This is a genomic window from Gaetbulibacter sp. M240, from assembly GCF_043876815.1.
GTDB lineage: Bacteria > Bacteroidota > Bacteroidia > Flavobacteriales > Flavobacteriaceae > Gaetbulibacter_A.
In genome coordinates this window covers 1-57,671 of record NZ_JBAWKA010000004.1, presented here as the reverse complement: position 1 = coordinate 57,671, position 57,671 = coordinate 1, and the positions used below count along the sequence as shown (strand labels likewise).

The window sequence follows — 57,671 nt, the reverse complement described above, 5'->3', positions numbered from 1 at the left end:
TATCAAGACCTTTCAAACCTAAAAGATATCAACTTAAGTAACACCATTGAAAAAGCCTTCGATAATATAAAAAGTGAAACAAAAATGAATGCCTTGTGGAAATGGTTTGTTATTTTTGCAGCAGCACTTTTGATTATTGAAATGGCAATCTTAAAATATTTTAAATGAATATACTTCTAAAAGCCGCCACTATTATAGATCCGGAAAGTGAATTTCACAATTCAACCCAAGATATTTTAATTGAAAATGGCATCATTAAAAAGATTGCACCCTCTATCAAAAACCCTGAAAATATTCAAGAAATAAAACGCGAAAACTTACATATATCGCAGGGTTGGTTTGATAGTAGCGTAAGTTTTGGAGAGCCCGGTTTTGAAGAACGTGAAACCATTTTAAATGGTTTAAAAACGGCTGCAAGATCTGGTTTTACAAGCGTAGGTTTAAACCCGAATACTCACCCGATAATGGATTCTAGTTCTGATATTAGCTTTGTAAGTTCCAAAGCCTCCCATAATCCTGTGAGTTTGTTGCCCATAGGAGCACTTACCACTAAAAGTGAAGGTGTAGATCTTGCAGAACTTTTTGATATGCATAGTGCGGGCGCTGTAGCTTTCTATGATTATAAAAAAGCAGTAAGGAACCCGAACCTATTAAAAATTGCGCTTCAATATGCCAGTAATTTTGATGGTTTGGTTTTTTCCTTTCCTCAGGAAGATAAAATAGCGGGACAGGGTGTTATGAATGAAAATGAAACCAGTACTCGATTGGGTTTAAAAGGTATTCCGGCTCTTGCCGAAGCTCTGCATGTAACTCGAGACCTGTTTATTCTTGAATATACCGGAGGAAAGCTTCATATTCCTACAATTTCAACAATGGCTTCTTTGGAATTAATACGGGAGGCTAAAAAGAAAAAATTAGATGTTACCTGTAGTGTTGCTGTTCATAACTTATATTTTACAGATAAGGCATTAACAGAATATAATACCAATTTTAAGGTTCTTCCGCCATTACGAACTAAAACGGATACAGACGCTTTAATTGAAGGATTAAAAGATGGCACGATCGATATGGTAACCTGTGATCATAATCCTATTGATATCGAATTGAAGAAAATTGAATTCGACCACGCCGCCTTTGGAACCATTGGCCTCGAAAGTTCTTTTGGAGCGCTTCAAAAACTTTTTACTCTAAAAAAGACCATACAATTACTAACACAAGGCAGGGAAAGGTTTGGAATAATAAAGGCACCTATTAATGAAGGAAATGAAGCTGATATCACGCTATTCAACCCGGATGGTAAAGAGACATTTTCAAAAGAAAACATCGTTTCAAAATCAAAGAATGCGATTTTTGAAAATGAGGTTCTCAAAGGAGCCGTTTACGGCATTATATCAAAAAATCGGCTAGCTTTAAACGCAATTTAAGATGACAACTAAAGATATAGAAAAAGGGAAAACTTATGCTGTAGTAAGCTATTTAACTATAATCGGAGTTATAGTAGCCTATTTTATGAATAATGAGCCTCAGAATAAAAGTGCCTTCACCAGCTTCCATGTCAGACAGTCTCTGGGTCTTTGGCTTACCTTTTATGCTTTAGGCTATATTATTGGAGTTTTTGACAGTTGGTATGTTACTTCCGGTTTTTATTTGTTTTTTGCAGTATTGTTTATCTATGGTTTTGGAAGTGCTTTAGCTAAAAAAGCACATCCGGTGCCCTTACTTGGACCGCTGTATCAAAAATTATTTGCAAACCTAGGTAAATAATGATGTCAGACAATTTATCACTTTACCATATTACCAGACCGTCATCTTTAGAAAAAAATGCACCGTTGCTCATCATGTTTCACGGTTATGGTAGCGACGAGAACGATCTCTTTTCATTTGCGAACGAATTACCAGAATCCCTGTTCATTATTTCAGTTCGCGCACCGTATCCCATGCAACCTTTTGGAAATGCTTGGTATGCCATTAATTTCGATGCAGAGCGGGGAAAATGGAGTAATAATGAACAGGCAAGAGAATCTCGTGATCTTATCAATGTTTTTATAGATGAAGTTATTGATGCCTATCCGGTAGATAAAAATAACATAACTCTTTTAGGTTTTAGCCAGGGAACTATTTTGAGTTATGCCGTAGCCCTAACCTATCCGGAGAAGATAAAAAATATTATTGCCTTAAGCGGTTATATTAATCAGGAAATAATACCAAAGTCTTTAAATTCTGAAGACTACAGTCATTTGGATTTTTACTGTTCACACGGAAGTTCTGATCAGGTAATCTTGGTTGAATGGGCACGACAAACACCAATGTTTTTAGAAAGTTTAAATATTAAAAACGTTTATAAAGAATACCCTGTTGGTCATGGGGTTGCACCACAAAATTTTTACGATTTTAAGGCTTGGTTAGTGCAACGGATCTAATAAACAGAATAAAAAAACCGAGGTGTTACAATGTAAAGCCCCGGGTTTTTATTTATTCTGTATTTCTTCTTAGTCATTTACCACGAGTCGGAATCCTTCACCATGAATATTAAGAATCTCTACCTTATCATCCGGTTTTAAATACTTACGTAGTTTCGCAATGTATACATCCATACTTCGCGACGTAAAATAATTATCATCGCGCCAAATTTTAGTTAAAGCCAACTCTCGCGGCATTAAATCATTTTCATGAAGGGCTAATAAACGTAATAATTCATTTTCTTTCGGCGAAAGTTTTACAGGATCACCGCCATTAAAACTGAGAAAACGTAATTTCGAATTAAGTTCGAAATTTCCAATTTTAAACTGAAATTGTTTACTATCCGAAATAGATTCGGTAGCCTTACGTTGCATGATAGCTTTAATTTTCATTAGTAGAACTTCACTATCAAAAGGCTTATTCAAATAGTCATCTGCACCTACTTTATAACCTTTAAGTACATCTTCCTTCATGGTTTTAGCCGTTAAGAACACAATAGGAACGTCGTTGTTTTTCTCTCTAATCTCCTTGGCCAGTGTGAAACCATCCTTATAAGGCATCATCACGTCCAGGATACACAGATCAAAATCATCTTTTTTGAATTTCTCGAAACCTTCCATACCATTTTTTGCATGCGTGACATCATAGTCATTCATGATCAAATAGTCCTTGAGGACGGTTCCAAAATTCGGGTCATCTTCTACTAGTAAAATTCTTTTTTTGTGCTCTTCCATAATTATGATATTAGCGGAAGCCTGATTGTAAAAGTACTTCCTTTGTCTTTTTCACTTTCAACAGATACATAACCCTGATGGTCATCAACAATACGTTTCACGTAAGCTAAACCTAGCCCATGACCTTTAACGTTATGTATGTTTCCGGTATGTTCTCTATAAAACTTTTCGAACACCCGTTTGGCAGCAGCTTTACTCATACCACTTCCCTGGTCTTTAATTTTTAATAAAATATTAGTTCCAATGTTTTCTGTATAAACATCAATTTTAGGTGCCTCAGGTGAGTATTTTATGGCATTATCCAAAATGTTTACGATAACATTAGTAAAGTGTGTTTCGTTGGCTAAAACAGTACTTTGTTCCGCTTCCAAATGCGTTTTAACATAGCCTTTTCGGTCTTCAACGATCAACTCTACATGGGTTATGGCATCGTAAATTAAGTCGTGTAACTCCACCCTATCCTTACTAATATTTAGTTCGTTCTTTTCTAGTTTAGATATCCTTAATACGTTTTCAACTTGCGCGTGCATCCGCTTATTTTCCTCTTTTATCATTCTAAGGTAACGCATTACCTTTTCCTGATCACCAATTATCTTTGGATTCCGAATAGAATCTAAAGCCAGATTAATAGTTGCAATAGGTGTTTTAAATTCATGTGTCATATTATTAATGAAGTCAGATTTAATTTCAGAAATCTTACGTTGTTTCATTAACTGATAAAGCGCACTTGAGTATGCAATAATGATAATGGATGTGAAAATTACGGACATCAATATCATTCCTATAATACTCGACAGTATAAATTTACTATCATCAGGGAAATTTACCAAAAGTTTGTAAGGACTTCCATCATTTTGATTCTGAAAGATGGGAACAGAAAAGGTTGAGGCCTTTTCATATTCAAAGTCCTCGCTTTGAACTTTAGTAGCTAAATCGTTTCCATAAATAGCAAACTGAAAGTCGATATCTATGTCTAGATCATGAAGCTTTTTTTTAAGTAAATCCTTAATTTCCTTTTCAGAAACCCGCTTTCTAATGGGCTGCCTGGGCGCCAGATCTTTGTAAACATCTTCAAATAAGATTTCGTCAGTACTAGAAATCTTATCGAGAATCAGCAATTTTTGCTGCATACTTAAATCAGCATCATTCGTGTTGTTGCCAATATCCTTATACACTTTAGTTTCCCGATCGTTGTAAATACGTTTTACGCTTAAGGTATCTAAACCAATGTCAAAGAGCGGTGAGCTAAACTTATAGTTTTCCTCCAAATTACCTAAACGATATACAACCGTTTCCTTAGAGTCTCTATTTTCCTGAACAACATATAAATTACGAATTGAAGCTGTATCTACGACAGCATCATTCGAAATGAGATCCTGCAATTTATACACATACTCCGAATATTCACGCTTTTGAATGGTATTCGAAACATAATACAAGGCTGTTTTTACGTTGTCCTTGAAACGGTCTTTTTCATTCTTGACCGAACCGTTAATATAATAAGCCTGAATAGAAATTATTCCTATTAAAGACAAACTCATTAAAACAATCAGTAAGAAAAATTTCCGTTTGCTCATTGCTCAAAATTAACATTTTAACATTTATAAATTTAGCTTTTAACCTTACCTTAACAAATGCTTTCGAGGATGTGGTGCTAAATTTTCTGTAGAATTTGTTGATGAACGTCAAAAACTTGAGATCTAGTATCCTCTAGATTGATATTTTTTATGGTGAAATCTGTGAGATTCAATCGTTTATCATCTGTCCATTGATTATTCATGATAGCCTCGATTTTCTCTTCAGTAGTGTTATCACGCTGCATTAATCGATCCGTTTTTACCGATTTTGGAGCTGTGACAGTTATTACAAAATCACATTGTTTATAGCCCCCCGTTTCAAATAATATAGCCACTTCTTTAATAACATAGGGAGCATTTTGTTTATTTACCCATTTTTCAAAATGTCTGGTAACTTTGGGATGAACTATGGCATTCATTTTTTCCAAAAGTGATTTGTCGCTAAAAATACGTTCAGCTATAAAAGGTTTGTTTAGTTCATTATTTATGTATGCTTCAGTTCCAAATAAGGCCTTCAGTTTTCTTTGAATGATCTTTGAGTTTCGCATAAGCTTTTTAGCTTCTTTATCTGCAATATAGATCGGAATACCCAACTTCTTGAACATTTTAGCTACGGTAGTTTTACCGCTTCCAATTCCCCCTGTAAGTCCAACTATTATCATTCGGTAACAATAAATTCAATTCGACTCTGGTTAATTTTAGCATTTTTAACCAGTTCACTGGTAGTTACTAATTCTGGAATTAACACGGATTGATTTTTAGCAACCTTATTAAAATCACACTCTATCCTAAAATCCTGTGCCTTAACATTATTGAACTCGGTTAAACTCACATAATAGGATACTACAACCACTTTAGGGAAATATTTAATATCCAAAGAGTCTGGAACATTCACCAGATTCACTGGCACTTTTACAGTTCCTTCGGTAAATTTCCCAACCGTAGCCTGAACCTTAACGGCACGATGTGAAAATTTCAAATTATCATCGTTTGGTAATTCTAATCCCACTTTCTGGTCAATATCAGTTTTAACATCCTTCAAAGAAAAATCATTTGTGGGGATCTGGTAAATGGAATCTACTAAAGCTTTAGGCCCTACAATGGTTATCGAATCAGGGTTGGAAACCAAAGGACTCTCTAAATCAAACCCAAGACTAAATTTAAGATCTGAATTAACACTAATCGGAACCTTCTTAACCTCATTCACATCAAACTTGAAATACAATGTGTCCGGAGACATCTCCAACAACTGAACCTGACTATCAAACTGTGTGTTTTTCAAATAAGAGAGAGATCTGGTCCAAATGAATGATGAATCTTTTTTAAGAACATCTTTGCTAAAATCGATCTTAATACTTGGTTCATTCAAATAATATTTAAGCCATTTAAAACCATGGGTCTTTAAGGTTAAACTCAAAACCCGTGTGCTATCATTCAAAATTACATTTTCTGGAGGCACGTTTAATCTTTCAATACCAAAAACCAGAGTATTGGTATGTTGCTTTGAGAGTTTACTTAAAAGCAAAATCACAAATGCAGAGATCAAAAATAAAATGAAAACATTAATTTTTTTACTCTTTAAAGAAGCCCTCAATTTTGATTTAATTCTTCCTGGCATAACTAATTAAAAAATAGTTTTGGAAATGTTTTTTGTGGATCTTTTTTTAAAAATCGAATAAAAAACGTTGCTTTTAAAAACCCATAGCCGTAGCCGAAAAATTGAACTGCAATAGCGATCAAGCTCATAAAAGATACCACGATATTTTTTGTTGTCCAAAGAGAATTAATAAATGCTAAGCCAAAATATACCACATAAAGAAAGAACAGCCAATTAAATTGAAAAAATAACAAAATAATAGCAACAATAAACCCGATACAAAACAAACTGGGAAACCAATAAGTTATTGCTTTGGTTTCGGGATGCCACTGGTTTAAAATAGCCCTAACCTGACCAAACTTAAAGACCTGCGTGTGAAATTTATACCATGAAATGCGACGTTTATGAAAAACTTTGGCTTCAGAAATCAGTTTTGTTTTAAAGCCTAAGTGCCACAAACGAATGGACAGATCAGGATCTTCACCCGGATGAATTTTTCCAAAACCTCCGGTAGCTTCAAAGGCCTTTCTTGATAAGCCCATATTGAAACTTCTAGGTTGAAATTTACCCACACCTCTTTTACCGCCACGAATACCACCCGTGCTCATAAAAGCTGTCATAGCAAAATTAATAGCCTTTTGTAAGTTGCTAAAATCGTCATGTGCCGCATCAGGTCCACCAAAACAATCAACATAATCAGCTTTTAATCCGGCTTCAACCTGATCGATATAATCCGAGGGTAAAACACAATCCGAATCTAAAATAATAAAGTAATTCCCCTTAGCCTTGGACATTCCGTAATTTCGGGAATCGCCAGGACCAGAATTTGCTTTAAAGTAATAGGAAATATTTAGTCGTGATGCATAGGAATAAACTACGGCCTCTGAGGAAATGTTTGAGCCATCTTCAACAATAACAATTTCATAATTAGAAGTCGTTTCGAGCCTGGTAAAACTTTCCAATAACTCCTCGACCTCTTGTGGCCTATTGTAAACCGGAATAATAAAAGACAACTCTAAATTCATATCGCAAAAGTAACAAAAAAGCCACCGTTAAAACGGTGGCTTGATTATATTATCATCAGATATTATTCGTCTTCTCCTGTAAATGTTGCCATCACAGCATCGCTTACTCCCATATTACTAAAACCACCATCATTATAAAGGTTTTGTAAGGTAACACGCTTGGTTAAATCACTAAACAAGGTAACGGTATAATTAGCACAATCTAAAGCTGTGGCATTCCCCAAAGGCGACATTTTTTCCGCGTAAGCGATAAAACCATCAAAACCTTTTACACCACTACCGGCAGTTGTAGGTGTTGGTGACTGCGAAATAGTATTTACACGCACTCTTTTATCTCTTCCGAAGAAATACCCAAAACTACGGGCAATGCTCTCCAAATAGGCTTTATTGTCAGCCATATCGTTATAATCTGGAAAAACACGTTGTGCAGCCATGTAGGTAAGTGCTACAATACTACCCCACTCGTTCATAGCATCAGCCTTATAAAGCGTTTGCATTAATTTATGAAATGACATCGCAGAAACATCTGTTCCTTTTTGGGTCCAGTCGTAGTTCTGGTCTGTGTAATGTTTTCCTTTACGAACATTAATGGACATTCCAATGGAATGTAAAACAAAATCAATTTTTCCTCCAAGAATTTCCATTGACTTTTCGATCAGGTTTTGAAGGTCTTCAATAGAGGTTGCATCGGCCGGAATGATCTGAGAACCCGTTTTTTCAGCCAATTCATTGATTTGCCCCATACGCATCGCTACCGGTGCATTCGTTAAAACAAACTCACCGCCTTCTTCATGAACACGCTCTGCCGTTTTCCAGGCAATGGAGTTTGAATCCAATGCGCCAAAAATGATCCCTTTTTTTCCTTTTAATAAGTTATACATAGTATAAAGTTTATTTAAATGTTGGTTAGTCTTTTAATTCGAGTCCAAAAATACTAAACTTCTAGTTTAAAACTCAAGCTTTTATTGGTTTTCAGTTCAGCAATTCTTTAGCATGCGCAATGGCGGACGAAGACATGTCTTTACCGCCAAGCATCTGGGCGATCTCCACAATACGCTCATCATGATTTAATTTCACTAAATTAGTTTGAGTCACTTCATTTACATCATCTTTGTAGACTTTAAAATGCGAATGTCCCTTGGCTGCAATTTGTGGTAAATGAGTAATAGAAAAAACCTGCATGGTCTTGCTCATATCGAGCATGATATCCCCCATTTTATTTGAAATCTCTCCTGAAACTCCTGTATCAATTTCATCAAACATAATGGTAGGAAGCTGAATATATTGTGCCAAAATAGATTTGATAGCCAACATGATCCGAGATAATTCACCTCCGGAAGCTGCTTTTTTTAGGACGTTAAAATGCCCGCCTTTATTTGCTGAAAATAAAAATGAGATATCGTCCTTGCCATTATTGTAAAACGTTTCAGTTAAAGACAACTGTATCTTGAACTGTGCATTAGGCATCCCTAGATCGGCCAGAATACGCTCTAATTTATCTTTAAGCTCCGGTACCACAGCCTCCCTGTTGTTGTGAATCGTTTCAGCAAGCTGATCCAATTTATTTTTTTGACTTTGAAGCGCTTCTTCTTTTTTCTTTATGCGCTCATCCAAATTTTGTGTTTCAAATACTTTATCGTCTAAAGTATTTCGGATGGCAATCAACTCCGAAACATTTTCTGCTACATGCTTCTGCATTAAATTATGCAATGTCTTTAATTTCGCATCGACTGTTTCGAGTCGACTCGGGTCTGCTTCCAAACCATCCTGCATGTTATCCACCTCTGTGAATAAATCATCAAGTTCAATTAAACTACTTTTAACCCGTTCAAAAATATCCTGATATTTTGAAGCATACTGACTCAATTTCTGTAAGGTATTCTTTAATGCCGTTAAACCGGATAAAATTCCCACCTGATCATCACTTAATGCCTGGTAGGCCTCAGCCAGTTTTTCCTTAATAACTTCCATGTTATTAAGTGTCTCATACTCTTCCTCCAGAGCTTCCAACTCGCCCTCTACCAGATTAGCTTCCACCAATTCGTTCAATAAAAAGGTATTATAATCCTGCTCTTTAATAGCTTCAGCCTGAAATGCAATTAATTCTTTCAATTCATTTTTCATGGCCTTGAAAGCAACCAGCTCTTTAGCATAGGATTCCAATAAAACCGAATTATCTGCTAAAGCATCAATCACCCGGAACTGGTAATCGTCATGTGTTAATTGTAGCGTCTCATGTTGCGAATGGATGTCTACCAAACGATCACCCAAAAGTTGTAAACTAGTTAGATTTACGGGGGTATCATTTACGAAAGCTCTTGATTTACCTGAGGGCAAAATTTCACGACGGATGATGGTTTGATCCTCATAATCCAAATCTTCGGATTTAAACAGCTCTTGTAATTGGTAACTTTCTATTCTAAAAACGGCTTCGATAACACACTTTTCCTCGGGGTTTTTCAAACTGCTTAAGTCGGCTCGCTTTCCTAAAATAAGTGATAACCCGCCCAGTAATATCGATTTCCCGGCACCGGTTTCTCCGGTGATGATCGAAAAACCGTCATTAAAATCAACTTGAAGGTTATCTATTAAAGCGTAGTTTTTAATTGAAAGTGCACTCAACATAATGGTTTTAATTTTTATTAATAGCTGATATTTTGCCACTTACTATTATAAGTAGGTGCAATTCTTTGAAGTGTTTCCTTTAAGGTTGCGATGTTTACCTTTGGCCCATCAGAGAATATTTGCTGAATTTCATCGGCCTTGGCATCAAAAAAAGTTCTGAGAAGAAAGGAATTAGGCCGTCTACTATTCATGGCCTTAAGTTCTTGCAAACTAGCAGCTATTTGTTCTTTTCCCTCTTTAACATTACTACTCATAACATCTAAACCTTTTCGATGATAATCATACATTACTTGACGGTATTCTTTGAAGGTTGGTGATAACAGGTTATCGATGAGTATAAACCGACTCTGCAAACCATCTTCGACCCTCCAGCCTGTAAAATTACTTTGTTGAGAATAATTGGTGATAACCTGAGCTTGTGTAAAGTATGGCGATCCGCCGTTAGGTGCAAAAGACTCTGCATCTAAGGCCAATATAATATTAATATGAAAGGCCAACATTGACACTAAATTGGACTGAAACTGGGTTGGACTATACAATAGATTTTGAAACTCTAAATAGCGAAAATTAAAATCGTTATCGTTAAAATTGTAAACAGGCGTACTAAAGGTAGAACCATAAACCGGCCTTGAGGATTGCACCTGAAGTGAGGCTTGGAAACTTTCACCACTGTAATTTTTGATATTAATAAACATTGTACAATCAATACGTTCCTGCGGTAAAAAGGTTTTGTTGGACCACTTTGTATTATTGATAAACTCGTTGAGTTGCTTTTCCAAGGTTTTAAAAATGGGGAAGTTTTCGTTGCCCGTTAACTGAGCATTTACAACCACTTTACAATTGAGTTCCTGAGCCTGACTCATCCAAAAAATACAACAAGTAAAAAGAAGTAAAATGTTACGCATGTAAATCACCAATAATTTTATTTAATATATCTCTAGCCACCTCAGATTTTGATTTTAATTCAAAGCTCTGAATTAGTTTTGCTTTATCAATAAGTGTTATCTTATTCGTGTCGCTCTTAAAACCTGCGCCGGGATCGTTTAACGAATTTAATACAATTAAATCTAAATTTTTACGCTCAAGCTTATCTTTTGCATTCTCCAGTTCATTATTAGTTTCCAAAGCAAAACCAACCAAATACTGATGTTTTTTGATTTTTCCGAGTGAGGCTAGAATATCCTGAGTTTTTTCCAACTCTAAAGTTAACGCTGCATCGGTCTTCTTTATTTTCTGAGATGCTATATCTTTTGGTTTAAAATCGGCAACGGCTGCAGAAAGTATGGCAATATCCACCTCCTCGAAATACTCATGAACTGCCTGGTACATCTCGGAAGCACTGGTAACCGGGATAACTGTAATCAAACTATGATGTACTTTTTGGTGGGTTGGACCAGATATTAAAAAAACCTCGGCTCCAAAATCTGCCGCCACTTTTGCGATCTCAAATCCCATTTTACCACTGGAATGATTTCCAATAAACCGAACAGGATCAATAGCTTCGTAGGTAGGACCAGCTGTAATGAGAATTTTATTTCCGCGGAGCGGAAGTTTTTTAAGAATATCAGATTCTATAAAACTTACAATATCCTCGGGCTCTGCCATACGACCCTCGCCAACCAAGCCACTAGCAAGTTCTCCGCTGGCAGCTGGGATCATTATATTTCCAAAGGATTTTAAAGTTTTGAAGGAATCTAAGGTAGACGGATGTTTATACATGTCTAAATCCATGGCGGGAGCAAAATAGACCGGACATTTTGCCGAGAGATAGGTAGCCAACAAAATATTATCGCTAGTACCATGAGCCATTTTAGACAGGGTGTTTGCCGTAGCCGGTGCGATAATAAATAAGTCGGCCCAAAGGCCTAATTCCACATGATTATTCCAAACGGCATTATCATCCTCTTCATGAGTAAAGGAAGAAACAACAGGATTTTTTGATAAAGTTGAAAGGGTAAGCGGAGTAATAAAATCTTTAGCAGCAGGCGTCATTACAACCTTAACCTGGGCACCAGCTTTAATAAAAAGACGTACTAATGAAGCTGTTTTGTAAGCGGCTATTCCGGCAGTAATTCCTAAAAGTATATGTTTTCCGCTTAAAACACTCATAAAAAAATAGCTTTTCAGAACTAAAATTCAACTTGATCTTTTTTACTTTTTAAGGTTTCATTTACAACCGTAACTCTTTTGCTATGCCTGAAAATTTATGCCCTGATAAAAGTAAAAAAAATGTGCTAAATTCTCCCAAAAAGCTACCTTTTGTGAATTTGTTACATTTTAGAGACTACCCTTGATTATCCTCTTCAGTATTTCTAAAATAGATTTTATCAGTTAACCACTCGTGAATGGCTAAAGCATGAGGCTTTGGTAATTTTTCGTAAAACTTTGATACCTCAATCTGTTCTTTGTTTTCAAAGATCTCCTCAAGACTATCGTTGTAGGTCGCAAATTCTTCTAACTTTTCGATCAATTCTTTTTTGATCTCTGTGTTAATTTGCTCTGCACGTTTAGCAATTATGGAAATTGACTCATAGATATTATCTGTTGGCTGGTCAACTTGATTTCTGTCATACGTTACCGTATTTACAGGAGCATTAATTTTTTTTAAATCCATGTTATTAATTATTTAACGTATTGCTGTAATTTTTTAATTCTTCATCTAAATCGGAAGCCATCTCATCGGCCTCTATTATATATTTTGAATTTACGAAAGCTTTTTTAAAGCTAGTGTAATAATCTTTAGCCGTTACCAAACGCTCTTCCTTTTTGTACTCTACACTATTCATAGCTAATTTATAAGCCGAATCTAAACGATAGAACTGGGCATCTTCACGCAATGACGAACCCGGGAAATCGAATAAAAAATTATCAAATGATTTTATAGCAGCCTTATAATCAGATATTGTATTGTATTGTTTGGCTATAGCGAAGGCCTTTTCTTCTAGTTTAAACTCTAATTCCTTCATTAAGGTATTGGCCTCAGAAACATACTCTGTTTCAGGATAGATATCAATAAAAGATTGTAATTTGTCAATCGCTTCTTTTGTCTCTTTTTGATCTTTGGTATACTTTGGAGACAACATATAATAGCTTTTGGCCCCTAAAAATGAAGCCTCTGCGGCCTTTTCACTTTTTGGGTAGCTTGAAGCAAAGCGCTCAAACTGGTATCCTGCAATGTAGTAGTCCTTCATTTCATAGAAGGATTTACAATAAAGATACATCAGCTTTTCGGCCTGTGGCTTTCCGCGATAGGCTGGTACAATCTGAGCAAATAATTTATTGGCTTTCACGTACTTACCTTCATTATACAACGAATCACCAAGTTTGTATTTAAGTGCAGTATCTTCAGACTTCAATGCTTTTTGGTATTCACTACAACTTGCAAATAGTATGGATACAAGTGCTATGTATATAAAGTTCTTCATAAAATTAAACAGGCTGCAAAATTAAGCTATTATTATGGATTTAAAAAATATTATTTCGTAGCTAATGTAAAGGCAAAAACTTAGGAAACAAGCGGGTTTAAGTATAATTTAACAGCTAAAAGGATTTTACAAAATCTCTGATTTTTAGTTTAAGACCCTCAGTGGCCGGAACTAAAGGTAAGCGTACCGCATCCTGGCATAGATTTAAGGCTTCAAAGACAGCTTTTATACCCGCTGGATTATTTTCTTCAAAAATATAACCGATTATGTCCATCAATTTAAAATGAATATCATAAGCTTGGGAAGCTTTCCTCTCCAAACCTAGCCGGATCATATTTGAAAATTCTTTTGGAAATGCTTGGCCGATAACCGAGATCACTCCTGCGCCTCCTGCTAATACAATTCCAAGCGCCAGATCATCATCACCTGAAATAATTAGGAAATCTTCTGGTTTATTTTTTAGTAACTCTAAGTATTGCGACACATTGTTACCAGCTTCTTTAACACCAATAATATTTTTAAAATCACGTGCTAGTCTTATGGTTGTATTCGGCTCCATATTTTTTGAAGTACGCCCGGGTACGTTGTATAAAATTATATCTACAGGGCAGGCTTCTGAAATAGCTTTAAAATGCTGATAAAGACCTTCTTGAGTAGGTTTGCTATAGTACGGACATACGGATAAAATAGCATCAATGGAGGAAAGATCCGTATTAGATATTTCCTCTAAAACTGCGGCCGTATTATTTCCTCCTATACCTAAAACCAAAGGTACACGGCTATTATTTGTTGAAACGATCGTATCAACAACAGCACGCTTTTCAACAGCATTTAGTGTGGCGCTTTCTCCTGTAGTACCACAAATAACCAGATAATCTGTACCATTTTCAATATTAAAATTCACAATAGCCCGAAGTGCCTCGTGATCTACACTCAAATCAGATTTAAAGGGTGTTATTAAAGCTACGCCGGTTCCTAAAAACTTATTGGTCATATTCTATTTTATTTAGTATCGTTAAGTATTTTTTTACTTCAGCTTGAAAAACATCAAAATCTTTTGTGCTGGTCTTAATGATCAGATCATTCAAGCGTTCATCAGGCTGAAATAATCCAATTTTAAATTGCGCTTTCGACAGTGCCGTCAATAATTTCAATTCTAAAATATCTGTTTCGTAAAAACTTATAAGCGCATCGAATTCTGTGTTTAAAAAACGTTCGAGCTCAATATTTTTAACGGCACCTTTTCTTCCTAAATCATTTGGGTTAAATAACTTATCCCAGGTGTTCATATCGTTTTTTTCTTCTAATGAAAAAGAAATGACTTCCAATCGATTAGGTCGAATGTGAAGTTCTTTAGCTAAATTTTCAAAAGCATTTAGGTAATTAAAGTCCTTAAGATAAGTTATGACACCTAAACTTTTCACAGGTCTATCGGAAACAGACTGTGTTCGAGAAGATAACAATTTGTCTAAGTACTTTCTGTTGGATTTTTCCTTAAAACCTTTAAAAATCATTTATATTTATACCTTTTCGCAAAGGTAGCAAAAGTATATGCAATAAATCAGTTTCGTTATGCGCTTAACACATTTTATTTTTTTGTTATATACCTTAACTTTTTTTGCTTGCAAAGGTAAGCATTGGGAAGTTACACGTATAGAAGGCAAACAAATTCCAATTGCTGACACGATTGTTGAAGATTATGCCATTAATGCCTACCTCGAACCGTTTCGGGAAGGAATAAAGAAGGATTTGGATAGCACGCTGGCCTATTCTCCGATGACACTTTCTAAAACAGATGGAGATTACAATACCGCTATTGGTAATATGATGGCCGATGCTGTTTTTGAACAAGCCAATCCGGTATATGAACGTCGTACCGGCCATAAAATCGATATGGTATTTTTGAATCACGGAGGTATTCGTAGCTTACTTCCTAAAGGCAATATTAGTAAGCGTAATGCTTATGAAATTATGCCCTTTGAAAACAGTATCATTATTGCACACATGAAAGGTACTGCTATACATGGCTTAATAGAATATTTACTTCGAGCTAAACGAGCCAATCCTATTTCGGGTCTAAAAGTGAGTATGGATCCTAATTTCAAATTAGTAAGTGCAACCATTAATGGCGAGCCTATTGACGACGATAGAATCTATTTTGTAGCCACCAGTGATTACTTATTTGACGGCGGAGATAATATGAGTTTCTTCAAAGACAATGTAGGTAATACTTTATTAGATTATAAAATCCGAAATGCTTTGATAGATTATTTCATCAAAAAAGACACGCTAAATCCAAAAGTGGACGATCGATTTATTCAAGTAAAATAAATTATGAAATGAGCCAAATCACTAAGTTAATACTTATCCAAATTATTGATGACAAATTAATTCGAACAGATGAAACGTAGATCATTTATTCAAAAAACAACCGCAGGAACAGCGCTTATTGGTTTAGGAGGTTTGGGACTACCATCTTTTACATCATCAAAAAAAAAGCATCTTACTATCTTGCACACCAATGATGTGCATAGCCATATAGATACTTTCGGGCCTAACGATGGTATGTTTTCAAATAAAGGTGGTGTTGCCAGACGGGCCACCTTGATTGAACAAATTCGCAAAGAAAACCCTAATAATTTGTTGTTGGATGCAGGTGATATTTTCCAAGGAACACCCTTTTTTAATTATTACGGTGGTGAGTTAGAATTTACGTTAATGAGTAAGTTGAAATACGATGCCGCCACACTTGGTAATCATGATTTTGATAATGGTTTGGACGGTCTATTTGCTCAATTACCTCATGCCGAATTTCCATTTGTTTCAGCCAATTACGACTTTACTAATACTATTATGGATGGTCATACAAAACCATATACCATTTTTAATAAAGATGGGATTAAAGTTGGAGTTTTCGGATTGGGAATTTCACTAGAGAACCTAGTAAATAAAGTGAACTATAAGGAAACTAAATACCTTGATCCGATTGAAATAACTCAGGATATGACTCGAATATTAAAGGAAAATGAACAATGTGATTTAATCATATGCCTTTCGCATCTTGGGTATTATTACAAAAATGATTCGGAGCGTATTTCAGACCTGAACCTGGCAGCTAAAACGAAGCACATCGATTTAATAATTGGGGGACATACCCATACATTTTTAAAGAAACCAACGGTTGCAAAAAACAGCGAAGGCAAAAATATGCTTATCAATCAGGTTGGCTGCTTCGGTGTAAATTTAGGCCGTATCGATTTCTTCTTTGATGAACAAAATAAAACAACTACTGAAGGAGCCACTATTATTGTATGATCTTCCTGTTAAACTGGCACCTTAGAGATGAACAATAAAATTAGATTGTTTTTCATCTGAATGTTTGTATCTATTTTGTTGATATAAAAAGTAAAAGGCAGCAAGTAAAAATATAGTTGAAGTAATATTTAAGACACATTTCTGAGTAATGTACAAGTAGGCCACTAAAATGACCTCATAGGCTACCAAAAACATAGACCCAAAAAACAAATACAAAGATTTTCTATCATCACGATAAAAATAGTTGATCAATGAACCTGAAAGCAACAAAACCAGAACAGTATTGTACAGTAATTCTAAAGTGTAACCATATGCATCCTTTTGAACATCTTGAAGTTCATACAATGCGTAAATACTAAATAGCATCAAAACGATCAGATGAAATAAAAAATTCTTTAGTACTTGTTTAAAATCAATAGATCGCAAAATTTCTATAAATAAACAAGCATATGCTAAAATATAAAGGATGTTTCCTGAATAATAGTCTATCACAGAAGGCAACAAATTACTGAACAAAGCAATAAACTCAGAAAGCGCGAACAAATAAACAAACAATGAAAAAAATAAGGTCTTCTCTTTGATAGACAAGAGATACAAAATAGCAATGAGAGGTAAAATAGCCGAATGAACATAATAGGCCAAATCAGTATACCCCCCGAGATCTAATGAAGCAAATAGCATAAATGCCAAAACTATTAGAGCTATTAATATTTTTGATTTGAGTGACATAGCTAACAATTAACAAACACAAACATAATTCTTTTTTTGCAATTAATCGATATTATTTAACGTTTTATCGATTTTTTTATAAAAAAACCCATTTTTTAAAGAATTAACTTACATAAAATAATTAAAGTAATTGGTAAAATATAACATTATTCACACAAAACATTAAAATTATTTTTTGAGAGGCCTTCCCTATAGCTTAATTCATCCCTATTATATTCTAGGCAGCACTGAATCAGTAAGAAGTAAAAAGCGGTTAAGGTAAATAATAACCATATTTAGAATAAATAGGTCCTTTTGAACCACATTGAGATAGGCCACAGCTAATACCTCCATAAAAACAAGGAACATGGAACCTAAAAAAAGAAAGTACGATTTTTTATCATTTCTATCCAGATGGTTTATCAGGGAACCGGAAAGCATAAGACCCAAGGCTCCATCATAAACAAAAATTTAAAAAATAATCGATAAATGTAATATTAAAAAAACTACCCTCTTCATTAACAAGTTCAATAGTCATAAAGGTATAAATCACGTATACACTCAAACCAAGGAGCACCACCAAATGAACTTTATATTCTTTTAATATTTTTTTTGGTATTACAAGCCTTGCTTATTTCAATAAATAAAAATATATAAGCCAAAGCGAAGATATTATTCCTAATGTATTATTGTGCAAAGAACGGTGTCCAATTGAAAAAAAAATTGATAAAATCCGAAAAACCAAAACAAAATATAAATAAGGAAAAATAGCGTTTTTTTTTGTTTGAAAAATAAAAATTACACCAATGCTATTATGGGTGATAAAGCCGTTTGAACTTTAAATCCTGTATACTCATATTCAATACTTTGTAAATAAAAGTAGGCGACAAAAGATAAAAACAGTAGTACCAAGAAAAATTTAAGTAGGTTCAGCATGAGTTTAAATCTTTAGGTAAACATAAAACATATTTTATGAGCAATTAGTCTAAATCACACTTGTTTTTAAAATAATTAAGGATAATAGGGTATTTATTTAACTATCCTATATTCCTGTTTTAGCGATTTCTTTTATTGTAAAACATTTATTCTTTGGAACGGATTTGGTTAATTTTCAAAAGTTCTCGTCCAAGTGAAAATCGCTTTTTTTATATTTTAGATCGGATTGACTCAGTAAAAAGTAAAAAGCGCATAATGTAAATATAAACCATAATATAATACCGAATTCACTGTCTACAATTTTCACCATATACCCCCTATTTAAACCTTCCATAAAAACTATGAATATGCAACCTAAAAACAGGTAGAACGATTTTTTATCAACCCTATCAAGATAATTCAATAGGGAACCAGTAAGTATAAGGCCAAGAGAAATATTATAAAATGATTCCAAAAAATAAAATAAAATGGAAATTTTTATATAATCAGGCTGCCGCTGCCCTGCATAGGAAACAGTTCTGTCATGTAATATTTCTAGATATAAAAATGTATAATTTAAGTATATTGATAACGACAATAATACCAACAACGGACCTTTAAATTTTTTTAATACCTTTTTAATATATATTCCTTTTAATATTTCAATAAATAAAAAAAAGTAGGCCAAAGTAAAAAGTAAAGTGCATGAATAATATATTATGCTAAAATCAATGCTTCCGTGTAAATAGTTTATTAAATCCGCAAACCCATAAAAACCAATAAACAAAGAAAAAAATAAATTCTTATGGTTGAAAAATAAAAAATATACCAAAGCAATTATTGGTGAGAAAGCCGATACAACAGCAAATACTGCGTCTAAATAATCAATACTTTTCAAATAGAAATAGGCTCCTAAAGAGAGTAAAAATAAGGTGATAAAGAATTTTTGTAGGTATGACATGGTGGAAAATACTTTTGAGTTAATATAAAATTGATAAAACCATTTAATCAAATAATTCTTATAAATCTTCGTTAAAGAGAACATCATTGTTTTTGTATTCCAGATCGCATTGTCGTATTAGAAAGTAAAAAGCAATTATTGTTAATAACATATAAATAATAACAATGGTCTTCGTTTGTGAACTTTTTAAAATATAAAGAGCCACACCAACTAGCTCCATAAAAATAAGAAACGTACAACCCAAAAAAAGGAAAAGCGATTTTTCATCATATCTGTCAAGATAATTTATTAAAGAACCAGAAAACATAATACATAAAGATACCTGATAATAAATACTTGTAACATAATCTATGGCTCCAAATTCTAAAAAAAATTGCTTCTCTAATCGATAGATCTCCATATTGATTGTAATATATCCAATGAACAAGCTTAAACCGAGTAATATCAACAATTGTAATTTAAATTCTTTTACTATTTTTTTAAATTTTAAGAACTTAATTGTTTCAATGCCCAAAAATGTATAAGCCAAGGCATAAAGAATAATCATTAAATAATAAACAAACCAAGTTTGGTGTTTGTCGTAAATAAAGTACAATAAATCAGACAAACAAAAGCAAAAAAGAAATAAAGAAATATATAGTTTCTTCTTTTTCATAAATATAGTATATGGTAAAGCAATTGTCGACGCTATAGATACTAGAACATAATCACCTGCATATTCATAATCAAGAGATAAAAGATAAAAATAGGCTGCAATAGAAATAAGAAATAGTCCTAAAAAGAGTTTTAAAAGGTGGTTCATTTAATTAAGGGTTTAATTATACATTCATTAATCATAATCACTTGAATTAATGAAGTGTCTTTTTGATATCATAGTGGTTTGTGTCACCAAAAAAAAGAGATGGTAAAAATTAGTAGGCCTCTGAAAAAAAAATAGACTTGCTTCGGTTGGTTTCATAATTAGATTTAAACATTAAAAATTAAATCGTTAAAATTTTTTGAACATGTAATTCTTGTAATTGAGACTTCAAAGAGGTCTGGTGTTTATAGTGAAAATAAACTATTGAAATAGTTTATATTAGTTTTACATATTTTTATAAGTTTTAAAAACTTTACTACTAGCTTATATTTTTACCATTATTACATTACAAATTCAATATTCTTCTGCATTATTCCATGAAGAACGAATCTTTTGGTTTATACATTAATTGAGCTTGTTTCAGGAAGAAATAAAAAGACAATACCGTAAATATGCACGATACAAAAACAGTAAAAATTTCTTTAAAGACAAAAAAATAACCAACGGTTATTAAATCCATAATGGTTAATAAGAAAGTACCAAAAAAAAGATAAAATGATTTTTTATTTTCATGATAAAAGTAGTTAAGGAGTGAGCTAGAAAGTAAAATCGACACTAAGGAATAATGTATTAAACTAAAATAAAATGGTAGATCGCCAGTATTTTTAATTTCCCATTCTAAAGGATTTGGTCCGGAAATCGTTAGCACTGACCTAACTATAAACAAACTTAGAAAAAGTAATGTGAGAGCCGGTATTTTAAATTTTCTTAGGATTACTGAAAACTGAGAATTCGATAAAATTTCATTAATTAAACAAACATAAGCGCCAAAAAAAAGGACATTTGCTAAATAAAAATATAAATCACCATCAATTATCGGGTAAAGAAAATATATAAAATCGGCTAATGCATAAAAATAAATAAACAAACTAAAAAATTTCCGCTTCTTGGCTATTGCAAAAAAATAGACAATCGCGGCAATGGGAGAAATGGTGGCTTGAAGTAAGCCCATAAAAACAGAATCGGGTACAAACAATAGGTTAGCGACAGGAAAGCATAAAAAAAATAAACTGGCTATAAATATCTTTGAAAACTTCATTTATTTTTGATTTGAGGGAACCGAAGCAAAGCAATTTAAATTAAAAGGTAAATGGTTTAATTATAATAATTCGATTTAAGTTTACAAACCCACCTACTTCCATTGATATAGGGAATTTGACTCTGATTTAAATAAAAATTAGGCAGCGAAATATTAAAATTTATTTGGGGAAAATCAGCGCTTTTAAACGCTCTGAATCTAAAGAATTTACCATCTTGGTATATAAGGAACAATGGTGCTAAAAACAAGCAACAATAATTAGTTATAAAAAGGCCTTTTCCGTAGAAATACCCCATTTTTAAATCAAGCAAGGGATTAAACAAATCAAGATAACCAATAGCAAGAAAGAAAATAAACAAGGCCAAGAATATCTGTTTATTCGTAATAATAAAAAAATGAATCATTGCATCAATTGGAGCAAGAAATGCATGACCAAAGAGACACCTACCCGAATAGTAACCTTGAGAGATAAAAAAAAGAAACAAGCTTAGAGAGTAGGCTATTAGAATATTTAATAACCACATTTACAATTTTTCACTAATCTAGGCAAAAAAAACCAATTCACAAAACATTACAATACGTTGTAGGATTCCGATTGTTTATTGATCAGGATATTGCAGCCTATTTAAAAACTCCTATTCAGTTAACATATTTATGCCTAATTTTTCTGCTTTTTCTTTTTTACTAGGTCCCATGTTTGTTCCCGCTACGATATAACTAGTTTTTCATGAAATAGAACTACTCACCTTCCCTCCGTTATCCTAAATCATTTTTTTAATTCCGGTCTTGTACTCGTTTCAAAAACAACTAAAATTACCACGGTATCACCTTTTAATTTATCGGTTTGGATCAGAAGATTTTCGGTTGAAAATGCCAATGGAAATACTAAAACCTTAGGTATATTGATTTACACTAGATTTTTCTCAATAAAAATAAAATACTAGGTCACAACAATAAATGGCACTTCACTAATAGCGAGCGTACCACTCAGTCTAACATTTTAAAAATAAGGGTCATAGCTTACAAAATGAAATAATCTTTAATAGCTTAATTAAAAGAAAATCGATACTTTAATAATTTAGCTCAGAAAAACTAAAATATAAAATCTTTAGGACGATAACTAATCCTAGCTTGACTTATCAAGAAGTAAAAAGCAACCGTGGTAACAAGTATCCAAATTACATTAAGCCAAATTGTTTCTGAAACAAAAAGAAAACCAATGGCAACAATCTCTTGAATTATTAAAAACAGTATTCCTATAAACAGGAAAAAAGATTTTTTATTTTCATGATAAAAATAAGCTATTAAGGAGGCGAAGAGTAATACTAAAGCAGAGGTATTGTATAATAATTCAAAGTAAAAAAATAATCCCTCATCCTCGCCTATAACTTCATCCAAGGAAGCTACACCATAAATTGTTAGCAAGAACAAAACCAAAATGTGATATTTAAATTTTTTAATAACAACTGCCAACGACATATCTTTACAAACTTCTATCAGCAAAGCATTATAAGCCAGTATAAATAGACTATTTCCAAATAGATAATAAGATATTTCAGAAGGAAAAAAATCATATAAAAATTCTGAACAATCGGCTATTGCAAAAAGCGCTATAAACAAGGTGAAAAAAAATGCTTTTTGTTTAACAACAAACAAGTAAATAACCAAAGCATTTGAAGAAACTAGTGCCAGTAAGAAATACTCCATTAGAATTATATCCGGATAAAGCACCTTCCTTAAGATAAGAATACTAGAGACTCCGATACAACACAACAGAATTTTAAAATAACTCATAATCTTATTTAATGTTAAAAGAACCAAATATTAAAACTTCAAAATGACCATTTGGGTTAAGGAATATCAACTCCTTTTTGGTATCAAAAACCAGGAATTCAATCAAGCTTATTTTATATTTTATATAAGCTGATATTGTTTTTATAAATTTCCTTTTTTTTCGTTGTATGAGAGAAAAGTAGCATAGCAGTTTAAATTAAAAGGTAATTGTTCAATAATAATTATTCACTTTAAGTTTACACACCCTCCAACTTCCGTTGACATAACAAATTTGGGTTTGTCTTAATTAGTTGTAAAAAATAAGGTCCTTTAAACGTCCTGATGTTACGATTAAAAAAGGCTTTCCCATCTTGATTTTTAAGGAACAATGGTGCTAAAAACAAGAAACAATAAGCAGTTATAAAAAGGCCTTTTCCGAAGAAATACCTTTGTTTTAAGTCAAGCAAGGGATTACAAAATTCAAGATAACCAAACGCGAAAAAGTAAATAAACAAGGTAAAGAATATCCGTTTATTCGTAGAAATAAAAAAATGAATCATTGCAACAATCGGAACAACAAATACGAGAATATTAGCAAATGGATACCTACCCGAATAGTAACCTTGAGAGATCAAAAAAAGACACAAGCTTAGAGAGTAGGCTATTAGAATATTTAATAACCACATTTACAATTTTTCACTAATCTAGGTAAAAAAAACCAATTTACAAAACAATATAACTTGCCTTAAGAAACCGCTTATTTACTGATCGGTATTTTGCAGCTTATTCAAAAATTCTTGCTCAGTTAACATATTTATGCCTAGTTTTTCTGCTTTTTCTTTTTTACTAGGTCCCATGTTTGCTCCCGCTACGATATAACTGGTTTTTGATGATATAGAACTACTCACCTTCCCGCCGTTGTCTTCAATCAATTTTTTCAGTTCGGTGCGGGAAACCGTTTCAAATACTCCGGAAATGACTATAATATCACCTTTTAATTTGTCGGTTTGTGCTGCCAGATCTTCGGCGGAAAGAGATAATTGCACACCTATTTCCTTAAGAGAATTAATAATCTCCAGATTTTCCTCTTCTTGGAAGAAGGCTAAGACGCTTGAAGCGATCTTACTACCAATTTCATCAACGTTAATAAGCTCATCTTCAGTCGCCTGCATCAAAGCTTCAATGTTTTTATAATGTTTTGCTAATTTTTTAGCCACCGTTTCTCCAACGTAACGAATTCCCAATGCATACAATACACGTTCAAAAGGCACTTGTTTCGAAGCTTCAATCCCTTTAATCATGTTTTCGGCGCTTTTATCCGCCATACGTTCCAGAGGTATAATTTGATCCTTGGTTATTTGATACAAATCCGAATAATTATTTATCAACCCTTCATTAACCAACAAAGCCACCGTTTCTCCTCCTAATCCTTCAATATCCATAGCTTTTCTGGAAATATAATGCTGAATTCGACCAATGATCTGAGGTCTACAGCCCGTGTAATTCGGGCAATAATGTTGTGCTTCACCTTCCTGCCTCACGAGTTCCGTATAACATTCGGGACAATGGGTAATAAAATTAGTTGGCTTTGAATTCTCAGGTCTTTTTGTTAAATCGACACCCAATATTTTTGGAATAATTTCACCTCCTTTTTCAACATACACAGTATCACTTACCCGAATATCTAGTTTCTCTATTTGATCGGCATTGTGCAGCGAGGCTCTTTTTACTGTGGTTCCAGCCAGTTCTACAGGTTCTAAATTAGCCACTGGCGTAATTGCACCCGTACGCCCCACCTGGTAAGAAATGCTTTTTAAAACGGTTGAAACCTGCTCGGACTTAAACTTGTAAGCCATCGCCCAACGCGGTGATTTGGCTGTGTACCCCAATTCCTCCTGCTGTGCCAAACTATTTACTTTAACCACGACTCCATCGGTTTCATAAGGCAAATCTCTTCGAGCTTCATCCCAATAATTTATGAATTCAAAAACAGTATCCATAGAATCAGCCAATCTCGCAGCTTCAGGTACTTTAAAGCCCCAGCGTCGTGCCTTTTCCAAACTTTCAAACTGGGTTTTTAAATCTAAATGGGGACCAACAATATTGTATAACAAACACTCCAAAGGGCGTTTCGCAACTTCTGCGCTATCCTGCAATTTTAAACTCCCTGAAGCCGTGTTTCTTGGGTTTCTGTATGGCTCCTCCCCGATTTCAATCCGTTCTTCGTTCATTTTATGAAACCCTTCAAACGGTAAAATAATTTCACCCCGAATATCAAATTTATCCGGATAATCATCTTTAAGTTGTAAAGGCACTGATTTTATAGTTTTTACATTCGCCGTAACATCATCTCCCTGAATACCGTCTCCTCTGGTTACAGCCTTTACAAGTTTCCCCTCTTCATAGCTTAGGCTTATAGATGCTCCGTCGTACTTTAATTCACAGGTGTATTGTATTTCAGATTCAATGATCTTTCTTAATCGGGTCTCCCAATCCTTAAGGTCCTCTTTTGAATAAGAATTATCCAGAGAGTACATCCGGTAATTATGAACCACGGTTTCAAAATTTTTAGTAACCGCTCCCCCAACACGTTGACTAGGTGAATTCGGGTCGAAAAACTCGGGATGTTTCGCTTCCAACTCCTGAAGCATTTTTAATTTTATATCAAACTCATAATCCGAAATGGTAGGCTTATCTAACACATAATAGTTATGGTTATGTTCCCTAAGCTCTTTTCGAAGGCTTTCTATTTGAATTTTAACGTCACTCATTAATTATATATCGCTTTAATCATTCTATCTTTTTTGAAGATATCTTGTTTTAGTTGAATATCATGAAAATCATAAGAGGCTAATAGTCGAATCATCTGTGTTCCCAAAAATTCATTTATTTCGAAAAACAAGCGCCCCTCAGACTTTAAATGTTCCCGTGAAAAGCTACAAATAGCTTCATAAAACAATAAAGGATTATCATCCTCTACAAATAAAGCCAAATGTGGTTCGTTATCCAAAACATTTGAAGCCATACTACTCATTTCTTTTTTACGAACATAAGGCGGGTTGGATACGATAATATCAAATTTTTGGCTTAAGAGTCCTTTCATTGTTTCAGAATTCAAAACATCAGCATCTATAAAATTTACCTTAACCCCGCTATTATCGGCATTTTCTTTGGCAACTTTCAAAGCCGCTCTGCTAATATCCAAAGCAAAAACCTGAGCGTTTGGAAGGTGTTTCGCTAAAGCAATGGCAATACAACCACTTCCGGTACCCACATCCAATAATTGCAAAGGCGCATCAGCGTTCTCATGATTTAAAATCCATTCCACTAATTCCTCTGTTTCTGGTCGCGGAATTAAAACATCGGGAGATACTTTAATAGATAATCCATAAAACTCGGTTTCACCGATAATATATTGAATTGGTTTTTCAGCCTGAAGTTTCACTAAAGCCTTTTGAAGTTTTAAAGGGTTTTCCACAACTTCATTAGGATTCAAAGCAATTTGTAATCGTGATTTATGATGATAGAACTCCGTGAGCATAAAAAAGAAATTATCTACTTCCTCAACTCCATAGATAGCATCCAGGGTTTCATGAAATTCCTTTTGTAAAATTTTAAACGTCATAGTGTTTTAATCATCCAAATACCACAGGAATAGTGTCCTGTATTGCCTAGAGGTCCGTCCAGGTGTTGAAACCCATGCCTTTCATACACATGGATAGCGGCTTTTAACTGGGGAGCCGATTCAATATAACAGGTTTTATATCCCATTTTTCTTGCGGCATCCAAACAAGTTTCAAATAATTTATGCCCCCAACCCTTACCTCTTATTTCAGGAGAGAAGTACATTTTTTGAAGTTCGCAAGTATCGCGATCACCATCGGAAAGAGGCTTAATTCCAGCGCCACCTAGTACCCTGCTATCATCTTCAACAACAAAATAAATCTCGTTTTCATTTTGAAAAGATTCATACATTTTTTTTGTTTCAGGGTCAGCATAAGCCGTGCCCTCCAAAGGTATATTAAACTCATGAAAGCAGTTTCTGATAACGCTCTCAATCGCCTTATTATCCTGAGCTTGAATCTCTCTGATAGCAATTTTGCTATTAGCCATTTTTTAATCTTATTTTTGCACTGTGAAGATACATGAAAAATATATAAAATATTGTATTGAAATTGCTAAAAATGGGCTTGGAACCACACGACCAAATCCGATGGTGGGCTGTGTTATTGTTCATAATAATACCATTATTGGCGAAGGTTTTACGAGTCCATACGGTGGTCCTCATGCCGAGGTAAATGCTATTAACAGTGTAAAAAACAAAGCATTACTTTCTGAGGCTACTTTATATGTCACTCTTGAGCCTTGTTCGCATTTCGGCAAAACACCACCATGTAGTGATTTGATTATTGAAAATAAGATCAAAAAAGTTGTTATCGGCTGTATTGATGATCACAGTGTAGTTGCCGGAAAAGGTATTGAAAAACTTAAAATAGGCGGCTGTGAAGTTATTGTTGGTGTGTTAGAGAACGCCTGTAAAGAACATCACAAGCGGTTTTTTACATTTCACAATAAAAAACGCCCTTATATTATTCTAAAATGGGCGCAGACGCGCGATGGATTTATCGCACCAAATACTAAAAAAGAAACCAAACCTGTATGGATAACCAACGTTTATTCACGGCAATTAGTGCACAAGTGGCGTACCGAAGAACAGGCGATTTTCGTGGGTACACAAACGGTTAAAAGTGATAATCCTAGCCTCACTGCCCGAGACTGGAAAGGCAAAAACCCAATTAGGATCGTTTTAGATAAAAACAATAGTTTGTCAAACTCATATCGGGTTTTTAATACCGACGCTAAAACAATTCGGATCACCAATGAAAATATCAATTTTTCAAAACCTTTAGCCAAACAAATCACTGATTTATTATTTGAAAAAGACATTAATTCAGTGATTGTTGAAGGAGGCGCCAAAACGCTTCAAACATTCATAGATGAGGGTCTTTGGGATGAAGCAAGAGTATTTACAGGTAGTATTAGCTTTGAAACCGGTTTAAAAGCTCCTAAATTTAAAGGCAGCTGCATTTCAGAAACCAAAATTTCAGACGATATTTTAAAGATTTATACGAATGATTAAAGCGCTTATTTTTGATTTTGGTAATGTGTTTTTAAATCTGGATATTGAAGGTGCCATGTCAAAAACCCTAGAAACATTAAAGGTTAAAGACTTAAGTAACGATATGCTCCTTACCAATAACCAATATGAAACAGGCGCTATTAGTACGGAGACTTTTATTGAATTCTATCAAAATAAATTCCCGAATATTTCGGAAACCACCTGGATCCCTCTTTGGAATAGCATGCTTAAAGATTTTCCAAGGTATCGCCTTGATTTTTTAAAGGATCTTAGAAGATCAAATAAATTTAAACTCATTTTATTTAGTAACACCAACGACATTCATATTAAGTGGGTGAAAAAAAACGTATTGTTCTACGAGACCTTTAAAAGTAATTTTGACAGCTTTTATTTATCTCATGAGGTTCGGCGTCGGAAACCTGATACTTCTACCTATCAATTCATTCTAACAGAAAATGATTTAAATCCAGAAAATTGTTTATTCATTGATGACAATCTAGACAACATTAAAGGAGCAGCTCAATTAGGGATTCATACCTGGCATATTGATCCCCAAAAAGAAGATGTGATAGAACTTTTCGAAAAATACCAACATCTGTTTTGAGCGACAAGGATACTTTTAGAACAATTGTTAAACCTGGGCATGAAGTCTTATTTAAGGACAAAAACAGCAAGTTTTACGGTTATACGTTTCCGGTACAAACTGAGGACGATGTTAAGGTTCAAATCGAGGCACTTAAAAAGAAACACCATGCGGCGAGACACTGGTGTTATGCCTATCAAATAGGCGTTGAAGACATAATGTACAGAGCCAATGACGATGGGGAACCAAACAATTCGGCAGGAATGCCCATTTACGGTCAAATTCAGTCTTTTGAACTTACCAATGTTCTTATCGTTGTGGTCCGGTATTTTGGCGGTGTAAAATTGGGTGTCGGTGGTTTGATTCAAGCCTATAAAACAGCAGCGCAGATGGCTATAGAAGCTTCCAAAATAACAACAAAAAGGTTACAGAGGAGGTTTAAAATTACATGTGATTATAAGAACTTAAATTCGGTAATGCGGATTATTAAGGAACACCAATTAAAAATTGAAAGTCAAACTATGGAGTTGCAATGTGAATTGGTGATTTCAGTACGACAAAAAAATGCTGTTCTGGTCTTTGAAAATTTTGATCGGCTTTTTGAGGTCGAGATTAAAAAACTTTAATCTGTCAACTTATCTAAAATATATTGAGGTGCTTTTACAGGACGTTTCGTTTTCATGTCCAAAAACGCTAATGTCGTTGAAGCTGTAGTTAAAATTTCACCTGATGTATTAGTAATTTCATAATCAAATTCGATCTTAACTGAAGGTATTTTTCGAAGTTCAGTTCTTACATTAATTACATCATCATAACCTGCTGATTTCTTATAATTTATGTTTAAAGAAATTACAGGTAGCATAATCCCACTTTCTTCCATCTTTTTATAAGACACTCCCAATTTTCGAAGCCACTCGATACGTCCCATTTCCAGATATAATGCATAATTACCATGATATACAACACCCATTTGGTCAGTTTCACCATAACGCACTCTAATTTGTATTTCATCGATTTTCATGGAGGTAATTAAATATTTTTTTGTAGATTCGGAAAGGATTCAAACATGAGAAAAAATTTCTGAAAATTCAATAGCATTTCATTTTTTTTTTAAGAATTTTGTTCACATATTTGTCACTCCAATTCGAGGGACCGAGAAATAAACAATTTCTCTTTAAATAACCAACAACTAACAAAACTAGGAATCAGAACATGAGTGGAACTGCGCAATCGGTATGGAATAATTGTCTAGAGTTCATAAAGGATAATATTCAACCTCAAGCGTACAAAACTTGGTTTGAACCTATTGTTGCTGTAAAACTTACCGATAAAGCATTAAGTATTCAAGTACCAAGTAAATTCTTTTATGAATGGCTTGAAGAACACTATGTGAAAATTCTTAAAGTGGCTCTTACCAAAGAACTTGGTGATAAAGCCAAACTGGTGTATATTATCCGAATGGAGAACACCTACGGTAATAAACAACCGTTTACCGAGAAAATTCCAAGTTCGAACAGAGGTGCTTTAAAATCGCAAGACATTGATGTTCCTTTAAACAATAAAAGTCCGGAATTAAGAAACCCTTTTGTTATTCCTGGAATTCGAAATGTTAAGATCGAATCGCAGCTTAATCCAAATTACAGTTTTGAAAACTTTTTAGAAGGAGACTCGAATCGTTTGGCCAGAAGTGCCGGTTTAGCCGTAGCTTCAAAACCAGGTGGTACCTCATTCAATCCCCTCCTCATTTTTGGAGGTGTTGGTTTAGGAAAAACACATTTAGCACATGCCATTGGGGTTGACATTAAAGATAAATATCCTGAAAAAACGGTATTGTATATCTCAGCTGAAAAATTCACACAACAATACATTGACTCCGTCAAAAAGAACAATCGGAATGATTTTATTCATTTCTATCAGCTCATTGATGTTTTAATTATTGATGATGTGCAGTTTTTATCCGGAAAAACCGGCACACAAGATGTCTTTTTCCACATTTTCAATCACTTACACCAAAATGGTAAACAAGTGGTTCTAACTAGTGACAAAGCTCCCGTGGATATGCAGGATATTGAACAACGCTTATTATCCAGATTCAAATGGGGTCTTTCTGCAGAATTGCAAAATCCAGATTTCGAAACACGGGTTTCCATCCTAAAAAACAAATTATACCGTGATGGTGTAGACATGCCGGAAGATATTATTGAATATGTTGCGAAAAACATTAAATCCAATGTACGCGAGCTTGAAGGAGCCATTATTTCATTAATTGCGCAATCATCATTCAATAAAAAAGAAATTACACTAGAACTGGCACGGGTGATCGTTGAGAAGTTTGTTAAGAACACAAAACGTGAAGTGTCTATAGATTATATACAAAAAGTGGTTTCAGACTACTTTCAAATGGATATTGACACGCTGCAATCAAAAACCAGAAAGCGTCATATTGTGCAAGCCAGACAATTAGCCATGTTCTTTGCTAAAAAATTCACAAAAGCCTCATTGGCCAGTATAGGTTCTCAAATTGGAAAACGAGATCATGCTACGGTTTTACACGCATGTAAAACGGTAGATAACCTTTCTTCAACAGACAAACAGTTCAGAAAATATGTTGAAGATATCAGTAAAAAACTTTCCGTTTAAAAACGAATCACCATGACGAAAATACTAATGGTTTGTTTGGGCAACATCTGTCGTTCGCCACTTGCTGAGGGTATTTTGAAATCTAAATTACCATCAAATTCTTTTTTAGTAGACTCGGCCGGAACTGCAAATTATCATGTTGATAGCCCTCCTGACAAACGCTCTATTATTACTGCTCGGAGTCACGGTCTGGAAATTTCACATTTAAGAGGACGTCAATTTAATTCGGATGATTTCGAGGTTTTCGATTTGATATATACCATGGACAACTCCAATTATCAAAATGTGATCCGACAAGCCAGAAAAGAGGAAGATAAATTGAAAGTGAAATTGATACTTAATGAAGTTTATCCCGGTAAAGATCTGGACGTACCCGATCCATATTATAGTGGCGATCAAGGTTTCGAAAATGTTTACCAAATGCTAAATGAAGCTTGTGAGATTATTTCAAACAAACTAACCTCATGATGGATCAGGGAAAATTATACCTGATCCCGACGACACTTGGTGAGAATGACCCTTTGGCTGTTCTGCCTCAAACCGTAAAAAATAAAATTTCTGAACTTCGTTATTTTATTGTTGAAAACGAAAAAACAGCGCGACGATTTATTAAAATGATCTGCCCTGAAAAATCGCAGCCTTCTCTCATTCTTTATACTCTAAATAAACACACCGAATCTTCTGAATTACCGGAATTTCTAAATCCATGCTTAAAAGGAGAGGATGTCGGTCTCTTATCCGAAGCTGGTTGTCCCGGTGTTGCAGATCCCGGAGCTGATGTAGTTCATATCGCGCATCAACAAAATATCAAGGTTATCCCCTTGGTTGGCCCCTCCTCTATCCTGTTAGCTATGATGGCATCAGGAATGAACGGCCAACGGTTCGCCTTTAAAGGCTATTTACCTATAGATAAGCAAGAGCGCAAAAAGGAATTGAAGCGATTGGAACGTTGGTCTTTAGAACAAAACGAATCACAGATTTTTATTGAAACCCCGTACAGAAATAATAAATTATTGGATGATCTGATCCAGTTACTCGATAGTAATACTGAGCTTTGCGTGGCATGTGACCTCACCTTAAGTACAGAGTTTATAAAGACTATGCCTATACTTGCCTGGAAAAAAAATATCGTAGACCTTCATAAAAGACCTACGATATTTATTATACATAAAAGATAATCTTCTTTAGATAGCTTTTGCCAACCTATCCGGTTGCACAAAAGAGGTATCGTAACCGGAAAAATGTTTCATGTAATATCTTACAGTTGTACCATAACCATCAGCAAAATTATCTAATCCATAGCTACGTAAATAACGTTTTACACTACCTGGACCAGCAAGATGTGCTGCTGCTAAGATACCTGACTCTGTTACTAACACACCATCGATGCGCTTTCCAACAAAGTTTTTGATATCACGTCGCAAAATCCATTTGTTACGTGCGGCATTGGCGATAAATGCCTTTTCCTGTAAACCAGGATTCTTTAAAAACTGAGAAGGATTATGAATTCCTATCATTTTTAAAGTTTCGGCTCCAAACTGATACTTACCTAAGTATCCGAATGTATTCACCGAGTTGTAATCACCTCCGGACTCTTTGAAACCTATGGCTTCTTTAAATCCTACAAACGATTTGCCTAAATAAGGCGAAAACGTTTGGTTCAAATCATTAGACGCTAAGTCATCATTCGCGATGCTGTCGTCTGGGCTTACCGTGTAATCTAACTTTAAGCCCGCCGTTGAGTATTTACTTAAATCAATCGTTTCATCTGCTGAAAACGAAATCCCCAAAAGAATACAAACCGTAAGCGTGAGGGTTAAGTAACTTGCAATACTTTTTCGCATATGTCTAAATTTCTTCGGTACAAATAGAACCCTATAGGTACCTGAAAATTTGAGCGTGCAAAATTACATAATTTTTCGATAATTACAAAATTTATCGTTTAACGACATTTTTCAATGAAGAATAGACGAAATACACAGCCAAATTTTCAAAATTTAAGACCATTTTCAGATTAAAAATATCAAATACTCGACAGATATTTAACCAAAAAAAGTCTTAAACTGAACGTAAACTAAATCAAAATTAAACTAATCTTTTGGAACAGAACAAACACTTGGAATTAATTGTTAACAGCTGATTGTCAATATCTTTTACAGAATTTAAACCATCCCTTTATTAACGAGATATACGAGACAATTTCTTTTTCAGATTTTAGGCGTATAAAAATTCCTATAGCTCTACGAAATAATTTTTTAATTGCGTTGAACGGTAAATTTAACCGACGTACTGCCCTAAATTACTTAAAGAATTTTCTTGAAGTTTAAGATTTAGAAATTTACGAAAACGTTGTAAAAACGTCAATTTTGAAAATCAAGTTGGTAATTTTTGATAAAAATCAGGTCTATTTTCGGATGCCTTGAGCGTTTAAATAACGTTGATAAGCCAACGCTTTCCTGTTGTGCTCAGCGAGGGTTTTTGAAAACTTATGATATCCGGGACGTTCCGCGTCGGCCACAAAATATAAGTATTTGGTTTTATCATAATTTAATACAGCCTCTATGGCAGAGATATCAGGCATGGCAATTAAACCAGGCGGCAGGCCAAGGCGCTTGTAGGTATTGTAAGGAGAATCTATCTCCTTATGTTCGTTCAAAACACGCTTAATGATGGTGTTTTCATATTTTGGTAATTTATAAGCTGCAAATTTCAGGGTTGGATCAGCTTGTAAAGGCATACCAATATTCAAGCGGTTAATATAAACCCCAGCTATCTTAGGTTGCTCCTCAGCTTGTTTCGACTCTTCATAAACAATAGATGCTAAAGTCATTACTTGGTTCGGATTCAATCCTATCTCAGCAGCTTTTTGCACACGACTTTCATTCCAAAAACGTTCATATTCCCTTAGCATACGCGTCCTAAATGCTTCAGCAGAAGTATTCCAGAAAAATTCATAACTGTTTGGTAAATACATCCCTAATGCTGTGGCCTCATTAAAACCGTTTTCCTTTAAAAAGGCCTCATCAACCATGGCCTGTAACAAGGACAAACTATCAGCTTCAATTTCCTGGCCGATTTTACCCGCTAGTTTTTCTAATGAATTAATATTGTTAAAGGAAACCTTTATGGGAAGGTTTTTACTTCGAATCGTATTAATAATATCATTATTATTCATTCCTTTTCGAATCGCATACCGTCCGGCCTTAATATTGTTTATGTATTGCTTCTTTTTAGCCAGATCATCAAAGGAATCAATATCATCCAGTAAAGGTTCTAATTCATTCCGAACCATTTGATAATCGGCATCTGTGGGGATGTAAATATATGCCAGCTCATTATTAAAGGCCGTGTTAGGTCGTATCATAGCACGGTAAACAAAATTGGCAAAATAGCCTGCTACAACCAGACCCAAAAGCGCAATTACTAAAAGTATTCGTTTAATATACATTTAATCGTTTATTAATTGAAATAAAAATTCGTTTTTAAAAGAACCATTGATAAAATTCCAATCCTTACGTAAACCAATTTCCTGAAATCCCAGGCTTTTAAATAAACGAATGCTCGAGGTATTATCCTCTGAAATTTGACAATATATTTGGTGCAGGTCAAGATGCTTAAAACTGTATTCCTTTAATAATTGTAGAGCGGCTTTCCCATAACCTTTATTTCTATCTGATTCATTTTTAATAATGACACCTACACCAGCACGTTTATTTTTAAAATCGAAGTCGAATAAATCTATTAACCCTATGGGTTTGTCCTGATGGGTAGAAATGACCAATCGCAGCTGTTTCACTTCGTAAATGTCTTTGAGTGCATTTTCCAAATACTGCTTAATAATATAACGGGAAAAAGGCGTTTGTGTATTACTTACTACCCAAATATCTTCATCATTTTCTATGCTATGAACAAACTCCAGATCCTCCGGTTCGAGGGCTCTTAAATAAATATCCTCGCCTTTAAGTGTTTTCATATCGTGCCTTTAAATACAAATGTAGCAGGACCGATCAACCAAACATTAGAATAAACACCGTTTTCATAATCGAAAGCTACTGTAAGTTTACCGCCTTGTACTTGCAATTCAACGCTTGTTTTAGTGGTCTCCTTTAAAAAGTGCATCGCAATGGCTACTGCCGTTACACCCGTGCCACAGGATAATGTTTCTCCTTCTACCCCACGTTCATACGTACGAACACGGAATTTATCATCTTTTATCTTTTTCACAAAATTAACATTACAACCTTCAGCATTATAAGGTTCTCCATATCTGATACTTGACCCTTTGGTTTGAATATCAAACTCATCTATAGCCGACTCAAACTGAACATGATGTGGCGATCCTGTGTTAAGAAATACATGATCATTAAATTCCTGAACATGTCTTACATCCTGCATTTGAAGGCGAATAACCTGACCAGCAATTTTTGCCTGATGAACCCCATCGATAGCCTCGAAAACAGCATGGTCACTAATAACTCCTATGTTATGAGCAAAAGCAACTATACATCGTCCGCCATTACCACACATGGAACTTTCATTTCCATCAGAATTATAATAAACCATTCTAAAATCTAGATCGGAATGGTTTTCTAACAGGATTAAACCATCCGCACCAATTCCGAACCTACGGTCGCACAAGTGCTTCACAAAGGCGGTATCAGATTTGTCGAAATGGAGATTACGATTATCTACTAGGATAAAATCGTTTCCGGTGCCTTGGTATTTATAAAATTGTAATTCTTTCACAGCAGCAAAGATATAAATAGTACCTTAATAATTGTAGTTTAAACCTCATTCAAAAAAAATATCCTAATTATTTGACCATCCTCAAGGAAACACATTAAGTGTCTTTTTGGAGTTACTGTTAAACCTATGTTTATGCTTTGTTAAATAGGCGTTAAAGTTAAAATTCAAATTCAATAATTAATTAATTTTAAACGTTAAAAGATTAAATTAAAACAGTACAATTATGAAGAAGATTTTCACTTTAGTCTTGGTTTCCGCCTTGGGTGGGATTTTAACCTTAAGCGCTTACAAACTTTTTTTGGAAGAAGACTCTGTTGTGGTAACGAACACAGATAACGCTAAATTCCTTCCAACGAGTAATTCTAGTGCTATTTTCAATACTGCCGAAAACCCTGATTTTACTGAAGCTGCAGAAAACACCCTAAATGCAGTGGTACATGTAAAAAACCTAACGGTCAATCAAGGGCGAATGACCTTTGAAGATTTCTTTTTAGGCCGTTCACCAAAACGTGCGATGTTAGGGACCGGATCGGGCGTTATTATAAATAAGGATGGCTACATTATTACGAACAATCACGTGATTGATAATGCTACAGAACTGTCTGTGACCTTAAACAATAATGAAACTTATAAAGCAGAGCTTATTGGTTCAGACCCGAAAACTGATATTGCTCTTTTAAAAATAAATCCAGATGAAGACTTGCCATATGTCACTTTTGGTGATTCCGATGCGGCTAAAGTTGGCGAGTGGGTATTGGCTGTTGGTAACCCTTTTAATTTAACTTCAACAGTTACTGCGGGAATCATCAGTGCCAAATCAAGAAATATTGACCCTACAGGAAATAGCCAGCATTCATTCATACAAACGGATGCTGCCGTGAACCCAGGAAACTCTGGTGGAGCTCTGGTAAATACCAATGGCGAATTAATTGGTATAAACACCGCGATCACCTCGCAAACCGGATCTTATATTGGCTATTCTTTTGCCGTGCCAAGTAATATAGCCCGAAAAGTAGTTGAAGATATTATGGAATACGGTAATGTTCAGAGTGGTGTTTTAGGTATTAAAGGTGGTACCTTTAATAGTGAATCAGCTAAAGAATTAGGTGTTGATTTTAGTGAAGGAGTTTATGTGGGTGAAGTTGTAAAAAATTCAGGTGCTGAAAAAGCAGGTATCATTGCAGGTGATATCATCAAACGTTTAGATGATCTGGAAATTAGCAAATTTGAAGATCTAAGTGGTTATATCAGAACGAAACGCCCAAATGATGAGGTTACCGTAGAACTTTTAAGAGATAATGAGTATAAGACGATCAAAGTAAAACTTACTAAACCTGATGTTTTCTCTGTTTCTTTTATGAAAATGGAGCTTCAGGACCTATCGGATACCTTCAAAGAAGAAAATGGTATAGACCATGGTGTTATGGTAAAGGACACAGAAAACAAATGGTTGTATTCTAATTTAGGTATTAAAAGCGGTTATATTATTACCGGGATCAACGATATGGAAATTAATAGCATCCAGGATATTTCAAAATTAAAAGCCAAATATGGTGATGATATTACAGACAATATCAAACGTCTGGCTTACATTAATAACTATAAAGAGCAAAAAGAGGTTATTTTTAGATAAATTTTATAAACACCTATCCTCTTAAGGAAGTCCGCTACCATTTAACATGGAAGTGGACTTTTTTTATTTTCTGAAAATTCAGGCCTGTATTGAGATACGAATAAAGGGTTTTTTGACAATTAAAAAATCTCCACAAACATGTTACGAAAACGTTTGAAATATGATACTTTTGCGAAAAATTAATACAACTAAACACAAAAAAATGTCATTAAATCAAACCTACGAGAAAGAGTTAGCCTTTCAAGCCGACAGAAGGCGAGCTACAGTGGAATTCATTAATATTATTAGTGATCTTTGGTATGATAAAGCTATTGAATTGGTGTTATTCAGAAACCAACTGATAGACCGCAATGTGAGTCAGATCTTAAATCTGCATGAATATGCGGGGAAATTTGTTCAAAAACCTATCTCGATTTTTGATTCTGTTGAAATTGCTCAAGCGATCCAAACGTTGAATATTCCACCAGCGAAACTGGATATTGGAAAACTGACCTACGAATTCCATTCAGAAGACAACAAATTCAGTAATGCCACGTCCTTCGTAGCTAAAAAATTAAAAGATGTTTCTAAAAGTGAAAATATCGAACCAAAAAATGTCGTGCTTTATGGCTTTGGCCGAATTGGCCGGTTGGTTGCCCGTGAGCTTATGGCCAAAACAGGAAAAGGAAGTCAGCTGCGCTTACGAGCAATCGTTACGCGTGGCGCCATAGATGAACAAATATTAGAAAAACGAGCCTCTTTATTGCGCAATGATTCGGTTCATGGTGATTTTTCGGGAACAGTAGATATCGATGTTAAAAATCAGGCTTTGATTATTAACGGAACAACCGTTAAAGTAATATCTTCAAATTCCCCGGAAGATATTGATTATACAGCTTATGATATAGATCACGCCCTCGTTATTGACAATACCGGTGCCTTTCGGGACAAGACCGCATTGAGCAGACATTTAAAAGCTAAAGGTGTAGACAAGGTTCTATTAACAGCTCCGGGTAAGGGAATTCCAAACGTAGTTTTTGGGGTAAATCATTTGGAAAGCGATCCGGATAAAGTGAAAATTATCTCGGCAGCTTCGTGTACTACGAATGCCATTACACCGGTTTTAAAAGCAATAGAAGATTCATTTGGTGTTAAAAGCGGGCACTTAGAAACGATTCATGCCTATACCAACGATCAAAATCTGGTAGATAATTATCATAAAAAATACCGCAGAGGTCGTGCTGCCGGACTCAATATGGTGATCACTGAAACCGGAGCAGGGCAAGCTGTTGCCAAAGCCCTACCGAGTCTGGAAGGAAAACTAACTTCAAATGCCATTCGTGTACCTGTTCCTAACGGATCGTTAGCCATCCTTAATTTGGAATTAAAAACGAAGGCGACCGGAAGTAGTATTAATACCATATTAAAAAAGTATGCTTTGGAAGGCGATCTAGTCGAACAAATAAAATATGAACTGAGTGACGAATTGGTATCTACAGATATAGTGGGTAGCTCGGCACCCGCTATTTTTGACAGTAAAGCTACGATTGTAAGAAAGGATGGCAAAAATGCCATTCTTTATATTTGGTATGATAATGAATACGGCTATAGCCATCAGGTTATCAGACTGGCGAAGTATATGGCAAAAGTAAGACGGTTTACTTATTATTAACGATATTCATGATCTATTTTTTGATAACACTCGTATATAAGCCTCAAAGTAGAGGCTTTTTTCATTAAAAGCGTGAATTACTGAATAGATTTTTATAATTTCGTAAAATCCTAAAGTTAACCTATTTAAAAAATAACCAATGAAATTCTTTAAACCCTCAATCTTATTATTTTTATTAATCACAACATCAGTCCTGGCGCAGGAGAACGATGATGAAGCCCCAATGCAAAATGGGACTATAGATGAGCAGTTTGAATATGTTCTGGAAAAATCTGGAAATTTTAGAGGAACCAATGGTTCAATGTACGAAGCGGTGAAGCTTAGTATGCTGTTGGCACTTCAAGCAAATACTATAGATTCAATAAATACACTTCAGAAAGATCTTGAAACAGCCAATAAATTAGGCAGTGATCAAAAAATTGAGATAGAAGACCTAAAAACTAAATTGGCCGATACACAAGCTGACCTCGAACAAACCAATTCTGAGAAAAATAGTATGTCTTTATTTGGTATGCAATTGAGTAAAGGTGGTTATAATGCTCTAATGTGGTCCATTATTGTAGGTCTAATTATTTTATTAGGATTTTTTATCTTGAAGTTCAAGAATAGCAATACGATTACCGTACAGGCCAGACAATCTTTGGCAGAGGTTGAAGAAGAGTTTGAAGAGCATCGAAAACGAGCCTTAGAGCGTGAACAGAAAGTACGTCGTCAATTACAGGATGAGATCAATAAACAGAAAAAAGCTAAATAATTTTTCAAAACAAAATCATCGTAAAGCCCTCAAATAATGAGGGCTTTATTTTTTATTGTAACTTTCTAATTTTAAGATATTTAACTTTGAAAACTGACAAAAATTCACTATTATAAGACTGTCAAATTTGGAATGCATTTTGCATGACTTTCTTACGTTAGGAATTGGTTTAATTTAAAAACTGTTTTATTATGGAAAACACACCTGTAAACGTACAATTAGTTGGAAAAGAAAATGACCACTACCTTATTTTGTTTCCAGATTTGGATATTCCAGTTAAGGTAAACCAAAACTTATACCTAAAAATGAAACAGAGTCACGATTACCGATTTTGTGATTTTTTAGAACAAAATCCAAAAACGATGACAGCCTAATCTATCGTATTTAAAACTAGTAAAGCTAAATTCTATCCCATAGAATTTAGCTTTTTTGTTTTTTGGGGGTAATTAAAAACAAAAACATTTAAAGTATCTTTGTTTCCACATTTTTGAGCTATGCGAATTGATATAATCACGGTTTTACCGGAATTACTTAAAAGCCCGTTTGAGGCTTCTATTTTAAAACGCGCCATTGCAGCGGGTTTAGTAGAAGTACATTTTCATAATTTACGGGATTACACCACAGATAATTATAAATCGGTTGACGACACCCAATACGGCGGCGGCGCGGGGATGGTTATGATGGTAGAACCTATAGATAAATGTATTGGTAAATTGAAATTAGAACGTGACTATGATGAAGTCATTTATATGACGCCTGATGGTGAGACCCTGAACCAGAAGATCGCCAACCAAATTTCTTTGAAGGGTAATATCATTATTTTATGCGGCCATTATAAAGGTGTTGATCAACGGGTACGTGATCATTTGATCACAAGGGAAATTTCCATTGGAGATTATGTTTTATCCGGTGGTGAACTTGGAGCTGCAGTATTATGTGATGCCGTGATACGTTTGATTCCGGGTGTTTTAGGAAATGAAACTTCAGCCCTAACAGACTCGTTCCAGGATAATTTATTGGCACCGCCAATTTACACGAAACCTCGGGAATATAAAGGTTGGAAAGTTCCTGAATTGTTATTTAGCGGAAATTTTCCAGAAATTGAAAAATGGCGCGAAGATGAAGCTTATAAGCGTACCAAAGTTCGCAGACCCGATTTGTTGGATGAATAAATTATGTTATCACTAAAATGAACATATTCACGTGTTATTCTTTGGGAACAGATTACTTCGTTTAACTCGCAATGATGACCATTGGCATCCAAAGCATTCCGAATTTACTCGTAGCAATAAGAATATAGATCATAAATGAAAGAGATTCTTCAGTCGTTACCTCCTTCTGAATGACAAGATTAGAATTAAATTACTGAATAAATCGTGTTAGGGATTGAGGCATTGTTGGAGCTCCTCGAAGAGAGCGACTGCCGAAAGCCCGACTTTTTGCACAAGCAAAAAGAAACACCATAAAAAAATAAATTATTAATTGTGGATTATGATTTATTAATTATCTTTGCAGCCAATTTCGGGTTAACCTCTGGCGAGAATCGTGAATGTTGTTTCGAATTAATTCAAATAAAAATTTAACTATGGACTCTTTAGTAAAATATGTTCAAGACGAGTTTGTAACAAAAAAAGAATTACCAGAATTTAGTGCTGGTGACACCATTACAGTGTTTTACGAAATTAAAGAAGGCGCAAAAACACGTACTCAGTTTTTTAGAGGTACAGTGATCCAACGTAGAGGTAGCGGTGCTACTGAAACGTTTACGATAAGAAAAATGTCTGGTTCAGTTGGTGTAGAGCGTATTTTCCCTCTGAATTTACCTGCATTACAAAAAATTGAAGTAAATAAACGCGGTAAAGTACGTAGAGCTAGAATCTATTACTTTAGAGGTTTAACTGGTAAAAAAGCCAGAATTAAAGAACAATTACGTTCATAACCCCTGCAAAAATATAGTATATATAGGCCCTGATAGATCAGGGCCTTTTTTATTAACAAAAGTTAATAACTCCGGTTTATAAATAGTTGATATCTAAACTGTTAAAAAATTTGTTTTTTTAAACTCTTATTATACTTTAGTAAAAGAATTAATGACAGCCCCACGGGGCTGGTTTCGTCTCAACAGCGAATTTGTGTTAACTCTAAATAAGGTAACGTTCTTTATTATAATTGTTTTTTGAGGTTTCGTTGTGCCATGTGTAGGCATGTGTGAGCAAGAGACCATGACGTTAAACGTTGAGTTGCATGCCCAGCAGGTAGCCCAACCTCTGTAACTGAAAGCTTTTGAATAGCCGTGGTGGTGAAAGCCACAACCGCTGTCACAAGCAATGCCTGTGAAGGAACTAGACACGAAAGTGAATAAAGCATTCACAAGCATCAAGAAAAACAGTTAACCGGAACATAAAGTATTAGGTCAATACATTTTGAACTTTACTAAACTGTTCCGATTGAAATAGTGGACTAGAATCGACAGGCTGGATGAAAATTTTGGCCGTTTAATAGGGATTATTAAAAAGATTTTAGGTCCAATATTTCAAAGAAAGCCATGTCAGAGAAGGATTCATTCTTCAGTGATATGGCTTTTGTCTTTTTAATAATTTTATAGTTATTTTTTAAAGATAATTTAGTTCTACACTTTTTTTATTAAATTACCTGAAATCTGCCCATTTTATTGGCTATTCGTTTAAAAATTCGGTCGGTTTACGCTTCAATTTTTGTATATTCGCAACGCAAAAATAAAACCCATCCGGGGATTTTTATTTATTCAATAACTTTTAAAAAATCGACACGAATGTCCAAAATTATTTATACAAAAACCGATGAGGCCCCAGCTTTGGCAACGCGCTCATTTCTTCCTATTGTAGAACGTTTTGTAAAAAGCTCCGGCATAACTATTGAAACCAAAGATATTTCATTGGCTGCCAGAATTTTATCGGTTTTTCCTGATTTTTTACCAGAAGATAAACGCGTTTCCGATGACCTTGCTTTTTTAGGTGATCTGGCTAAAACACCAGAGGCCAATATTATAAAATTACCTAACATCAGCGCGTCTATTCCGCAATTAACTAGTGCTATAAAAGAATTACAAGCTCAGGGTTATCCCCTACCAAACTATCCGAATGAACCTAAAAACGAGATTGAAAAAGATATTAAAACGCGTTATGATAAAGTGAAAGGTAGTGCTGTAAACCCGGTATTACGTGAGGGTAACAGTGACAGACGTGCGCCAAAAGCAGTTAAAAATTTTGCTAGAAAAAACCCGCATTACATGGGCCCCTGGACCAAGGATTCTAAAACACATGTAGCCACCATGTCGGCTGGAGATTTTGCTCACAATGAAAAATCGGTAACTCTAGACCAAGAGACAGCCATTACCATAGAACACACTGATACCAGCGGAAAAGCAACTATTTTAAAAGATAGTTTCAAGATTTTAAATGGTGAAATCATCGACGCCACTGTAATGAGCAAAACGGCACTACTTGACTTTTTTAAAAAACATGTTGCTGATGCTAGAGCAAAAGGTATTTTGTTTTCATTACACATGAAAGGTACGATGATGAAGGTAAGCGACCCGATCATTTTTGGACATGCTGTTAAAGTTTACTTTAAAGATGTTTTTGAAAAACACGGTGAAACTTTTAAGGCATTGGGCGTTAATGTGAATTCCGGATTAGGAAATTTGTTAGAACAAATAAAGGAATTGCCTGCCACAAAATATGAGGAAATAAAAGGAGATATCGATGCAACCTACAACAATGGACCCGCCATTGCAATGGTAAACAGCGATAAAGGCATTACGAATTTACATGTACCGAGTGATGTCATTATTGATGCTTCTATGCCAGCAATGATTCGTAATTCTGGGAAAATGTGGAATTCTGAAGGTGAATTACAAGACACAAAAGCTGTGATACCGGATAGCAGTTATGCCGGTGTTTATCAAGCTACCATAGATTTTTGTAAAGAAAATGGGGCTTTCGATCCTACTACGATGGGGACTGTTCCAAACGTAGGTTTAATGGCCCAAAAAGCTGAGGAATACGGTTCTCATGACAAAACCTTTGAAATACCTTCTGATGGTGTGGTTAAAGTCATAGATAATAAGGGAAATACTCTTCTAGAACATGATGTTAACACCGGTGATATCTGGCGTATGTGTCAGACTAAAGATGCACCTATTCAGGATTGGGTAAAGCTAGCGGTGAACCGAGCAAGAGCCTCAGAAACTCCTACTATTTTCTGGTTGGATGAAAATCGTGCTCATGATGCTGAACTCATTAAAAAGGTGAATTTATATTTGAAAGAATTAGATACTAAAGGACTGGATCTGAAAATTATGTCACCTATAAAAGCTACCAATTACACTTGTAAGCGCTTGAAAGAAGGTAAAGACACCATATCTGTTACGGGTAATGTGTTACGTGATTATTTAACGGATCTGTTCCCAATTTTGGAAGTAGGAACCAGTGCGAAAATGTTGTCTATTGTACCTTTGATGAATGGTGGTGGTTTATTTGAAACAGGTGCCGGTGGTTCTGCACCAAAACATGTGCAACAGTTTTTGGAGGAAAACCACTTACGTTGGGATTCTTTGGGTGAATTTTTAGCCTTATCGGTTTCATTGGAGCACCTAAGTGAAGCACATAATAATCCCAAAGCAAAAATTTTAGGTGAAACTTTAGACGAAGCTACCGGAAAGTTATTGGAAAATAAAAAAGGACCATCACGTGTGGCCGGAGAAATAGACAATCGAGGCAGTCATTATTACCTTGCAGCTTACTGGGCTGAAGCATTGGCGAATCAGAATAAAGACCAAGAGTTAAAAGAAGAATTTAAATTGGTCGCTGAAGCTTTAACAAAGGAGGAAGATTCCATAAATAATGAATTAATAAGCATTCAAGGAAACCCAGTTGACATTGGTGGATATTACAAACCCAATGAAACTATGGCGAGTGAAGCTATGCGCCCAAGTAAAAGCCTAAATAAAATTATAAAGTAATTTTTATATACCATTATGAGCCCCGTTTTTCGGGGCTTTTTTTTTACTTTTGCTAAAAAAGCTATGGTATGAAAAATATCCTTCTTGGGATCTTCTTCACCTTATTAAATATTTTACTTGTTCAAGCTCAGGATAAAGTAACTATAAGTGGTCGTATTTTTGAATCCAAAAGTAATGAGACCTTAATTGGGGTGACTATTTATCTTCCTGAATTGAGTTCAGGCACCATTACCAATGAATACGGTTTTTACTCGCTAACCGTTCCAAAAGGAACGTACAGAGTTGTTGTGAGTTATTTGGGTTACGATACTATTGATGAAACTTTAGCCCTCGATTCAAATATTAATAGAGATTTTAAATTAAGTGAAAATGTTGAGGAATTGCAGGAAGTTGTGATTTCCAAAGATGTGGAGAGGTTGAACCTCAAATCTCCTCAAATGAGTGTGAATTCATTGAAAGCCTCCACGATCAAGGAGGTCCCTGTGGTTCTTGGTGAACCTGATATATTGAAAGCAATTACCTTATTACCCGGCGTAACCAGTGCCGGTGAAGGTGCCTCAGGGTTTAATGTGCGCGGTGGTGCAGCTGATCAGAATTTAATACTCTTAGACGAAGCCATAATTTATAATTCCTCTCACTTGTTTGGTTTATTTTCCGTATTCAACCCAGATGCTATAAAAGATCTGAAACTTTATAAAGGCGGTATCCCCGCGCGCTATGGTGGCAGGGTTTCTTCTGTTCTAGATATTTATCAAAAAGAAGGGAATAGTAAAGCCTTTAAAATGAATGGCGGTATTGGTGCCGTAGCAAGTCGGTTACTTGTAGAAGGCCCCTTGAAAAAAGATACTGGTTCCTTCCTTTTAGGCGGTCGCTCCAGCTATGCGCATCTGTTTCTGCCCCTACTTGATGTGAACAACAGTGCGTATTTTTACGATCTTAATACCAAGTTAAGTTATAAGCTAAACACGAATAACACTATTTATCTTTCCGGTTATTTCGGGAGAGATGTATTTAAAATTCAAGATAGTTTCGAGAATGAATACGGTAATGCCGTATTGAATTTTAGATGGAATCATTTGTATTCCGACAAATTGTTTTCCAACTTATCTCTTATTTATTCAAATTATGATTACGATTTAAAATTGAATTTTGTAGAGTTCGACTGGGTTTCGGGCATTAGAAATTTCAATATAAAATACGATTTCAAACATTACTTAAACCAACGTTTTAAATTATATTACGGGTTGAATAGTATCTACTATAAATTCAATCCCGGAGATATTAAACCTACAACAGAAACCTCCGGAATAAATCCTTATAAACTCATTGATAAGTATGCTTTTGAAAATGCTATTTATTTCGATGCTGAACAGCGAATAACGGATAACTTGGAGATGTCCTATGGTTTACGATTAAGTTCATTTTTGAGACTTGGGCAATCACAATTGAATACCTATACCGATAATCAGGCGGTTACTTTCAATGAGGATCAACAAATTTATGAAAAAGCGGAACCCACCGGAACAGAATCTTTCAAGCGCAGTGAGGTTATAAAATCCTTTTTCAATTTGGAACCCCGTTTCTCCTTGGCTTATCAACTAAACAATACGTCTTCCATAAAGGCCAGTTATAACAGAATGAGTCAGTACCTACATTTGCTATCCAATACAAGTTCCCCAACACCACTTGATGTTTGGACACCTAGCGGAAAATTTATTAAACCTCAATTACTCGATCAAGTTGCGGTAGGGTATTTTAGAACATTCAATCAAAACGATTACAGCCTTGAAGTTGAAAGTTTTTATAAGACCATAAAAAATAGGATTGATTACATTGATGGTGCCGACTTAATTGCCAATGATGCTATTGAACAGGTTATTTTAAACGGAAAAGCCAGAGCTTATGGTCTGGAAATATTATTGAGAAAAAATCAGGGACGATTAAAGGGTTGGTTATCCTATACGTTGTCGAAATCAGAACAACAAACCCCAGGTAGAAACTCAGGTGAAACAGGGATAAACAGAGGTCGTTGGTACAATACACCTTACGATAAAACACATGATGTTACATTAACCGGAAGTTATTTATTTAACGATAAATGGAAAATAAGTTCAAACTTCATTTTCCAAACCGGACAACCTACTTCATTTCCAGTAAGTCAATATGAATATAACAACATAACCATTGCAAACTTTAATTTTCGAAATGCGAATCGTCTACCAACTTATAACCGTTTGGATGTTGCCCTAAACTATACACCAAAACCAGAAAAGAAGGGTTATCAAAGTCATTGGGTTTTTAGTATTTATAATGTGTACAACCGAAAAAATGCCAGCTCAATTACATTCCGTCAAAATCGAGATACGGGAACAAATGAAGCTGTGCAATTGTCCATATTCGGGATCATTCCTTCGATATCTTATAATTTTAAATTTTAAAATGAACTATTTAAAATACATATTGCTTTTTGTTGTATTGCTGAGTTGCGAAGAAGTCGTTACGGTAAACACCCCTACAGAAGCCCCTAGATTGGTTATCGATGCATCTTTAAATTGGTTCAAAGGTACCGACGGTAGTGAGCAAGAATTTAGATTATCCCTAACATCCCCCTATTTTAATGATGGGGTTCCACCTGCCACCGGAGCTCAAATTACGGTTCGAGATTCAAATAATACAATTTTCAATTTTATTGAGGAAGGCACAACCGGGACTTATAGAAGCACCAATTTTGTTCCTATTTTAAATCAAACATACACCATTACCATTATTTACGATGGAGAAACTTACACGGGTACAGAAACACTTTTACCTGTTGCCAGTATTGAATATGTAGAACAAAAAGATGATGGTGGTTTTTCTGGTGATGAAACTGAATTAAAGGCGTTTTTTACTGATCCTGCAGACGAAGTTAATTACAATTTCTTCGAATTTATTAGTGATAAAACGATTATCCCAGATCTTTCTGTTTATAAGGATGAATTTACAAATGGAAACCTCATTTTTGGTTTTTATTCTGAAACGGAACTCAATGCAGGAGATTTGATAATCATCAGAAATTATGGTATCTCTGAGCAGTTTTATAATTTCATGTTCGTGCTATTACAGCAAAATAGTCAGGACGGGGGTGGTCCTTTTGAAACGCAACCGGCGACTGTTCGCGGGAATTGCATTAACGAGACGAATCCCGAGCATTATCCTTTAGGATATTTCAGAGCTTCTCAGGTTGACGAGTTCATGTATACGGTGGAATAGATTGTAAAGACTCGAATACGGCGTCTATTAATTTATTGAACAGCCTATCAATATTAGGGTTAGAGCAATTGACTAAAATTGAAAGAACGATATTTTGTTTTGGGTAAACATAAAAAATACCATAGCCTCCCAGTCCATTTCCCACATGTCCGTAATAAGGTCTTCCTTTATGATCGTAACTTACCTCAAAGCCTATCCCATAATAAGTCGAAATACCATCATCTGTTTTTTGTGCTGTAATAAATGATTTTAATTGCTCCGGATTTACCAACGTATCATTCAACATAACTCTCCCCAATCTATTAATATCTTCAGAAGTAGATAAATACCCTCCTGAACCTAACTTGGAATAATTATTAACTTCAGGTTGAGGTTTAAAGTTTTTCCTTCCTGCCTTACCATAAAAAATAGCTTTATATGGTAATACCTCATTTTCATCAGCAAAAGTGCTTTTCATTTTAAAAGGAAGAATTACCCGAGTTTTAACATAGTCTTCAAAAGACATTTTAGCTTGTTCTTGTATTGCCAAAGAGATCAAGTTCCAATTGTAACTGGTATAAGCAAAATCACTTCCAGGTTTAAAAATTAAAGAGTCGTTCTTAAATATTGAAACACCTTCTTTTATGGATAAAGACTCATTACTTAAAAACTCATTCCCTTTATAATTTCGAATACCGGATAAATGGGCCCCTAATTGCTCTATACTAATATCATGTTTTTTTATTGGAAAATATGGGACATAACAATAGATAGAACTGTCTAAAGAAATTAAACCTTCCTCAATAGTTTTCATTAAGGCGACTGCTGTTATTGGCTTTGAAATACTTCCAACTCGAAACAGTGTTTTCTTAGGATCGACAGGAACTTTATTTTCTAAATCTGAATATCCAAATCCTTGGGACCAAACAATGTTTTGATTTTTAGATACTGTTATAGCTAAACCCGGAACTTTTTGTTTATTCAGTATTTTTTTAATAATACGTTCAGCCTTCTCAAAATTATTCGAATTATTCTGAGAAAATAAGAATGAGGAAAAAAATATAATAATGAAACAACCATGAGTTAAAATGATTCGAAAAATTTTATACATAATTAAAAATATTGACCAATTCCAAATACAATTCCTCTGGAAGCATTTTCAGAAATTCCATACCCATAATCAATTCTTAGAATGGCATTAAAAATTTTTGTATTTATAAAACGTAGACCCAACCCCGAGTATACACGAATATTTTCAGATTTCACAAAATCATCGAAACCTCCTCCAGGATTTCGCCAAGTTCCTCCATCAACAAAAACATTACCTTGAATAGCGAACCAGCCTTTTTGTAAAAAGGTATATCGATACTCTGTATTAACAACTATGACTCCAGTACCTCTATCAATTAAGTTTCCAACACCTCTAATATTTATATTATTATCTAAAACGAATGGGGAAAATGGAGTATTATCATTAGAGGAAAAACCTAACCTAATCCTATTGGCCCAATTTCCTTTCTCTCCTACTCTTAAATAATAGAATAAATCATTCCAGGCGATCAAAAAATTATTTGGATTAGAGCTATTTGGTAAAACATCTTGAACGTATAACAAACTTCTAAAACCATTTACATATTGATAATTATAATCCAAGAAATCCAAATCGTAAACAAACTTGAAAAGTACTTTATCAACCTCAAAATTAAGTGGAATATTATCAGATATAGAACCTGATAAATATTTAAATTTTTCTGTGAATATATTCACCCCAAACTGAAATTTGTGATTAAAATTTAATTCAAACAAACCTATAGTTTCAAAAGACCTGTTGTTATAAAAATAATTGGCAATTCCATTATCAAAGTAAAGTGGCTCCTCACTACGCCAATTTTGATGGTTGAATCCTATTCCCCAACGTTTACTAAATAAATACGGCGCTCTAAAATTAAGGCTATAAGTATCATACCCGTTATTTTGATAAAACCCACCAAATGCTATACCACGTCCTAAAAAATTATAATCGTAAAGTCCTAACCGATATGCAAAATTCCTATTAATTGCCGTCCATACATTAGCGTTGGGAATTAATGTAAAGTTTTCTTCTATATTTATAAATACATTATGCTTGTTCTCTTGAGAATAAAAAACCTGGTAATCAGCATGGGAAATGGCTGGTAAACGCTTTAGCCTTATAACGTCTTTATTTAATTGTAATGTATCTAGGACACCGTTGGAATGAGATGTGATCAGCGTCTCAATAAAACCTTTGTTTGTTTTTTTTAGTCCTCGGATATGAAGATTATCAATATACTGGTCCTGCGCATTTAATAAAAAGGAGAAATTCGAAACAAATAAAAATAAAATTAATTTTCTCATGAAATAAAAGTGCTAGTTCAGTACTAACCGAGCACCCAAATTAAATGTTTGTCCAAGACCGGAATCATTACCTCTAATAAAATTAGTATATAATGCTTCGATATTAAGCGTATTTGTTAATTCATATTTAGCACCAGCACCTACTGCTGTAAAATTTTGTTCAAAATCATTACCTAAATCAATGAGTTGTGAGTGCTGTGCTAATACTAATAGTGTGTATTTCGAACTCGGAAAATAACTAAAAAATACTCCAGGAGTCAACCTTAAACTATTATTTGCAAAGCTTCCTTGAATACTATTCCCATTATCTCCAAAAACCAAACTTTTCCCGAAATTAAATTCAGAATTCAATTCTGAAAATAATTGAAACTGATTTCCTTTAAAATTATAATCATAAAAAAATCTGTTTTGCCAGGTAAATCCTTTTTGATCAAAAAATACATTGTTTTCAAATTCATTATCAATCAATGGAATGACAAGGGAACTTTGAACAGAAAAATTATTTATAGTTTCAAAAGGAACGAATTTAATAGAAGGTGCAAATGAAGTCAATCCACTTCTTGCAGTATTAGCATCACCATCAAACTTAAAAACATCCAGGGCATTTCTATCGCCAACAACATTACTTCTAAACTCCAATATAACTCCTAAATTAATTCGCTTATTCTCAGAAACTCCTGTGTAGGCCTCTAAAAGAGATGTAAAATAAGTTTCTCTTGGCAGGTTCTTAGTTACATTTCCATCGGAATCTGCAGATTTATTTTGTGTATATAAGTTATTGAACCATTTAATATCAAATTGTCCCTTACCAATTAATTTAGAGGGTGTAAGGGTTTGAATGACGGAAACTTGGGAAGTTTCTTCTTGCGCAATTCCTATTTGAAAGCAAAAAATAAAGAAAACGAATACAGTAGGTTTTTTAATTAAGTTCATGATTTTTGAGGGATTTGAGGTGTTTGAGGATTTAAATTTTATTTAACTTCCAATCATAAGGATAGTATTCTAATTTATAATCTGTTGGTATTTTTTCATCTCGATAGCTATTGATGTAATTGATAAGTTCAGATTGACTTGTTGCAAAATCATTTAAGTACCATTTAAATATTTCAGAAATTGCTACTTTACTTTTTCTTTCGTTTAGCCTGATAAATTTTGAATCATTTAGTGCCAATCTTGTTTGCCTCTCTAATTGCGTATCTAAAATCTCCGGAAGGTAAGCCTTATTAATAATTGGAGGGCAGCCTAAACCAGCGCATACCAATACAAAATGAACTCTCGAATCATTAAATCGAGACCTTATCTTATCGTTTTCTATGTCATTCAAGGTGAGCTTCTCCATTCCCACAGTATGCTTCTTTTTATCAAAAAATCCCGAAATACTCAATGGGGATTCAACCGGATAGTTTTCAATCACGCTTTTAATTACAATTACATTATATACATTTATCCAGAATGCTTTTTGTGTAAGGATATCTAAATCATCAACTGACACAGCATCCGACAAACTTATCAATCCCTCAAGATCCTTTGCGTTATTTTTAATTGTCTTATAGTCTACTAACCCATTGTTAATGTAGGACGAAAAGAACTTATCGGCTTGTTCAAAAAACTGGGGGCTGTTTTGAGAAAATACATTTAATGAAAAAAGAAGAAATATTAAGTATCGTAAATTTTTCATGATTATTTAAACTGTTTGTATAAGTTCAGAATTGTTATAAGAATTGTATCGTAATTTTCTTAAATTATTTTAAGACCTTTGTAAAATAAATGAAATAAGATATGGGGTTTATAAAAACCACAGAAAAAGACTCACATTACAATGATCTGGAGCACATGACTATCGATGAACTGCTTAAGAACATTAACAATGAGGATAAAACAGTCCCATTAGCCGTTGAAAAAGCTTTGCCCCAAATTGAAAAATTAGTGAAACAGGTGGTAAATCAACTAAAAAATGGAGGGCGCTTGTTTTATATTGGGGCTGGCACCAGTGGACGTTTAGGTATTTTAGATGCTTCTGAATGTCCGCCAACCTTTGGAGTTTCACACGATTTGGTTATTGGCCTTATTGCGGGCGGCGATACTGCCATTAGAAAAGCGGTTGAATTTGCTGAAGATTCAATCACCCAAGCCTGGCAGGATTTAAAGGCCTACAATATCAGCCAAAAGGATATTGTTGTTGGTATAGCAGCTTCGGGAACCACACCGTATGTCATTAGTGGTATTGAGGCATGTAATAAACATAATATTCAAACAGGATGTATTGCCTGCAATATAAATAGCCCTTTATCAAAGGTTTCGAAATACCCGATTGAAGTCCTTGTAGGTCCTGAATTCGTTACCGGAAGTTCACGAATGAAGGCCGGTACAGCACAGAAATTGGTTTTAAATATGATTACTACGGCCACCATGATACAATTAGGCCGTATAAAAGATAATAAAATGGTCGATATGCAATTAAGCAATCATAAGTTGGTTAATCGCGGAACTACGATGTTAATGCGGGAATTAAATATTTCCGAAGAGGAAGCAAAAAATTTATTAGAGACATATAAAAGCGTTCGAAACGCAATTCAAAATTACAAACCATGACAAAAAATAAAACAGACAAAAAACTTTTAGTAAAAGGAATCAAGATTCTTATTTTAGCCCTATTTTCCTTGTTTATGGGTCCTATCCTATTGTCGGCCGCCTTTGCTAATCCGGAAAAGCCTTTATATATGCCACTTTTAATTATTGGTTGTTTGGTAAGTGGTACAGCCATTTTTTTAGGTTTTAGGGGTATTAAAACGATTATGGATAGTCTTTTTGATGGCAATAAAAAAAGTAATTAAGTATTATTCAATTGGTTTAATACTAAGCGTAACTCACCATAGGAGTACTTTTCATTCAGTTGATGTTTTAAGTCGGATAGGTTTTCGAAGGTATGTTTAGGAATTAATTCAACAAGGTCATTATAGTGTTCTTGCGATATCAAATTCGTTATTTCCAGTTCACCAGAAGAAATATAATGTGCTAAATGACTGAAAATAGTATTAGAATTAAGTCCGCGGTCCCGGGCGATTTCCTCTAAAGATTTTCCTGATTTAAATAATTTTAAGGATATTTCTTTCGTATCGATCTTTTTTTCTTTAACAGGTATTTCAACTTCTAAATCGGTTTCTTTCGCAGTTTTTTCCATATCATTTTCTTCACAATACGTTTTAATCACCTCTAAAATAGCCTTACCGTATTTTTTTACACGGGATTTACCCATACCGTTAATTTCTAATAGGGCTTTTTCCCTAAGGGGTAGAATTTCACACATAGCATATAATGATTTTTGAGTGAAAACATGATAGTGTATAAGGTCATTTTCCTGAGCAATCTTATTTCTCAAAGCCCGAAGCTCCTCGAATAATCCAACATTTGAGGTTCCAGTGATAACGGGTTTTTTAGTTTTTTTAGGTACTTTATCAGTAACAAAAACTGATTTTGCCCGTAATTCCAGTACTTTTGTTGTTGAAAACCCTTCAGTGAGATTTTTTAAAAGAAATGTTTTGGCCTCTAATAAGTCTTCAATTTTAATACTGTTATTGGTTAGATCTTTATCAATGACCTTATTGTCTGTGGTGAATCCGAAGGTTTTAAAAGGATTCATCAACTGATCTTCCATTTTTGAATTGAAGTATGCAATTCCTTTTTTGAACCGCTCCTGTATCTTTGGGTTTAATTCAGGTAATTCATCATTTTCAGAAAGCTCTTTGAGTTGTAAATTAAAGCTATGACTGATCTTAAGAAATTCAGTAATAGTATTCTTCATTGAAATAATTGGACTTTCAACTACACCTTCAATAGAATTTGTATTCTTATAATAAATATCTAAAATGCGATTTAAGGGATGCATAAAATTGAAAAAATCAAACACGTCCCCAATCAAATCGAGTTGAAATTGTTTTTGTGACTCCTTTAAAATGTCCTGGGACAAAGGTTTATTTTTTGTCGCTTCGTTAAAAGAAGCAACATTTAAATCATTAATTATTTGATTGGGCGAAACCTTACTTTTAAGCACAAGGCCCTCTAAAGATTTACAACGACTTAAGGCCACATAAGTTTGCCCATGTGCAAAGGCACCTTCGGTATCGATAACGGCATTTTCAAAAGTTAAGCCCTGGCTTTTGTGAATCGTGATTGCCCAGGCCAGTCTTAGAGGCATTTGCAAAAATTCTCCAATCTTAGTTTCAGATATGGCTTTGGTTTCGGCATCAACGGTATAATTAATATTTTCCCAGATCTCAGGTTTTACTGTAATCTCGAAATCGTCCTCAGGGCATTGGACCACAACTTCTTCGGAATCCAAATAGGTAATCTTTCCTATTTTTCCATTATAATAATTTTTATCAAGACTCGTATCATTTTTAATAAACATGACCTGGGCCCCAACTTTCAGCTTTAGAGCTTCATCATTAGGAAAAGAATTTTCCGGAAATTTGCCATCTATTTGAGCCGTATAAGTTTGACATTTCGTTTCAAGTTTATCTAATTCATTTTGATTAATAGTATTCGCTTTTCTGTTGTGCGTGGTTAAAGCCACGTATCCTGAATCCGGTTTTGGGGTAAAATCGGGCAGATAACGTTTATTCAATTCTATAGCGGAAGTTTCACTTAAATTATTATTCCTAATTTCATTAAGAATAGCAATAAATTCAGGATTTTCCTGTCTGAAAATATGCTTTAATTCGATAGTGACAGCAGCACATTCTTGAAAAGCGCGACTACTAAAAAAGAAACCATTTTTATAAACCTGTTTTAATAAATTCCATTCATTTTCACGAATCACAGGAGGTAATTGTTGTAAATCTCCAATCATCAATAGTTGTAATCCCCCAAAAACTTGATCTCTGTTTCTGAATCGTCTCAAAGTCCTATCGATACCATCCAGAACATCGGCCCGTACCATACTTATTTCATCAATAACCAAAACATCTAAAGATTTAATAATATTAATTTTGGTTTTATTAAAACGTCGGTTAAAACCGGAAGGATTATTCAAATCGGTCTCCGGTAAAATGGGCCCGAAGGGCAATTGAAAAAAGGAATGTATTGTAACACCTTTTGCATTAATAGCTGCAACACCCGTAGGAGCAACAACTACCATTCGTTTCAAACCATCTTTCTTTAATATATGTAAGAATGTGGTTTTTCCGGTACCTGCTTTTCCTGTTAAAAAAACAGATCGATTCGTATGATTTACGAATTCCCAAGCCAGCTCAAGTTCTTTATTTGTGTTCATTTATTAGTCCGATCAATTAAAAACAAAAAATATGAATTTAATACTAACATAATAAAACTATTACGCGTGAATCTATTTAAAGAGGACACCTCATGATTTTAAAACGTCGATAAAGCGTTAACGAAACTCATTTTTAAATAATTCAAAACAGTTAGATATAAAAAGTTTACGCATCCATATAGCTTATTTTACAATCTAATAATAATGAAACGATATTCTACAACTTATTTTTAACTAAATTTGAGAACCTAGACTTCTCAAATGAAACAATTACTTTTACTCCTGTTCTTTTTTTCAATTTATGTCCACCCACAAGCACCAACCTATAATGAAACTTTAAATAAAGAAATTGTTTCCAATACCATTGAAAATAGTGAAGCTACTTTAAATAAACCATATGTTATAATGGTCTCTATCGATGGGTTTAGATATGATTATGCCGAGAAATACGGTGCTAAAAACATCTTAGCCTTGGCAAAAAACGGAAGTAGCACCACAAGGTTAATACCGTCTTTTCCCTCTAAAACTTTTCCAAACCATTATACATTAGCCACGGGTTTATATCCGGAGCATCACGGTATAGTGTTTAACAGCTTTTACGATAAAAGCACCAATAAAAACTATGGGATTTCAAATCGGAAAGCTGTAGAAAATGGTGATTGGTATGGCGGCATTCCTATTTGGAATTTGGCACAAATACAAGGCATGTGCGCTGCTTCCTATTTTTGGGTAGGATCTGAGGCAGATATTAACGGTATGCACCCCAAATATTATTATTCATATAATAAAAAAACACCTTATGAATACCGTGTTAAACGTGTTTTAGAATGGTTACAATTACCAGACCTTGTACGCCCTCATATGATTACTTTATATTTTTCTTTAGTAGACACTCAGGGTCATAAATACGGACCAAATTCCGAAGAAACTAAACAAGCAGTTTTATATGTTGATGAGCAAATTGGAGCTTTAAGAGATCAACTTAAAAACTTGAATTTGCCAGTATATTTAGTAGTAACCTCCGACCATGGAATGTCCGAAGTGTCCCATTTAATTAATATAAATAATTACGTAAGTATAGACAAGGATCAATTCCTAGCAGGTCCTGTAGCTATGATTTATACAAAAAACGAGGAAGAAACAGATATGCTTTTCAACACCTTAAGCCAGCAGACTAATTTTAAAACTTATAAAAGAGCTAATGTTCCGAATTATTTAAATTATAGTGATAATTCCAGGATTGGTGATTTGGTTTTGATAGCTGATGCACCCTACACCATAATAAACTCACAATCTAGTAAAACAAAGTTAAATCGCATACAAGGTGTCCATGGTTATGATCCGTTTGAAAACAAGAATATGGGGGCTATTTTTTACATCGAAGGGCCCGATATAAAAAAAGATTATAAACTGCCTCCCATTGAAAATATCCATATCTATCCTTTGATAGCACACCTATTGCAATTAAAAATCATGAATCCTATTGATGGAAAACTGGAGGTTACCTCTTCCGTCATCAAAAAATAATTTCTACAGATTTCAAAATAAAGCAAAAAAAAAATCCCGATTCTGTAAAGAATCGGGATTCAAGAAAGGCAACGACCTACTCTCCCACAAATGTAGTACCATC

The 57,671-nt window shown here is 34.4% G+C and carries 53 protein-coding genes and 1 pseudogene (1 of these 54 running past the window's edge); 24 read left to right on the top strand and 30 right to left on the bottom strand.

Going from position 1 to position 57,671, the window contains the following annotated elements; translation table 11 throughout:
• The 4 genes in view from V8G61_RS11490 to V8G61_RS11475 are tightly spaced (at most 1 nt apart) and all read left to right on the top strand, a layout consistent with a single transcriptional unit that may run on beyond the window.
• Positions 1 to 168, top strand: partial view of a BatA domain-containing protein gene (locus V8G61_RS11490; RefSeq protein ID WP_394875852.1) — the final stretch only. Its footprint begins 1,758 nt before the window's first position; the window shows 168 of its 1,926 coding nt (coding positions 1,759–1,926); the start codon falls outside the window, past its left edge; the stop codon is at positions 166 to 168.
• Positions 165 to 1,424 (top strand): dihydroorotase family protein, encoded by a 1,260-nt coding sequence (locus V8G61_RS11485; RefSeq protein WP_394875850.1) that lies wholly within the window; start codon positions 165 to 167, stop codon positions 1,422 to 1,424. Before V8G61_RS11490 ends, V8G61_RS11485 begins: the two co-directional genes overlap by 4 nt.
• Before the next feature lies 1 nt (position 1,425).
• Positions 1,426 to 1,764: a hypothetical protein gene (locus V8G61_RS11480; protein ID WP_394875849.1), complete on the top strand. Its 339-nt coding sequence runs from the start codon at positions 1,426 to 1,428 to the stop codon at positions 1,762 to 1,764.
• Positions 1,764 to 2,420 carry an alpha/beta hydrolase gene (locus tag V8G61_RS11475; RefSeq protein ID WP_394875848.1) on the top strand — a complete coding sequence of 219 codons (657 nt, stop codon included), beginning with the start codon at positions 1,764 to 1,766 and terminating at the stop codon, positions 2,418 to 2,420. The genes V8G61_RS11480 and V8G61_RS11475 overlap by 1 nt, the downstream gene beginning before the upstream one ends.
• Positions 2,421 to 2,489: 69 nt before the next feature.
• Here V8G61_RS11475 and V8G61_RS11470 read toward each other — a convergent pair whose 3' ends face one another.
• The 13 genes from V8G61_RS11470 to V8G61_RS11410 form a co-directional block, all read right to left on the bottom strand.
• Positions 2,490 to 3,194 (bottom strand): response regulator transcription factor, encoded by a 705-nt coding sequence (locus V8G61_RS11470; RefSeq protein WP_394875847.1) that lies wholly within the window; start codon positions 3,192 to 3,194, stop codon positions 2,490 to 2,492.
• Between the two features lie 2 nt (positions 3,195 to 3,196).
• Positions 3,197 to 4,771, bottom strand: coding sequence for a sensor histidine kinase (locus tag V8G61_RS11465; protein WP_394875845.1), 1,575 nt, complete (start codon positions 4,769 to 4,771; stop codon positions 3,197 to 3,199).
• A 77-nt stretch (positions 4,772 to 4,848) separates the two neighbouring features.
• Positions 4,849 to 5,433, bottom strand: a complete 585-nt coding sequence (gene coaE, locus V8G61_RS11460) for a dephospho-CoA kinase (protein ID WP_394875843.1) — start codon at positions 5,431 to 5,433, stop codon at positions 4,849 to 4,851.
• On the bottom strand, positions 5,430 to 6,389 hold the full coding sequence (locus V8G61_RS11455) for a YbbR-like domain-containing protein (RefSeq protein WP_394875841.1): 960 nt from the start codon (positions 6,387 to 6,389) through the stop codon (positions 5,430 to 5,432). Before V8G61_RS11455 ends, coaE begins: the two co-directional genes overlap by 4 nt.
• Before the next feature lie 2 nt (positions 6,390 to 6,391).
• Positions 6,392 to 7,393 (bottom strand): glycosyltransferase, encoded by a 1,002-nt coding sequence (locus tag V8G61_RS11450; RefSeq protein ID WP_394875840.1) that lies wholly within the window; start codon positions 7,391 to 7,393, stop codon positions 6,392 to 6,394.
• A gap of 62 nt (positions 7,394 to 7,455) precedes the next feature.
• The gene (locus V8G61_RS11445) at positions 7,456 to 8,274 is read right to left on the bottom strand and encodes an enoyl-ACP reductase (protein WP_394875838.1); all 819 of its coding nucleotides are present in this window, start codon (positions 8,272 to 8,274) and stop codon (positions 7,456 to 7,458) included.
• 91 nt (positions 8,275 to 8,365) lie between these two features.
• Positions 8,366 to 10,018, bottom strand: a complete 1,653-nt coding sequence (gene recN / locus V8G61_RS11440) for a DNA repair protein RecN (RefSeq protein ID WP_394875837.1) — start codon at positions 10,016 to 10,018, stop codon at positions 8,366 to 8,368.
• A gap of 17 nt (positions 10,019 to 10,035) precedes the next feature.
• The gene (locus V8G61_RS11435; RefSeq protein ID WP_394875836.1) at positions 10,036 to 10,923 is read right to left on the bottom strand and encodes a DUF4835 family protein; all 888 of its coding nucleotides are present in this window, start codon (positions 10,921 to 10,923) and stop codon (positions 10,036 to 10,038) included.
• Complete coding sequence (gene coaBC / locus V8G61_RS11430) at positions 10,916 to 12,127, bottom strand: bifunctional phosphopantothenoylcysteine decarboxylase/phosphopantothenate--cysteine ligase CoaBC (protein ID WP_394875835.1); 1,212 nt, start codon at positions 12,125 to 12,127, stop codon at positions 10,916 to 10,918. The genes V8G61_RS11435 and coaBC overlap by 8 nt, the downstream gene beginning before the upstream one ends.
• Before the next feature lie 175 nt (positions 12,128 to 12,302).
• Positions 12,303 to 12,632 (bottom strand): DNA-directed RNA polymerase subunit omega, encoded by a 330-nt coding sequence (locus tag V8G61_RS11425; RefSeq protein ID WP_394875834.1) that lies wholly within the window; start codon positions 12,630 to 12,632, stop codon positions 12,303 to 12,305.
• Positions 12,633 to 12,636: 4 nt separating this feature from the next.
• Positions 12,637 to 13,443, bottom strand: a complete 807-nt coding sequence (locus V8G61_RS11420) for an outer membrane protein assembly factor BamD (RefSeq protein WP_394875833.1) — start codon at positions 13,441 to 13,443, stop codon at positions 12,637 to 12,639.
• Between the two features lie 115 nt (positions 13,444 to 13,558).
• Entirely contained in the window at positions 13,559 to 14,437 is an 879-nt protein-coding gene (dapA, locus tag V8G61_RS11415) for a 4-hydroxy-tetrahydrodipicolinate synthase (protein ID WP_394875832.1), read from the bottom strand.
• A complete protein-coding gene (locus V8G61_RS11410; RefSeq protein WP_394875831.1) occupies positions 14,427 to 14,957 on the bottom strand; it encodes a DUF6913 domain-containing protein in 531 nt (176 codons plus the stop codon). Before V8G61_RS11410 ends, dapA begins: the two co-directional genes overlap by 11 nt.
• 58 nt (positions 14,958 to 15,015) lie before the next feature.
• Between V8G61_RS11410 and V8G61_RS11405 the strand changes: the two genes are divergently transcribed.
• Both V8G61_RS11405 and V8G61_RS11400 read left to right on the top strand, forming a co-directional pair.
• Entirely contained in the window at positions 15,016 to 15,774 is a 759-nt protein-coding gene (locus V8G61_RS11405; RefSeq protein ID WP_394875830.1) for a 5'-nucleotidase C-terminal domain-containing protein, read from the top strand.
• A 69-nt stretch (positions 15,775 to 15,843) separates the two neighbouring features.
• The gene (locus V8G61_RS11400; protein WP_394875829.1) at positions 15,844 to 16,758 is read left to right on the top strand and encodes a bifunctional metallophosphatase/5'-nucleotidase; all 915 of its coding nucleotides are present in this window, start codon (positions 15,844 to 15,846) and stop codon (positions 16,756 to 16,758) included.
• A 21-nt stretch (positions 16,759 to 16,779) separates the two neighbouring features.
• Here V8G61_RS11400 and V8G61_RS11395 read toward each other — a convergent pair whose 3' ends face one another.
• The 7 genes and pseudogenes from V8G61_RS11395 to V8G61_RS11365 form a co-directional block, all read right to left on the bottom strand.
• Positions 16,780 to 17,487: a hypothetical protein gene (locus V8G61_RS11395; protein WP_394875828.1), complete on the bottom strand. Its 708-nt coding sequence runs from the start codon at positions 17,485 to 17,487 to the stop codon at positions 16,780 to 16,782.
• A 1,913-nt stretch (positions 17,488 to 19,400) separates the two neighbouring features.
• Complete coding sequence (locus V8G61_RS11390; protein ID WP_394875826.1) at positions 19,401 to 20,144, bottom strand: hypothetical protein; 744 nt, start codon at positions 20,142 to 20,144, stop codon at positions 19,401 to 19,403.
• A gap of 1,731 nt (positions 20,145 to 21,875) precedes the next feature.
• Positions 21,876 to 22,087: pseudogene (locus tag V8G61_RS11385) on the bottom strand (BRCT domain-containing protein); the annotation flags it as partial.
• Positions 22,088 to 22,332: 245 nt separating this feature from the next.
• Positions 22,333 to 22,947: a hypothetical protein gene (locus V8G61_RS11380; RefSeq protein WP_394875825.1), complete on the bottom strand. Its 615-nt coding sequence runs from the start codon at positions 22,945 to 22,947 to the stop codon at positions 22,333 to 22,335.
• A gap of 827 nt (positions 22,948 to 23,774) precedes the next feature.
• On the bottom strand, positions 23,775 to 25,784 hold the full coding sequence (ligA, locus tag V8G61_RS11375) for an NAD-dependent DNA ligase LigA (RefSeq protein ID WP_394875823.1): 2,010 nt from the start codon (positions 25,782 to 25,784) through the stop codon (positions 23,775 to 23,777).
• Entirely contained in the window at positions 25,784 to 26,638 is an 855-nt protein-coding gene (gene prmC, locus V8G61_RS11370; protein WP_394875822.1) for a peptide chain release factor N(5)-glutamine methyltransferase, read from the bottom strand. Before prmC ends, ligA begins: the two co-directional genes overlap by 1 nt.
• A complete protein-coding gene (locus V8G61_RS11365) occupies positions 26,635 to 27,126 on the bottom strand; it encodes a GNAT family N-acetyltransferase (protein WP_394875820.1) in 492 nt (163 codons plus the stop codon). The genes prmC and V8G61_RS11365 overlap by 4 nt, the downstream gene beginning before the upstream one ends.
• 22 nt (positions 27,127 to 27,148) lie before the next feature.
• Here V8G61_RS11365 and ribD point away from each other — a divergent pair, with 22 nt between their 5' ends.
• The 3 genes from ribD to V8G61_RS11350 are packed head-to-tail and all read left to right on the top strand — an operon-like array spanning position 27,149 to position 29,362.
• A complete protein-coding gene (ribD, locus tag V8G61_RS11360) occupies positions 27,149 to 28,153 on the top strand; it encodes a bifunctional diaminohydroxyphosphoribosylaminopyrimidine deaminase/5-amino-6-(5-phosphoribosylamino)uracil reductase RibD (protein ID WP_394875818.1) in 1,005 nt (334 codons plus the stop codon).
• On the top strand, positions 28,146 to 28,757 hold the full coding sequence (locus V8G61_RS11355; RefSeq protein WP_394875816.1) for an HAD family hydrolase: 612 nt from the start codon (positions 28,146 to 28,148) through the stop codon (positions 28,755 to 28,757). Before ribD ends, V8G61_RS11355 begins: the two co-directional genes overlap by 8 nt.
• A complete protein-coding gene (locus V8G61_RS11350; RefSeq protein ID WP_394875814.1) occupies positions 28,754 to 29,362 on the top strand; it encodes an IMPACT family protein in 609 nt (202 codons plus the stop codon). The genes V8G61_RS11355 and V8G61_RS11350 overlap by 4 nt, the downstream gene beginning before the upstream one ends.
• Here the strand turns inward: V8G61_RS11350 and V8G61_RS11345 are convergent.
• Complete coding sequence (locus tag V8G61_RS11345; protein ID WP_394875812.1) at positions 29,359 to 29,757, bottom strand: acyl-CoA thioesterase; 399 nt, start codon at positions 29,755 to 29,757, stop codon at positions 29,359 to 29,361. The genes V8G61_RS11350 and V8G61_RS11345 overlap by 4 nt on opposite strands.
• A 191-nt stretch (positions 29,758 to 29,948) precedes the next feature.
• On the opposite strand from V8G61_RS11345, the gene dnaA reads away from it, so the two are divergent.
• From dnaA to V8G61_RS11330, 3 genes are read left to right on the top strand one after another with little or no spacing between them, the layout of a single operon-like run.
• Positions 29,949 to 31,376: a chromosomal replication initiator protein DnaA gene (gene dnaA / locus V8G61_RS11340; protein ID WP_394875810.1), complete on the top strand. Its 1,428-nt coding sequence runs from the start codon at positions 29,949 to 29,951 to the stop codon at positions 31,374 to 31,376.
• Between the two features lie 12 nt (positions 31,377 to 31,388).
• On the top strand, positions 31,389 to 31,844 hold the full coding sequence (locus V8G61_RS11335; RefSeq protein WP_394875808.1) for a low molecular weight protein-tyrosine-phosphatase: 456 nt from the start codon (positions 31,389 to 31,391) through the stop codon (positions 31,842 to 31,844).
• Positions 31,844 to 32,554, top strand: a complete 711-nt coding sequence (locus V8G61_RS11330) for an SAM-dependent methyltransferase (RefSeq protein ID WP_394876298.1) — start codon at positions 31,844 to 31,846, stop codon at positions 32,552 to 32,554. The genes V8G61_RS11335 and V8G61_RS11330 overlap by 1 nt, the downstream gene beginning before the upstream one ends.
• Before the next feature lie 6 nt (positions 32,555 to 32,560).
• Here the strand turns inward: V8G61_RS11330 and V8G61_RS11325 are convergent, their stop codons facing one another.
• The 4 genes from V8G61_RS11325 to dapF form a co-directional block, all read right to left on the bottom strand.
• Positions 32,561 to 33,220: a peptidoglycan-binding protein LysM gene (locus tag V8G61_RS11325; protein ID WP_394875807.1), complete on the bottom strand. Its 660-nt coding sequence runs from the start codon at positions 33,218 to 33,220 to the stop codon at positions 32,561 to 32,563.
• A gap of 560 nt (positions 33,221 to 33,780) precedes the next feature.
• Positions 33,781 to 34,824, bottom strand: a complete 1,044-nt coding sequence (mltG, locus tag V8G61_RS11320; protein ID WP_394875805.1) for an endolytic transglycosylase MltG — start codon at positions 34,822 to 34,824, stop codon at positions 33,781 to 33,783.
• Positions 34,825 to 35,349, bottom strand: coding sequence for a GNAT family N-acetyltransferase (locus V8G61_RS11315; protein WP_394875804.1), 525 nt, complete (start codon positions 35,347 to 35,349; stop codon positions 34,825 to 34,827). It abuts the gene before it with no gap.
• Positions 35,346 to 36,122: a diaminopimelate epimerase gene (gene dapF / locus V8G61_RS11310; RefSeq protein WP_394875802.1), complete on the bottom strand. Its 777-nt coding sequence runs from the start codon at positions 36,120 to 36,122 to the stop codon at positions 35,346 to 35,348. The genes V8G61_RS11315 and dapF overlap by 4 nt, the downstream gene beginning before the upstream one ends.
• 223 nt (positions 36,123 to 36,345) lie before the next feature.
• Between dapF and V8G61_RS11305 the strand changes: the two genes are divergently transcribed.
• The 9 genes from V8G61_RS11305 to V8G61_RS11265 all read left to right on the top strand — a co-directional run bounded on the left by V8G61_RS11305 (position 36,346) and on the right by V8G61_RS11265 (position 48,414).
• Entirely contained in the window at positions 36,346 to 37,755 is a 1,410-nt protein-coding gene (locus V8G61_RS11305; RefSeq protein WP_394875800.1) for a Do family serine endopeptidase, read from the top strand.
• 202 nt (positions 37,756 to 37,957) lie between these two features.
• Positions 37,958 to 39,406, top strand: a complete 1,449-nt coding sequence (locus V8G61_RS11300) for a glyceraldehyde-3-phosphate dehydrogenase (RefSeq protein ID WP_394875797.1) — start codon at positions 37,958 to 37,960, stop codon at positions 39,404 to 39,406.
• 139 nt (positions 39,407 to 39,545) lie between these two features.
• A complete protein-coding gene (locus V8G61_RS11295; RefSeq protein ID WP_394875795.1) occupies positions 39,546 to 40,160 on the top strand; it encodes a tRNA (guanine-N1)-methyltransferase in 615 nt (204 codons plus the stop codon).
• A gap of 191 nt (positions 40,161 to 40,351) precedes the next feature.
• Entirely contained in the window at positions 40,352 to 40,534 is a 183-nt protein-coding gene (locus tag V8G61_RS11290; RefSeq protein ID WP_394875794.1) for a hypothetical protein, read from the top strand.
• Between the two features lie 120 nt (positions 40,535 to 40,654).
• Positions 40,655 to 41,332 carry a tRNA (guanosine(37)-N1)-methyltransferase TrmD gene (gene trmD / locus V8G61_RS11285; RefSeq protein ID WP_394875793.1) on the top strand — a complete coding sequence of 226 codons (678 nt, stop codon included), beginning with the start codon at positions 40,655 to 40,657 and terminating at the stop codon, positions 41,330 to 41,332.
• A 413-nt stretch (positions 41,333 to 41,745) separates the two neighbouring features.
• A complete protein-coding gene (gene rplS, locus V8G61_RS11280) occupies positions 41,746 to 42,099 on the top strand; it encodes a 50S ribosomal protein L19 (protein ID WP_394875791.1) in 354 nt (117 codons plus the stop codon).
• Positions 42,100 to 42,951: 852 nt separating this feature from the next.
• Positions 42,952 to 45,162, top strand: coding sequence for an NADP-dependent isocitrate dehydrogenase (locus tag V8G61_RS11275; RefSeq protein WP_394875790.1), 2,211 nt, complete (start codon positions 42,952 to 42,954; stop codon positions 45,160 to 45,162).
• A gap of 68 nt (positions 45,163 to 45,230) precedes the next feature.
• Positions 45,231 to 47,600: a carboxypeptidase-like regulatory domain-containing protein gene (locus V8G61_RS11270; RefSeq protein ID WP_394875789.1), complete on the top strand. Its 2,370-nt coding sequence runs from the start codon at positions 45,231 to 45,233 to the stop codon at positions 47,598 to 47,600.
• A 1-nt stretch (position 47,601) separates the two neighbouring features.
• Positions 47,602 to 48,414: a DUF4249 family protein gene (locus tag V8G61_RS11265; RefSeq protein ID WP_394875787.1), complete on the top strand. Its 813-nt coding sequence runs from the start codon at positions 47,602 to 47,604 to the stop codon at positions 48,412 to 48,414.
• Here the strand turns inward: V8G61_RS11265 and V8G61_RS11260 are convergent.
• From V8G61_RS11260 to V8G61_RS11245, 4 genes are read right to left on the bottom strand one after another with little or no spacing between them, the layout of a single operon-like run.
• A complete protein-coding gene (locus tag V8G61_RS11260; RefSeq protein WP_394875786.1) occupies positions 48,395 to 49,504 on the bottom strand; it encodes a serine hydrolase domain-containing protein in 1,110 nt (369 codons plus the stop codon). The genes V8G61_RS11265 and V8G61_RS11260 overlap by 20 nt on opposite strands.
• 2 nt (positions 49,505 to 49,506) lie before the next feature.
• On the bottom strand, positions 49,507 to 50,769 hold the full coding sequence (locus V8G61_RS11255) for an outer membrane protein assembly factor (RefSeq protein WP_394875785.1): 1,263 nt from the start codon (positions 50,767 to 50,769) through the stop codon (positions 49,507 to 49,509).
• A gap of 12 nt (positions 50,770 to 50,781) precedes the next feature.
• Complete coding sequence (locus tag V8G61_RS11250; RefSeq protein ID WP_394875783.1) at positions 50,782 to 51,702, bottom strand: hypothetical protein; 921 nt, start codon at positions 51,700 to 51,702, stop codon at positions 50,782 to 50,784.
• Between the two features lie 31 nt (positions 51,703 to 51,733).
• A complete protein-coding gene (locus V8G61_RS11245; protein WP_394875781.1) occupies positions 51,734 to 52,447 on the bottom strand; it encodes a DUF547 domain-containing protein in 714 nt (237 codons plus the stop codon).
• A 101-nt stretch (positions 52,448 to 52,548) separates the two neighbouring features.
• Here V8G61_RS11245 and murQ point away from each other — a divergent pair, with 101 nt between their 5' ends.
• Complete coding sequence (gene murQ, locus V8G61_RS11240; protein ID WP_394875780.1) at positions 52,549 to 53,361, top strand: N-acetylmuramic acid 6-phosphate etherase; 813 nt, start codon at positions 52,549 to 52,551, stop codon at positions 53,359 to 53,361.
• On the top strand, positions 53,358 to 53,603 hold the full coding sequence (locus tag V8G61_RS11235; protein WP_394875779.1) for a DUF6095 family protein: 246 nt from the start codon (positions 53,358 to 53,360) through the stop codon (positions 53,601 to 53,603). The genes murQ and V8G61_RS11235 overlap by 4 nt, the downstream gene beginning before the upstream one ends.
• On the opposite strand, the gene V8G61_RS11230 is transcribed toward V8G61_RS11235, so the two are convergent.
• Positions 53,600 to 56,041 (bottom strand): helix-turn-helix domain-containing protein, encoded by a 2,442-nt coding sequence (locus V8G61_RS11230; protein WP_394875777.1) that lies wholly within the window; start codon positions 56,039 to 56,041, stop codon positions 53,600 to 53,602. The two genes, V8G61_RS11235 and V8G61_RS11230, sit on opposite strands and share 4 nt — an antisense overlap.
• A gap of 261 nt (positions 56,042 to 56,302) precedes the next feature.
• On the opposite strand from V8G61_RS11230, the gene V8G61_RS11225 reads away from it, so the two are divergent.
• A complete protein-coding gene (locus V8G61_RS11225) occupies positions 56,303 to 57,568 on the top strand; it encodes an ectonucleotide pyrophosphatase/phosphodiesterase (protein WP_394875776.1) in 1,266 nt (421 codons plus the stop codon).
• The last annotated feature ends 103 nt before the right edge of the window (positions 57,569 to 57,671 follow it).

Bases quoted from the DNA above. Each gene is read 5' to 3' on its own strand.
- V8G61_RS11485 (WP_394875850.1), top strand. From the start codon at position 165: ATGAATATACTTCTAAAAGCCGCCACTATTATAGATCCGGAAAGTGAA.
- V8G61_RS11480 (WP_394875849.1), top strand. From the start codon at position 1,426: ATGACAACTAAAGATATAGAAAAAGGGAAAACTTATGCTGTAGTAAGC.
- V8G61_RS11475 (WP_394875848.1), top strand. From the start codon at position 1,764: ATGATGTCAGACAATTTATCACTTTACCATATTACCAGACCGTCATCT.
- V8G61_RS11470 (WP_394875847.1), bottom strand. From the start codon at position 3,194: ATGGAAGAGCACAAAAAAAGAATTTTACTAGTAGAAGATGACCCGAAT.
- V8G61_RS11465 (WP_394875845.1), bottom strand. From the start codon at position 4,771: ATGAGCAAACGGAAATTTTTCTTACTGATTGTTTTAATGAGTTTGTCT.
- coaE (WP_394875843.1), bottom strand. From the start codon at position 5,433: ATGATAATAGTTGGACTTACAGGGGGAATTGGAAGCGGTAAAACTACC.
- V8G61_RS11455 (WP_394875841.1), bottom strand. From the start codon at position 6,389: ATGCCAGGAAGAATTAAATCAAAATTGAGGGCTTCTTTAAAGAGTAAA.
- V8G61_RS11450 (WP_394875840.1), bottom strand. From the start codon at position 7,393: ATGAATTTAGAGTTGTCTTTTATTATTCCGGTTTACAATAGGCCACAA.
- V8G61_RS11445 (WP_394875838.1), bottom strand. From the start codon at position 8,274: ATGTATAACTTATTAAAAGGAAAAAAAGGGATCATTTTTGGCGCATTG.
- recN (WP_394875837.1), bottom strand. From the start codon at position 10,018: ATGTTGAGTGCACTTTCAATTAAAAACTACGCTTTAATAGATAACCTT.
- V8G61_RS11435 (WP_394875836.1), bottom strand. From the start codon at position 10,923: ATGCGTAACATTTTACTTCTTTTTACTTGTTGTATTTTTTGGATGAGT.
- coaBC (WP_394875835.1), bottom strand. From the start codon at position 12,127: ATGAGTGTTTTAAGCGGAAAACATATACTTTTAGGAATTACTGCCGGA.
- V8G61_RS11425 (WP_394875834.1), bottom strand. From the start codon at position 12,632: ATGGATTTAAAAAAAATTAATGCTCCTGTAAATACGGTAACGTATGAC.
- V8G61_RS11420 (WP_394875833.1), bottom strand. From the start codon at position 13,443: ATGAAGAACTTTATATACATAGCACTTGTATCCATACTATTTGCAAGT.
- dapA (WP_394875832.1), bottom strand. From the start codon at position 14,437: ATGACCAATAAGTTTTTAGGAACCGGCGTAGCTTTAATAACACCCTTT.
- V8G61_RS11410 (WP_394875831.1), bottom strand. From the start codon at position 14,957: ATGATTTTTAAAGGTTTTAAGGAAAAATCCAACAGAAAGTACTTAGAC.
- V8G61_RS11405 (WP_394875830.1), top strand. From the start codon at position 15,016: ATGCGCTTAACACATTTTATTTTTTTGTTATATACCTTAACTTTTTTT.
- V8G61_RS11400 (WP_394875829.1), top strand. From the start codon at position 15,844: ATGAAACGTAGATCATTTATTCAAAAAACAACCGCAGGAACAGCGCTT.
- V8G61_RS11395 (WP_394875828.1), bottom strand. From the start codon at position 17,487: ATGTCACTCAAATCAAAAATATTAATAGCTCTAATAGTTTTGGCATTT.
- V8G61_RS11390 (WP_394875826.1), bottom strand. From the start codon at position 20,144: ATGAACCACCTTTTAAAACTCTTTTTAGGACTATTTCTTATTTCTATT.
- V8G61_RS11380 (WP_394875825.1), bottom strand. From the start codon at position 22,947: ATGGAGTATTTCTTACTGGCACTAGTTTCTTCAAATGCTTTGGTTATT.
- ligA (WP_394875823.1), bottom strand. From the start codon at position 25,784: ATGAGTGACGTTAAAATTCAAATAGAAAGCCTTCGAAAAGAGCTTAGG.
- prmC (WP_394875822.1), bottom strand. From the start codon at position 26,638: ATGACGTTTAAAATTTTACAAAAGGAATTTCATGAAACCCTGGATGCT.
- V8G61_RS11365 (WP_394875820.1), bottom strand. From the start codon at position 27,126: ATGGCTAATAGCAAAATTGCTATCAGAGAGATTCAAGCTCAGGATAAT.
- V8G61_RS11355 (WP_394875816.1), top strand. From the start codon at position 28,146: ATGATTAAAGCGCTTATTTTTGATTTTGGTAATGTGTTTTTAAATCTG.
- V8G61_RS11345 (WP_394875812.1), bottom strand. From the start codon at position 29,757: ATGAAAATCGATGAAATACAAATTAGAGTGCGTTATGGTGAAACTGAC.
- dnaA (WP_394875810.1), top strand. From the start codon at position 29,949: ATGAGTGGAACTGCGCAATCGGTATGGAATAATTGTCTAGAGTTCATA.
- V8G61_RS11335 (WP_394875808.1), top strand. From the start codon at position 31,389: ATGACGAAAATACTAATGGTTTGTTTGGGCAACATCTGTCGTTCGCCA.
- V8G61_RS11330 (WP_394876298.1), top strand. From the start codon at position 31,844: ATGGATCAGGGAAAATTATACCTGATCCCGACGACACTTGGTGAGAAT.
- V8G61_RS11325 (WP_394875807.1), bottom strand. From the start codon at position 33,220: ATGCGAAAAAGTATTGCAAGTTACTTAACCCTCACGCTTACGGTTTGT.
- mltG (WP_394875805.1), bottom strand. From the start codon at position 34,824: ATGTATATTAAACGAATACTTTTAGTAATTGCGCTTTTGGGTCTGGTT.
- V8G61_RS11315 (WP_394875804.1), bottom strand. From the start codon at position 35,349: ATGAAAACACTTAAAGGCGAGGATATTTATTTAAGAGCCCTCGAACCG.
- V8G61_RS11305 (WP_394875800.1), top strand. From the start codon at position 36,346: ATGAAGAAGATTTTCACTTTAGTCTTGGTTTCCGCCTTGGGTGGGATT.
- V8G61_RS11300 (WP_394875797.1), top strand. From the start codon at position 37,958: ATGTCATTAAATCAAACCTACGAGAAAGAGTTAGCCTTTCAAGCCGAC.
- V8G61_RS11295 (WP_394875795.1), top strand. From the start codon at position 39,546: ATGAAATTCTTTAAACCCTCAATCTTATTATTTTTATTAATCACAACA.
- V8G61_RS11290 (WP_394875794.1), top strand. From the start codon at position 40,352: ATGGAAAACACACCTGTAAACGTACAATTAGTTGGAAAAGAAAATGAC.
- trmD (WP_394875793.1), top strand. From the start codon at position 40,655: ATGCGAATTGATATAATCACGGTTTTACCGGAATTACTTAAAAGCCCG.
- rplS (WP_394875791.1), top strand. From the start codon at position 41,746: ATGGACTCTTTAGTAAAATATGTTCAAGACGAGTTTGTAACAAAAAAA.
- V8G61_RS11275 (WP_394875790.1), top strand. From the start codon at position 42,952: ATGTCCAAAATTATTTATACAAAAACCGATGAGGCCCCAGCTTTGGCA.
- V8G61_RS11270 (WP_394875789.1), top strand. From the start codon at position 45,231: ATGAAAAATATCCTTCTTGGGATCTTCTTCACCTTATTAAATATTTTA.
- V8G61_RS11265 (WP_394875787.1), top strand. From the start codon at position 47,602: ATGAACTATTTAAAATACATATTGCTTTTTGTTGTATTGCTGAGTTGC.
- V8G61_RS11260 (WP_394875786.1), bottom strand. From the start codon at position 49,504: ATGTATAAAATTTTTCGAATCATTTTAACTCATGGTTGTTTCATTATT.
- V8G61_RS11255 (WP_394875785.1), bottom strand. From the start codon at position 50,769: ATGAGAAAATTAATTTTATTTTTATTTGTTTCGAATTTCTCCTTTTTA.
- V8G61_RS11250 (WP_394875783.1), bottom strand. From the start codon at position 51,702: ATGAACTTAATTAAAAAACCTACTGTATTCGTTTTCTTTATTTTTTGC.
- V8G61_RS11245 (WP_394875781.1), bottom strand. From the start codon at position 52,447: ATGAAAAATTTACGATACTTAATATTTCTTCTTTTTTCATTAAATGTA.
- murQ (WP_394875780.1), top strand. From the start codon at position 52,549: ATGGGGTTTATAAAAACCACAGAAAAAGACTCACATTACAATGATCTG.
- V8G61_RS11235 (WP_394875779.1), top strand. From the start codon at position 53,358: ATGACAAAAAATAAAACAGACAAAAAACTTTTAGTAAAAGGAATCAAG.
- V8G61_RS11230 (WP_394875777.1), bottom strand. From the start codon at position 56,041: ATGAACACAAATAAAGAACTTGAGCTGGCTTGGGAATTCGTAAATCAT.
- V8G61_RS11225 (WP_394875776.1), top strand. From the start codon at position 56,303: ATGAAACAATTACTTTTACTCCTGTTCTTTTTTTCAATTTATGTCCAC.